Below are 54570 nucleotides of genomic sequence, written 5' to 3'. Positions count from 1 at the left end.
ACGCCGATGATCTTGCCGTGCTCTTCCAGGCCGTGGGCCAGGTAGTAGCCGGGTTCGCCATTGGTGCTGCCGATGCCATAGAAACGCCCGGGCTGGCCGCGCACGGCGTTCTGGAAATAGGCGCGGAAGGACAGGTCTTCACCCTGGTAGCTGTCGGCATCGCGCCAGTTGCTGGTGGCCAGTACGCGGCCGGTGGTGTCCATCACATAGATGGCCCGACTGCGGCTGCGCCGGTTCAGGCCTTCGAGGTAGTCGTTGACGGTCTTGCGGGTGTCCTGGTTCGGCTCGGCCAGCAGCGTGGACACGCTGGATTCGAGTTCCAGGAGGCTGGGCAGGTACGTGTATTTGCTCAGTTCGCTTTCGACGGTGCGGGCATGCAGCTCCAACTGGCGTTCGCCGGTATCGCTGAGGGTGCGGATGCCATAGTACTCGCTGATCCAGAAGCCGATATAACCCAGGCCGATCATCAGGGCGATGATCAACGGCGGCAGGAACAGTTGGCGGATCAGACGAGGCTTCACGGCAAGTGATGGCGGCGCGGCGCGATAGAGGTTGGGGTCGCATTTCATCACAGATGCCTTGGGTCAGCTACCGCTCACCCCTTCCTGTAGGAGCGAGCTTGCTCGCGAAAAAACCAAGGGCACCGCGTTCATCCAGGATGTGCGCTTCATCGTTGCCGTTTTTTGCGAGCAAGCTCGCTCCTACAGGAGGAGCAAGCTGTGGCTTTTTTAGTGCTGCAGGATTTTCTCGAGGAAGTGCTGCGCGCGTTCGGAGCGGGCGCTGATGTCGCCGAAGAACTCTTCTTTCGGGCAGTCTTCGATGATCTTGCCGGCGTCCATGAAGATCACGCGGTCGGCCACTTTGCGGGCGAAGCCCATTTCGTGGGTCACGCACATCATGGTCATGCCTTCCTGGGCCAGTTGCACCATCACGTCCAGCACTTCGTTGACCATTTCCGGGTCGAGGGCCGAGGTCGGTTCGTCGAACAGCATGACGATCGGGTCCATGGCGAGGGCGCGGGCAATCGCCACACGTTGCTGCTGGCCACCGGAAAGCTGGCCAGGGTGCTTGTGGGCGTGCGCCGACAGGCCGACGCGATCAAGCAGTTGCAGGCCCTTCTTGGTGGCTTCTTCCTTGCTGCGGCCGAGCACCTTGATCTGCGCGATGGTCAGGTTTTCGGTGATGGTCAGGTGCGGGAACAGCTCGAAGTGCTGGAACACCATGCCGACGCGCGAGCGCAGTTTCGGCAGGTTGGTCTTCGGGTCGGCGATGGACGTGCCGTCGACGATCACGTCGCCTTTCTGGAACGGTTCCAGCGCGTTGACGCACTTGATCAGGGTGGATTTACCCGAGCCGGACGGCCCGCACACCACGATCACTTCGCCTTTTTTAACCTCGGTGCTGCAATCGGTCAGCACCTGGAAGTCGCCATACCACTTGTTGACGTTTTTGATAGAGATCATACGGCAAACCTTTTTTGCAGACGCTTGACCAGCAGCGAGGCGGAAAAGCTGATGATGAAGTAGACGACACCGGCGAAGATCAGGAACTCATTGGAGCGGCCGATGATGTCGCCGTTGGAGCGGGCGGAGTTGAGGAAATCCACCAGGCCCACGGTGTAGACCAGCGAGGTGTCCTGGAACAGGATGATGCTCTGTTGCAGCAGCAACGGGGTCATCTTGCGGAACGCCTGGGGCAGGATGATCAGGCGCATGGTCTGACCGTAAGTCATGCCCATGGCCTGCGCGGCCGCCATCTGGCCCTTGGGGATCGACTGCACGCCGGCCCGCACGATTTCACAGAAGTACGCGGCCTCGAACATCATGAAGGCCACGACGCAGGAGGTGAACGCACCGATCGGCGTGTCTTCGCCGGTAATCCAGCGCAGCACGAAGGGCACCGCCAGGTAGAACCAGGTGATGACCAGCAGCAACGGGATCGAGCGGAAATAGTTCACGTAGGCGCCGGCCAGGCGTGACAGCAACTTGCTGGACGACAGGCGCATCAACGCCAGGATCGTGCCGAGGACAATACCGCCGACCACGCCCATGACCATCAACTGCAAGGTCATGACCATGCCGTTCCACAGGCCGGGGATCGCGGGGATGATGCCGCTGAAATCGAATTCCATTATTTACCCCCCACGGAGATCAGGCCGGGCACGGCGACTTTCTTCTCGACCAGGCGCATCAGCAACATCAGGCTCATGTTCAGGGTGAAGTAGATCAGCGTGGCCAGGGTGAAGGCTTCAAACAGGTTGGCCGAGAATTCGGCGGTCTGCTTGGTTTGTGCCAGCAATTCCATCAGGCCGATCAAGGACGCCACGGAGGAGTTCTTGAACACGTTGAGGAATTCCGAGGTGAGCGGCGGAATGATGATCCGGTAAGCCTGCGGCAGCAGCACGTTCCAGTAGATCTGCGGCAGCTTGAAACCCATGGCGCGGGCGGCGGCTTCCTGGCCACGCGGCAGCGCCTGGATGCCGGTGCGTACCTGCTCGCAGACACGGGCGGCGGTGAACAGGCCCAGGCACACCACAACGCTCAGGTAGGCCGAGGTGGTCGGGTTCAGGTCTTGCTTGTACCAGTCCTGCAGGTTTTGCGGCAGCAGGTCGGGTATCAGGAAGTACCAGATGAACAGCTGCACCAGCAGCGGCACGTTGCGGAACAGTTCCACGTAGCAGGTGGCGATGCCCGATACGATACGGTTTGGCACGGTACGCATGACCCCCAGCATGGAGCCCAGCAGCAAGGCGATGATCCATGCCACGACGGCGATGGCAATGGTCCAGCCCAGGCCGGCGATGTACCAGTCGAGATAAGTCTCGCTGCCAACGCCAGTGGACTTGAAGAACACGCCCCAGTCCCAGTTGTAATTCATTAGGGTCTCCCCTCGAGATCGATCGATGTACAAGCACCCGCTTGGGGAAAATCCGTTCCCGCCTGACGGTGAACGCCAGGCACACACGATCGGCTCGAAAACCGCCCGGTCGAGTGTTCCAAAATATAGCCAGCAGGTAGTAACAGACGCCTGAGGGAGGAGTGGCTCCCTCAGGAGATAAGGTTAGCCAGAAATCAGATTTTTACGTCAGGCGCAGGCTTATCGCTCGGATTGGCGATCAGTTCCTTGACCTTGTCGCTCATCGGGAAGTTCAGGTTCAGGCCTTTTGGTGGAATCGGGCTTTCGAACCACTTGCTATAAATCTTGTTGATTTCACCGGATTTGTAGAGCGCGACGATGGCGTCATCCACGGCTTTCTTGAACGCAGGATCTTCTTTGCGAACCATGCAGGCATAGGCTTCGAAGGACTGCGGAGTACCAGTGATAACCCAGTCATTCGGCTTCTTGGCCTTGGCTTCTTCACCGGCCAGCAGGGCGTCGTCCATCATGAAGGCAACGGCGCGGCCGCTTTCCAGCATCTGGAAGGACTCGCCGTGGTCTTTGGCGGAGATGACGTTCATGCCCATCTGCTTGTCGGCGTTCATCGCCTTGATGATGCGCTCGGACGTGGTGCCGGCGGTGGTCACGACGTTTTTGCCTTTGAGGTCGGCGAAGTCGCTATAGGACGGCTTGCCATCCTTGTCTTTCTTGACCAGCAGGCGGGTGCCGATTTCGAAGATGTTGGTGGTGAACGCCACTTGCTGGGCGCGTTCGGCGTTGTTGGTGGTGGAACCGCACTCGATGTCCACGGTGCCGTTCTGCACCAGCGGGATACGGGTCTGGGAAGTGACCAGGTTGTACTTGGCCTGCAGCTGGGGCTTGTTCAGGTCTTTTTTCAGGGCTTCGACGATAGCCAGCTGAATGTCGTGGGAGTAGCCCACCGGTTTACCCGAACCATCCGCGATGTAGGAAAACGGAATGGAGCTGTCGCGGTGCCCGAGGGTGATGGTGCCCGAGTCGTTGATTTTTTTCAGCGTGCCGGTGAGTTCGGCGGCGAAAACTGGAGTGCTGATCAGAGCGGCAGCGATAGCTGCGCCCAAAATATGGGGAACGATGCGCATCAATACTTCCTCGACATTTGTTTTTTTTATGAAGCCGGTTAAGCGGCTCTCTTATACAGCGAATGCCCGTGACGGCTCCTGAGGCATCTCAGGCAATCGTCCTGAAGTGTAGAGCATGAGTCGTGCCAGTCCACGACTAAAAGGTTAACAGTATGATTTATATAGGAATTAACTTTTTATGAGCGAGGATTTATAACGGCCAGGTCCGGCAAACCGAATCGTGCAGGGGAATGCTGTTCGGAAAACCGAATGGCTGAACCGATATGAAAAAGCCCCCGGGCCTTGCGGCGCAGGGGCTTTTGTACGAGCAGTCTGTCAGGCCGCCTGGATCTTGCTGCGGTTATGCTCCACCTTGGACAGATAACGCCGCACATTGGCCTGTTCTTCCGGAGTGGTGAACAGGCCAAGCTTGGTGCGGCGCCACAGCACGTCCTCGGGTTGGGTCGCCCATTCTTCGGCGCACAGGTAGTCGACTTCGCGGGTATACAGGCCGCCACCGAGGTGGTCGCCGAGGTCGGCCAGCGATTGCACGCCTTCGAGCAGGCGCCAGGTGCGGCTGCCGTAGGTGGTGGACCAGCGCCGCGCGATTTCGCTTGGCACCCAGTCGAACTGGGCACGGATGGCCGTAGCGAGGGCTTCCGGCGTGCTCATGTCTTCGCCGCCCGGCAGGCTGGCGGTGGCGGTCCAGCTTGGGCGCATCTGTGTGAAATAGGGCGCCAGGTGAGCCATCGCCGACTCGGCGAGTTTGCGGTAGGTGGTCAGTTTGCCGCCGAACACCGACAGGATTGGCGCCTCACCAGCGCCGCCGGAGAGCGACAGGGTGTAGTCGCGGGTGATGGCCGACGGGTTGTCCGACTCATCGTTGCACAGCGGGCGCACGCCGGAGTAGGTGTGGACGATGTCGTCGCGGCTCAGTTGCTTCTTGAAGTGCGCGTTGACCACCTTGAGCATGTAGTCGGTTTCACCTTCGGTGATCGCCACTTTCGCCGGATCGCCGGTGTATTCGCGGTCGGTGGTGCCGATGATAGTCAGGTGGTCCAGGTATGGAATCGTGAACACGATGCGCTGGTCTTCGTTCTGCAGGATGTGCGCGTGGGCGCCTTCGTACAGTTTCGGCACGATCAGGTGGCTGCCCTGGATCAGACGGATGCCGTAGGGCGAATCCAGCTTCAAGTCTTCCTTGATGAATTTGGCGACCCACGGCCCGGCGGCGTTCACCAGCGCCTTGGCGCGGATCGAGAACAGGCTGCCGTCGGTGCGTTCCATGTTCATTTCCCACAGGCCCTTGCTGCGGTACGCGCTGACGCAGCGGGTTTGGGTGTGGATGTGTGCGCCTTTTTCACGCGCGGCCATGGCGTTGAGCACCACCAGGCGGGCGTCATCGACCCAGCAGTCGGAATATTCGAAGCCTTTGGTGATTTCGCTTTTCAGCGGGCTGTCGGGACCGAACTTGAGGCTTTTCGAACCGGCGAGCTTTTCGCGCTTGCCCAGGTGGTCATACAGGAACAGGCCGGCGCGGATCATCCACGCCGGACGCAGGTGCGGGCGGTGCGGCAACACAAAGCGCATCTGCTTGACGATGTGCGGGGCCTTGGCCAGCAGGACTTCGCGTTCGGCCAGGGCTTCGCGCACCAGGCGGAATTCGTAGTGTTCGAGGTAACGCAGGCCGCCGTGGATCAGCTTGCTGCTGGCGGAAGACGTGTGGCTGGCCAGGTCGTCCTTTTCGCAAAGGAATACCGACAACCCGCGCCCGGCTGCGTCTGCTGCGATGCCGACGCCATTGATCCCGCCACCGATTACGGCAACGTCATAGACTTCGGCAAGCGGTGGAGCAGGCAAGGTGGAAGGGTTCATCGGCTGGCCTCGCGATCTTTTCGTATTGGAAATCGAACATTAATGTTCATTTCCGAAAATGGTAGCTGATAAACGCGCCCACAGCCACCCGACTTCGATTGAAAAAACTCATCGAAGGGCGAGAAAAGGAAAATTTGTGAACATGTGCCTGGGGAAGGCTCAAGGAAATGGGGACTGGATCAATCGCTATCGGGGGCAAGCCCCTCCCACATTTGAATGGGTTCACACATCAAAGTGTGGGAGGGGGCTTGCCCCCGATAGCATCAGTGCAGGCGCTAGACGACTTCCAGCCGAACCTTATGCTGGTTCAACAACTGCACCAGCGCCGGCACCGGCTGCTGGTCAGTCACCAGGCAGTCCACCAGGCTGATCGGGCCCAGGCGAATCATGGCATTGCGCCCGAATTTGCTCGAGTCAGCCGCCAGGATCACCTTGCGCGCATTGGCGATGATCGCCTGGGAAACCCGCACTTCCTGGTAGTCGAAGTCGAGCAGGCTACCGTCTTCATCGATACCGCTGATGCCGACCAGGGCGAAATCGACCTTGAACTGGTTGATAAAGTCGACGCTGGCCTGGCCCACCACGCCGCCGTCACGTCGCACACTCCCGCCAGTCAGCAGCACGTCGAAGTCGTCCTTGGCGCTGAGCATGGTGGCGACGTTGAGGTTGTTGGTGATGATTTTCAGGTGATTGTGGTTGAGCAACGCACGGGCGATGGATTCGGTGGTGGTGCCGATGTTGATGAACAGCGAGGCATGGTCGGGGATTTGTGCGGCGATCGCTTCGCCGATGCGCTGTTTCTCGTCGCGCATCTGGTCGGCCCGCATGGCGTATGCGGTGTTTTCGACGCTGGAATCATAGGCTGCGCCGCCGTGGTAGCGGCGCAACAGGTTGGCGTCCGCCAGCTGGTTGATATCGCGGCGGATGGTTTGCGGGGTGACAACGAACAACTGCGCCATTTCCTCGATACTGACGTAGCCGCGTTCGCGGACCAGTTCGAGGATTTGTTGCTGGCGGGGAGGCAGATTCATTGGGCGTCCTTTGGGCTGCCATACAAAAGTGGCCCATGATGACGCAGGAATCTGCTCCCTGCCAGTTACAACCCTAAGTGGTTCCGGTGAAGGGCTTATTCAGCGCCTTCGTGAGGTTCCCAATCACGGGTGCGGCTCACCGCTTTTTGCCAGCCGGCGTAGAGTTTCTCCTTGGCCGCTTCTTCGAGCTGGGGTTCGAATTCGCGCTCGATCACCGCTTTGCCGCGCAATTCTTCCAGGCTGCCCCAGAAGCCGCAGGCCAGGCCCGCCAGGTAGGCGGCGCCGAGTGCTGTGGTTTCGCGCATTTGCGGGCGTTCGACCTGGGTGCCGAGGATATCGGCCTGGAACTGCATCAGGAAGTTGTTGGCCACCGCGCCGCCGTCCACGCGCAGGGATTTAAGGCGTTCGCCGGAGTCCTGCTGCATCGCGTCCAATACGTCGCGCGTCTGGTAGGCAATCGACTCCAGAGCTGCACGAATAATGTGATCCACGCGCACGCCACGGGTCAGGCCGAACAACGCGCCACGGGCATACGGGTCCCAATACGGCGCGCCCAGGCCGGTGAACGCGGGCACCAGGTACACGCCGTTGCTGTCCTTGACCTTGCCGGCGAAGTATTCGGTGTCGTGGGCGTCGTTGATGATTTTCAGCTCGTCGCGGAGCCACTGTACGGTGGAACCACCGTTGAACACGGCGCCTTCCAGGGCGTAGGCCACTTCGCCACGCGGGCCGCAGGCGATGGTGGTGAGCATGCCGTGCTTGGATTTCACCGCTTTGTCGCCGGTGTTCATCAGCAGGAAGCAACCGGTGCCATAGGTGTTCTTGGCCTGGCCCGGTTCCACGCACATCTGGCCGAACAGCGCGGCCTGCTGGTCACCGGCGATGCCGCCGATGGCAATGCCGCTCTTGGTGCGGCCGTAGATTTCCGACGACGATTTCACTTCCGGCAGCATTTCCCGCGGCACATCGAGGATGTCCAGCATCTTCGCGTCCCACTCCAGGGTGTGGATGTTGAAGAGCATGGTGCGCGAGGCGTTGGTGTAGTCGGTGACGTGGGTCTTGCCGCCGGTGAATTTCCAGATCAGCCAGCTGTCGATGGTGCCGAACAGCAGCTCGCCGTTGCGCGCACGTTCGCGGCTGCCTTCGACGTTATCGAGAATCCACTTGAGCTTGGTGCCGGAGAAGTACGGGTCGGTGACCAGGCCGGTGGTGTCGCTGATGTATTGCTCGTGGCCATCACGCTTGAGCTGCTGGCAGATCTCGGTGCTGCGGCGGCACTGCCAAACGATGGCGTTGTAGATCGGGCGGCCGGTGACTTTGTCCCAGACCACGGTGGTTTCGCGCTGGTTGGTGATACCGATGGCGGCGACCTGGTCATGGTGCAGGCCGGCCTGGGCCAGGGCTTCGACCATTACCGCGCTCTGGGTCGCGAAGATTTCCATCGGGTCATGTTCGACCCAGCCCGCTTGCGGGTAATGCTGGGCGAACTCACGTTGGGCGGTGCAGACCACGTTGGCGTCACGATCGAAGATGATCGCCCGGGAACTGGTGGTGCCCTGATCGAGGGCAATGATGTAGTTCTTATTCTGAATGTCGGTCATGTCGATTGCCTTGGACGAGAAATAAGGAAGTGGGTAAACCGCCTGGGCCACGAAGGGGCAGGGTGGACCAGGCTGGCTATCAGGAAATGCGGGTGTTGCCGTTGACGGCGCTGTCTTCGGTTTCGGCGACAGCGGGTGCGGCGCTTGGCAGGTGACGGGCAATCAGCCCGCGATACGCTGCAGCCCCCAGGCATGCACCGACAATCGGTGCGAAAATCGGCACCAGGAAGTAGGGAATATCACGCCCGCCAGTAAAGGCCATTTCACCCCAACCGGCGAAAAAGGTCATCAGCTTGGGCCCGAAATCCCGTGCCGGGTTCATCGCAAAGCCGGTCAGCGGGCCCATCGCGCTGCCAATCACCGCGATCAGCAAGCCGATCAGCAGCGGTGCCAACGGGCCGCGTGGCAGGCCGTTGTTATCGTCGGTCAGGGCCATGATCACGCCCATCAGGATCGCGGTGATGACCATTTCCACCAGGAAGGCCTGGGCCGTGCTCAGCAGTGCATGGGGATAAGTCGAGAATACCGAGGCCAATTCCAGGCTGGCCTGGGTGCCGCGCACCAGATGGTGGGTTTGTTCGTAATCGAAAAACAGGTTGCTGTAGAGCGTGTACACCAGGGCCGCGGAGCAGAAGGCGCCGGCGACTTGGGCGAGGATATAGAAGGGCAGTTTGCGCTTGTCGAAATCGGCAAAGAGACACAGGGCGATGCTGACCGCCGGGTTCAGATGTGCCCCGGAGATGCCCGCGCTCAGGTAGATCGCCATGCTCACGCCGATCCCCCAGATGATACTGATTTCCCATAAGCCAAAGCTGGCACCCGCGACCTTGAGCGCAGCGACACAACCGGTACCGAAGAAGATCAGAAGCGCAGTCCCCAGGAATTCGGCCATGCATTGGCTCGAAAGTGAAGGCTGTTGAAGTGCAGTTGTCATGGAAAACCTCAATTTGTTGTTCTTGTCTGGCGTCTGGCCTCAACGGGCCTTGCGCGATTTTCACCGTGTCGAGGATCCCCATCCCGGGCACGGCTTACTGCTGGAATGCTGCGGATGTATTCCTACAGTATTCGGAAACGAAAAAATATAGACAAGAATGACTGCTGTCAAAGGTCGAAAGTGAACTATCAGTCATTTTCGAACTATAGGTTTGATGAATGATCACGCTCGCCACAGTAAGTATTGCCATGAGTGAGGGGCGTACTAGAGCGTTTTGTGTGGGCTTGGCCTAGAATTGGCCATCCGTTTGCCACGCCTGGAGCGTCCATGACCCCCGCATTGGATTTGTTGAAAAAAGTTCGCGCCGAACATCGCATTCACAGTTATGAACACGATCCCAAAGCTGCCTCGTATGGCCTGGAGGCCGCGGAAAAGTTGGGTCTGGACCCGGCGCAGGTGTTCAAGACCTTGCTGGCGAGCAGCGAGAAGGGCGAATTATTGGTGGCGGTGGTGCCGGTCGTCGGAAGTCTGGACTTGAAAGCCCTGGCGCACGCCGCCGGGGTGAAAAAAGTCGAGATGGCCGACCCGGCGGCGGCGCAGCGTTCCACTGGCTATCTGCTGGGGGGGATCAGCCCGCTGGGACAGAAAAAGCGTTTGCGCACCTTTATTGATATTACCGCGCAGCCGTTCCCGACGATTTTTGTCAGCGCCGGGAGACGGGGGTTGGAAGTGGAGTTGTCCGCAGCGGTTCTGGCCGAGCATACCCAGGCCACGTTCGCGCCGATCGGCCGGGCCTGAGTTCGAAGGCTGGAGCGGGTTTCTTCAGTTGGCCGGGCTGTAGCGCCGCACACCCGAATCGGTGTGCGGAATCTGCGCCGCCGTGCTGCCGGAAGCCCGGAACAGCACCAGGTGTTCGACGGCGACGCGGATCCCCACGTCTGCACCGACCTGATGGTCGGCGTGGCTGGGGAAGATCGACTCCAACTGGGCGCCCGTCGGCAGTTGCAGGCGGTACAAGGTCGAGGCGCCGAGGAACGTCTTGCCGACTATCCGCGCTTTCAATGCGCTGTCCGGTGCGTAGACGATGTCGTCCGGGCGCAGCAATACATCCACGGCGCCACCTGGCGGCCAGCTATACGCGCGGTTGCCGCGCAGGTCGCCGAGCTCGGTGCTGACCGATTCCGGCGTACACAATTGGCCACGGATGAAATAGCCCTGGCCGACAAAGCTTGCGACGTAGGGTGTGAGCGGTTCGTGATAGAGGTTGTAGGGCGTATCCCACTGCTCCAGGCGACCTTCCTTGAACACGCCGACGTGGTCACTCACGGCAAATGCTTCTTCCTGGTCATGGGTCACCAGGATCGCACTGGTGCCACGTGCCTTGAGAATGTCGCGCACCTCATGGCTGAGCTTGCGTCGCAGCTCGCCATCGAGGTTGGAGAAGGGTTCGTCGAGCAGCAACAATTGCGGCTCCGGCGCCAAGGCGCGGGCGAGGGCCACGCGTTGTTGCTGACCACCGGACAGCTCGTGGGGAAAACGCTTTCCCAGGTTCTTCAGGTTGACCAGCTCCAGCAATTCGGCGACCACGCGGTCTTTCTGCGGGTGCTTGCGAATGCCAAAGGCGATGTTGTCGGCCACGCTCAGGTGGGGAAACAGCGCGTAGTCCTGGAACACCATGCCGATGCGACGTTTCTCCGGCGCCAGGGTGAACCCAGCACTGGAGATGACTTCGCCGGCCAGGCTGATTTCGCCTTCGTGTACCGGTTCGAACCCTGCGATCGCACGCAGGGTGGTGGTCTTGCCGCACCCCGAGGAGCCGAGCAGGCAACCGATGTCGCCGGCGTTGAGGTGCAGGTTGAGGTTCTGTACCACCCGCTGATCTTGATAGCCGCATGCCAGATTGCGCAGGTTCAGCAGTAATGGCTTGCTCATGCGTGGTGGTACGCCGGTTCGACCAGAAATTCGAGCAGGGCCTTTTGTGCATGCAGACGGTTTTCTGCCTGGTCCCAGGCGACCGAACGCGGGTCGTCGAGCAGATCGAGGCTGATTTCTTCGCCACGGTGGGCAGGCAGGCAGTGCATGAACAGCACGTCCGGCGCGGCCAGGTCGAGCAGGGCGCGGGTGACCTGGAACGGTGCAAACAGCTTCAGGCGCTTGGCGGTTTCGTCTTCCTGGCCCATGGAGGTCCAGACATCGGTGCTTACCAGGTGCGCGCCGACCACCGCGTCTTTTGGATCACGCAGGATCTGCACGCGACCATCGGCTTTGGCCAGGAATTCGGCGGACGGTTCGAAGCCTTCCGGGCAGGCGATGCGCAGGTGGAAGTCGAACTGGATCGCCGCTTCTATATAACTGTTGCACATGTTGTTGCCGTCGCCGATCCAGGCCACGGTCTTGCCCTGGATCGAGCCACGGTGCTCGAGGAAGGTTTGCATGTCGGCCAGCAACTGGCACGGGTGCAGGTCATCGGACAGGCCGTTGATCACCGGTACCCGGGAGTTCGCGGAAAATTCGGTCAGGGTGCTGTGGGCAAAGGTCCGGATCATCACCGCATCGAGCATGCGCGACATGACAATCGCGCAATCGCTGATTGGCTCGCCACGGCCCAGTTGGGTGTCACGCGGCGACAGGAAAATGGCCTGGCCACCCAACTGGATCATGCCGGCCTCGAAGGACAAGCGGGTGCGGGTCGACGATTTCTCGAAAATCATCCCGAGTACGCGGTTTTTCAAAGGCTCGAACAGTACGCCGCGGTTACGCAGGTCTTTAAGCTCAATGCCTCGACGGATCACGCTGACCAGCTCTTCGGGCGTGCAATCCATCAGGGAGAGAAAGTGCCTTGCGCTCATCATTAACTACCTTTTTGCAACAGACCGCAGATACTCAAAGCCTTGTTTATTGTGAAAACGGGCGAGACCTGCGGCGAAAGCCGCACGGGGCGACGAAATAGGGGAAGGCGCGATCTTATAATTAAATGTCGCGTCTTACCAATAGGGCTACGGTGTTTAGGGGTGTTCAGACAGGCGCGAGAGCGCTTTTGAAGACGATTTCCTGACAGCAGCGGGTCATTTGTACACTGGCCCTGCGACCTTTTGCAATCCGCGAGGGCGGGGCCAGGCCAGGCTGCGTCGGTTTCAGGGGCACTTCCGCAGGTTTTGAAACATTTTCTCACGCTTGCCCATGGCCTGGCCTGATGCCCTTCGATTCACGCGACGAACGTTGCTGGTGCCCGCCGCAGTCGCGGCCCATAGTCAGGCCAAAGCCCTAATAAAGAGACTGGCCATGACCAAGACTCTCCACCACCGTGCCTGCCATCTGTGCGAAGCCATCTGTGGCCTGACCCTGGAAACCACCCAAGCCGAAGACGGCAGCCTGGCGATCACGTCGATCAAGGGCGACCCACTGGACACCTTCAGTCGCGGGCATATCTGCCCCAAGGCAGTGGCGTTGCAGGATATCCAGAATGACCCGGACCGCCTGCACCAACCCATGTTGCGGGTGGGTAGTGAATGGCAACCGATTGCGTGGGAAGACGCCTTCGCGCTGGTGGCCGAAAAACTGGCGGGCATCCAGGCTCGCTACGGACAGAATTCAGTGGCGGTGTACCAGGGCAATCCCAGCGTGCATAACTACGGGCTGATGACCCACAGCAATTACTTCCTTGGCCTGCTCAAGACACGCAACCGGTTTTCCGCGACGTCGGTCGACCAGTTGCCTCATCACCTCAGCAGCCACCTGATGTACGGCCATGGCCTGTTGTTGCCGATTCCGGATATCGACCACACCGACTTCATGCTGATCCTCGGCGGCAACCCGCTGGCGTCCAACGGCAGCATCATGACCGTGCCCGACGTGGAGAAGCGCCTCAAGGCCATCCAGGCCCGGGGCGGCAAAGTGGTGGTGGTCGACCCGCGGCGCAGCGAGACGGCGGCGATTGCCGATCAGCACCTGTTTGTACGGCCCGGTGGCGACGCCGCGTTGCTGTTCGGACTGCTCAACACGTTGTTTGCCGAAAACCTGACCCGTGCCAGTCACTTGCCAGTCGACGGCCTGGACGACGTGCGCCGCGCAATCGCCGGGTTTACCGCTGAGGCCATGAGCCGCCAGTGCGCGCTGCCTGCCGAGCAGATCCGCCAGCTGGCGCGGGATTTTGCCGCGGCGGACAGGGCCGTGTGTTACGGGCGCATGGGCGTTTCGACCCAGGCATTCGGCACGCTGTGCCATTGGCTGGTGCAATTGATCAATCTGGTCACCGGTAACCTGGATCGTCCAGGCGGCGCCTTGTGTACCACGCCAGCGGTGGACCTGGTGGCCTCCACCTCCGGCGGGCATTTCAATCGTTGGCAGAGCCGTGTGTCGGGGCGTCCGGAGTACGGTGGTGAGTTGCCGGTGTCGGCGTTGGCGGAAGAAATGCTCACCGAAGGTGAAGGACAGATCCGCGCCCTGGTCACCGTGGCCGGCAATCCGGTGCTATCGACGCCGAATGGTCGCCAGTTGGAGCAGGCCCTGGATGGGCTGGAATTCATGGTCAGCGTCGATCTCTACATCAACGAGACGACGCGTTATGCCGACCTGATCCTGCCGTCCACCTCGGCGCTGGAAAACGATCACTACGACACCACCTTCAATATGTTCGCGGTGCGCAATGTCAGCCGTTTCAATCGTGCGATCCTGCCCAAGCCTGACGGCGCGCTGCACGACTGGGAGATCTTCGTCGGCCTGGCCAAGGCGTTTGCCGCGCACACCGGGGTTGCGCTCAAGCCGACCCTGCCACCGGCGCAGATGATCGACTTCGGCCTGCGCGCCGGCGTGTATGGCGATGCTTCCAGCCACCAATTGTCGGTGGCAATGCTCGCCGAACACCCCCACGGCGTGGACCTGGGGCCCCTGACGCCCAATCTCGCCGCGCGCCTGAAAACCGCGAATGGCCGGGTACAGGCCGCGCCGGCCGTGATTCTGGCGGACCTCGCGCGCTTCGCGGCGCAACCGCTGCCACCGGCCGACGAATTGCTGTTGATCGGCCGCCGCCATGTGCGCAGCAACAATTCCTGGATGCATAACTATCACCGCCTGGTGAAGGGCAAGCCCCGGCACCAACTGCTCATGCATCCGGAGGATCTGGCCCGCCGCCAATTGAGCGACGGGCAGCGGGTGAAGGTCAGTTCGCGCATCGGCATGATCGAGGTCGAGGTCGCGGCCAGCCTGGACATGATGCCAGGCGTGGTCAGCCTGCCGCATGGTTGGGGCCACGGGCGTCCGGGCGTGCAGATGACGATCGCCAGCCGTCAGCCGGGTGCCAGCGCGAACGACCTGACCGACGAGCGGCAGTTGGATGAGTTATCGGGCAATGCCGCGCTGAACGGCGTGCCGGTCCACGTAGCTGCGGCATAAGGTCTCCGAGCACCACGCTGGGATTTTGCGTTACAATGCGCCACCGTGCCGACCTGTGAGTCGCAAAGTTCCAGCCGAGGTGTTCCATGGATATCATCGAAACGATCAAAGAGCAGATTGCCAACAACACCATTCTGCTTTACATGAAGGGCTCTCCCAATGCCCCGCAGTGCGGCTTCTCCGCGAAAGCGTCCCAAGCCATCATGAAATGTGGCGAGAAATTCGCTTATGTGGATATCCTGCAAAACCCGGAAATTCGCGCGAACCTGCCGAAGTACGCTAACTGGCCGACTTTCCCGCAACTGTGGGTAGCCGGTGAGCTGGTCGGCGGCAGCGACATCATCAGTGAAATGTTCGAGAACGGTGAGTTGCAGACGTTGGTCAAAGACGCAGCGGCAAAAGCGGCAGCCCAGACTGAAGCTTGATTGGCCTGCAACAAAAAGCCCCGCTTCTCATACGAGAGCGGGGCTTTTTTGTGCTTCATCTGTAGGAGCGAGCTTGCTCGCGAAGAACGTCAACGATAACGCGGGCCCCCTGATGGAATGCGGGGCCCTTGAGTTTTTCGCGAGCAAACTCGCGCCTACCGTGAATAAGGGTTATTCACCCATCTGCGATTGCAGGTAGTTCTCCAGGCTGACCTTGTCGATCAGGCCCAGTTGGGTTTCCAGCCAGTCGATATGTTCTTCCTGGTCTTCCAGGATATCTTCCAGCAGTTCGCGGCTGCCGAAGTCCTTGGTCACTTCGCAGTGAGCGATGGCGGCCTTGAGCTCGCTGTGGCTCTTGCGTTCGAAGCCCAGGTCGCTGCTGATCATTTCGTGGGTGTGCTCGCCGATGTTCAGCTTGCCCAGGTCCTGTACGTTCGGCAGGCCTTCCAGGAACAGGATGCGCTTGATCAGGGCATCGGCGTCCTTCATGGCTTTGATCGATTCCTTGTACTCACGCTTGCCCAGCTTTTCCAGGCCCCAATCGTCATACATGCGCGCATGCAGAAAGTACTGATTGATCGCGACCAGTTCATTGCCAAGGATTTTGTTGAGTTGCTGGATGACTGAGATGTCGCCTTTCATGATTGGGGTCCTGCCCTTTATTCGCGGTATATAAGCAGGAGTCTGCGTGGCGAGCCCCTGAGTGTCAAACCTAAGTTATTGAATAATAAATGAAAATTAATCTGAATAAGAATGTTTGTGTTCCGCGTCTTGGCCCTAACTAATTGAATTGCGGGCATAAAAAAGCCGGACACTAAGTCCGGCTCTTTAAAATACGTTGATTCAGGCGTGTGTAAATTCTGCTGAATAGGGCAGCGCGACCTGAGCTGTTTGCAGCTGCGTCAGGGTTTCCCGTACCACTTGCTTGGCGAGGCAAGCACATTTGCCACATTGGCTGGCAACGCCGGTCGTTTCACGCACTTCCTTGTAGCTGCAGCAACCTTCGTAGATTGCTTCGCGGATTTGTCCGTCGGTGACGCCAGTGCAGAGGCAGACATACATAAGGGAGAACCATCGCGGGTTTAAGGCTTAAGTGCGATGGATCTTAATGTTAACGAGAATGATTGTCAAAGTAGTTTTGCCGTGCTGGGCCGCGACTTTGCCTGTGCGCTGACGAACGGTTTTTTCAGTGTATGATGGTCGGTCTTCACGAAGCGTGACTGCGTCACAGGCTTGTCGCTTATGCGCGGCAGACTCGAGGCCGGTCCTTTTACTTCAATCGTCACCCCTGCATCAGGAGATATCCAATGAGCGTACTCGTCGGCAAACAAGCCCCGGATTTCGACGTACCTGCCGTTCTCGGCACTGGCGAAATCGTTGACAGCTTCAAGCTGTCTGAAGCCATCAAAGGCAAATACGGCCTGGTGTTCTTCTACCCGCTGGACTTCACTTTCGTCTGCCCTTCGGAGCTGATCGCTCTGGACCACCGCATGGACGATTTCAAGGCGCGTAACGTTGAAGTGGTCGCGGTTTCCATCGACTCCCATTTCACCCACAACGCCTGGCGCAACACTGCCATCAACGATGGCGGCATCGGCAAAGTCAAATACACCATGGCTGCCGACATGAAGCACGACATCGCCAAGGCCTACGACGTTGAGTCCGAAGGCGGCGTGGCGTTCCGTGGCGCGTTCCTGATCGATGACAAGGGCGTTGTGCGCTCGCAGATCATCAACGACCTGCCGCTGGGCCGTAACATGGAAGAGCTGATCCGTCTGGTCGACGCGCTGCAATTCCACGAAGAGCACGGCGAAGTCTGCCCTGCCAACTGGAAAAAAGGCGACAAAGGCATGAACGCTTCGCCAGAAGGCGTTGCAGCCTACCTGACCGAGAACGCCGGCAAGCTGTAAGCCACGTTTGCGGTAAAAAAAACCGGCCTGAGAAGGCCGGCTAATGAGATGGTCACCCCCAACACCCTGTGAGGGCTACGCTTTCACGGGGTGTTTTGTTTTCGGAGGCCATCATCATGAGCGAGTCAGCACTGATCGGTATCGATCTCGGCAAACATACTTTCCACCTGCACGGCCAGGATAAGTCGGGCCGCGAGGTGTTTCGCAAAAAATGCTCACGAGCGCAGATGATGCAGTTTTTCGGCAATGTGCCGAGCTGTGTCGTGGTGATGGAGGCCTGTGCAGGGTCGCATTTTGTCGCTCGCCAACTGATGGCGATGGGACACACGGCCAAGCTGATTTCCCCGCAGTTCGTTAAGCCCTTCGTCAAGGGCAACAAAAATGACTTCGTCGACGCTGAGGCGATCTGTGAAGCCGCTTCCCGCCCATCCATGCGCTTCGTTACGCCTAAAACCGAATCCCAGCAAACCCTGTCTGTGCTGCATCGGATGCGCGAATCATTGGTGCATGACCGCACCAAAACGGCTAATCAGATGCACGGTTTTCTGTTGGAGTTTGGAATCAGCCTGCCCAAGGGATTGGCCATCATGAAGCGTTTGGCGAGCGTTTTGGCCGAGCACGAATTACCCGTTCGTCTGACGGTCTTATTGCAGCGCCTGCACGATCACTTCGTCTATCTGGATGAGCAAATCAAAGCGCTGGATAAAGAACTGGCGGGCCAACTGGCCAACGATGATCTGGGCAGTCGTTTGCTGAGCATGCCGTGTGTCGGCCCGATCACCGCCAGCCTGCTGGCTGTGGAGATGGGCGATGGTAAACAGTACCGATGCGGTCGCGACTTTGCCGCCTCCGTTGGCTTAGTGCCCAGGCAGTACAGTACGGGCGGCAAGGCCAATCTGCTGGGGATCAGCAAGCGGGGTGACAAGCATCTGCGACAACTGTTGGTGCAGTGTTCCAGGGTCTATATGCAGAGGCTGGATCACCAGAAAGGCGCTCTGGCTGACTGGGTTAAAACCTTGCTCAGTCGACGACATTCAAATGTCGTGGCCTGTGCCCTGGCTAACAAACTGGCGCGTATCGCTTGGGCGATAGCCGCTCGCCATACGCAATATGAAGCAGGGCCAGACGCTTTGAACGCCTGACCCTGCAGTTGTTGCAGTACCACGATTCACCCTTCAGGTTTTGCGATAGCTGAACAACAGATGATGTGAACGGCACACCGGCCTGGCGAAGATCCTGACATAAAAATCGGCTTCAGAAGCCGACCGGTTTTTAAGGATCGTCAGGCGCGACTCTCATCGTGGCGCTGGGGCATGCCCCAAACAGACGCCGGATAGATTTAAGCAAGCCAACCACACCACCCGTTAATCAGTATTGCAAAAATGGGGGTGACCATAGATTTTTATGCGCGGGATTCCACTTCAGTCGTTGAAGTCTTCCCAGCCGCCCATCTGTTTCCAACGGTTGACGATGCCGCAGAACAGCTCGGCGGTCTTTTCGGTGTCATAGCGCGCCGAGTGGGCTTCGCGACCGTCAAAGTCGATACCGGCGGCCTGGCAGGCTTTGGCCAATACGGTCTGGCCATAAGCCAGGCCGGCGAGCGTAGCGGTGTCGAAGCTGGAGAACGGGTGGAACGGGTTGCGCTTCATGTCCAGCCGCGCCACGGCGGCATTCAGGAAGCCCAGGTCGAAGCTGCTGTTGTGCCCCACCAGGATCGCGCGTTTGCAGCCATTGGCCTTCAACGCCTTGCGCACGCCACGGAAGATATCGGTCAGTGCTGCTTCTTCACTCACCGCCATGCGCAGTGGGTGATCGAGCTTGATCCCGGTGAACTCCAGGGCCGCGGCTTCGATATTGGCGCCTTCGAACGGCTCGACGCGGAAGAAGTGGGTGTGTTCCGCGAACACAAAACCCTGTTCATCCATGCCGATGGTGGTCGCGGCGATTTCCAGCAGCGCGTCGGTGGCGCAGTTGAAGCCACCGGTTTCTACGTCGATGACGACCGGCAGATAGCCGCGAAACCGCTCGGCCATCGGGTGACGGGAACCTCCACCGCTATGCTCGTGTTCGTCATCGTAATGGTCTTCACTCACTTGCTTTCCTCCAGCAGGCGCCAGCGCAGTGTTTCACCGGCGCGCAGCGGGATAACAGTCAGCTCGCCAAACGGCAGGCTGACGGGGGCAGTCCAGTCTTCACGGACCAGGGTGATGCGGTCGGTATTCGCCGGCAGCCCGTAGAAACGCGGGCCGTTGAGGCTGGCGAAGCCTTCGAGTTTGTCCAGGGCGTTGCGTTGGTCGAACGCTTCGGCGTACAGCTCGATCGCCGCATAGGCGGTGTAGCAACCGGCACAACCGCAGGCCGCTTCCTTGGCATGCTGGGCGTGGGGCGCCGAGTCGGTGCCGAGGAAGAACTTCGGGTTGCCGCTGGTCGCAGCGTCCAGCAGGGCCACCTGATGGGTGTTGCGCTTGAGAATCGGCAGGCAATAGAAGTGCGGCCGAATCCCGCCCACCAGCATGTGGTTGCGGTTGTAGAGCAGGTGATGGGCGGTGATGGTCGCGCCAACGTTGGCCGAGGCCTCGGTGACGAACTGCACCGCATCGGCCGTGGTGATGTGTTCGAACACCACCTTGAGGGTCGGAAACAGCTCGACCACCCGGCGCATATGCTCGTCGATGAAGATCTTCTCGCGATCGAACACGTCGACATCGCCGCGGGTGACTTCACCGTGGATCAACAGCGGCATGCCGACTTCGGCCATCGCTTCGATCGCCGGCAGGATCTTGTCGATGCTGGTCACGCCGGAGTCGGAGTTGGTGGTCGCGCCCGCCGGATACAGCTTGGCGGCGTGTACGAAACCGCTGGCCTTGGCCTCGCGGATTTCGTCGGGCTGGGTGCGGTCGGTCAGGTAGAGCACCATCAGCGGTTCGAAGCGGCTGCCGGCCGGCCGTACAGCGAGGATGCGCTGGCGATAGGCGTCGGCCTGCGCGGCATTACGCACCGGAGGTACCAGGTTAGGCATGATGATGGCGCGGCCAAACGTGCGCGCAACATCGGCCACGGTGTGGGGCAACGCAGCACCATCGCGAAGATGAATATGCCAGTCGTCGGGACGCAGCAGGGTCAGGCGGTCGGACATTGGGGATTCCAGGCGGGTCAATCTGGTGGGAATGCTACCGGAAAAGACTCTTGCAGGCACTCGCTATCAAGTTTTGCCGGATGCATCCGATAGCCTTTGGTATGCCTTAACGATGTATGACGCTTTGAAGTGTTGTAGAAACCAGTGGAGCCTCCCGTGCGCCAGCATTATCTAGCCCTGCTCAGTGTGTTCGCCAGCCTGCCTGCGATGGCCCTCACGTTCCAGACACGTCTGGAGAATATTGAGTGGAAGGTGGAGGGCGACAAATTCGAGTGCCGCTTGACCCAGCCGATCACCGATTTCGGCTCGGGTGAGTTCGTGCGCCGGGCCGGCGAGCAGGCGACATTCCGTCTGAAAGCCTTTAACGGCTTGCTCGGCGCAGGATCGGCGACCCTGCTGGCGGCGGCTGCGCCATGGCAACCGGGCCGTGGCGATATCAACCTCGGCGCCGTGCGTGCCGGCAGTGGCGAGGTCTTGTTCAACAGTTCCCAGGCCCAGGCCGGGCGCCTGTTCAATGGCCTGCTCGAGGGGCGCAGCCCGACCGTGCGGCATTACGGGCGTGAAGGCGGCTATTCGGAAATTCGTCTGTTGCCGGTGAAATTCAACAAAGCCTACAACGACTATCAACTGTGTACCGCCAAGCTGCTGCCGATGAATTACGATCAGGTCAAGCAGACCGAAGTCGGCTTCCCCGGTGGCGGTATCGAGCTCGACGCAGCGGCCAAGCGCAAGCTGGCGGTGATCGTCGAATTCATGAAGGCCGATCCGACGGTCAACCATATCGAATTGAACGGTCACTCCGACAACAGCGGCAATCGCCTGACCAATCGCGATGTCTCGCGCCGTCGCGCATTGGCGGTGATGGACTACTTCAAGGCCAACGGCGTGCCGGAATCGCAGATCACCATGCGTTTCCACGGCGAAAGCTACCCCTTGGCGCCCAATACCAATGCCGCCAACCGCGCGCGCAATCGGCGCGTCAATATCCAGCTCGAACGCGTGGCTGCCCCCGAGAAACCGGCGGTGCAAGCCAAGGGCCCGAGCAACCCCGCCGCTACGTCATAAGGTGCGACCATTGGTCGCCCGCTCGACATAATCTGTCGCTTTATCTTCATTTGCTGTCGCGCCCCTGTAATTTCGCGGTTTTGATCGGTAGAATCGTTGCCTTTCCGTAAAACCCCGTGGAGTGATGGCATGGCCGACGTAAACAAGGTCGTTCTCGCGTATTCCGGCGGCCTGGACACTTCGGTGATCCTCAAGTGGCTGCAGGATACTTATAACTGTGAAGTGGTGACCTTCACCGCTGACCTGGGTCAGGGCGAAGAGGTCGAACCTGCACGCGCCAAGGCGCAAGCCATGGGCGTCAAAGAGATCTACATTGACGACCTGCGCGAAGAGTTCGTCCGCGATTTCGTTTTCCCGATGTTTCGCGCCAACACCGTCTACGAAGGCGAGTACCTGCTGGGTACCTCCATCGCACGTCCGCTGATCGCCAAGCGCCTGATCGAAATCGCCAATGAAACCGGCGCTGACGCCATTTCCCATGGCGCCACCGGCAAAGGCAACGACCAGGTGCGTTTCGAACTGGGCGCCTATGCCCTCAAGCCGGGCGTGAAAGTGATTGCCCCTTGGCGTGAATGGGACTTGCTGTCCCGTGAAAAGCTGATGGATTACGCTGAAAAGCATGGCATCCCGATCGAGCGTCACGGCAAGAAGAAGTCCCCGTACTCGATGGACGCCAACCTGCTGCACATCTCCTATGAAGGCGGCGTGCTGGAAGACACCTGGACTGAGCACGAAGAAGACATGTGGCGTTGGACCGTCTCCCCGGAGAACGCTCCTGACAAGCCGCAGTACCTGGAACTGACCTACCGCAACGGCGACATCGTCGCGCTGGACGGCGTCGAGATGACCCCGGCCACCGTACTGGCGACCCTGAACCGTATCGGCGGCGAACACGGTATCGGCCGTCTCGACATCGTCGAGAACCGTTACGTGGGCATGAAGTCCCGTGGCTGCTACGAAACCCCAGGCGGCACCATCATGCTGCGCGCCCACCGCGCGATCGAGTCGATCACCCTGGACCGCGAAGTGGCTCACCTCAAAGACGAGCTGATGCCCAAGTACGCCAGCCTGATCTACACCGGCTACTGGTGGAGCCCTGAGCGTCTGATGCTGCAACAGATGATCGACGCTTCCCAGGCTCACGTGAACGGCGTTGTGCGCCTGAAGCTGTACAAGGGCAACGTGATCGTCACCGGTCGCAAGTCCGATGAGTCGCTGTTCGACGCCAACATCGCCACCTTCGAAGAAGATGGCGGTGCCTACAACCAGGCGGACGCAGCAGGCTTCATCAAGTTGAATGCACTGCGCATGCGTATTGCGGCCAACAAGGGTCGCAAGTTGTTCTGAGTGTTCCCGTCGAAATGAAAAGTGGCCCCTTGTTCAGGGGCCATTTTTTTTGCCTGTAAAAAAGGCGCGGCGATCCTGATGTTTAAAGTTGTTTAGGTTTGTTTAAAGTCTATCGAGGTTCGTCGTTTCAGAAAGTTTGATGCCTGGCCCGCCGAGGAATGAATTATTTACACCTGAGTAGGAACTATGTCTTACAGAAAATTCACTCACCAAAGTGCGGCGTAGATGTAAGTCGCGGAAAGTTCTGTAGGAAATTTATGGTGTAAATAAATATGTTGAATGGAACTGAAATCATCAGGCTTTTTTTACCTGTCGGCCCATGCGGTCGCGACATGCAAGGGGCATTTCCTGAAACGGGTGTGCGCTGCGTTTACGGGTGCCCCCCTATTCACCGGATATTTCTCTCAAAATATGTGCGAGCCCGGAAAGGTCTGAAAGGCTCCATAAAACTCGAAACATCTGAGTTGGTGTTTTTTTGTAGGTTAATTCCTATCTCGTTGTGGGTTGGGTCTCTGCTTGCTGTTGCTTGGGGTGGAACGCTATGCCAACTAGGAAACGACTAGGCTATTGTGCTTGCTCTGAATAATTCGAACAGCGAAATTGGACTTTCTCATGAATAAAGTGCTGATCGTGGATGATCATCCCGTCATTCGTCTTGCTGTGCGCATGCTAATGGAGCGTCATGGTTATGAGGTCGTTGCCGAGACCGATAACGGTGTCGATGCGTTGCAACTTGCACGGGAACATATGCCGGACATTGTCATACTGGATATTGGAATTCCCAAACTCGATGGCCTGGAAGTTATCTGCCGGCTGTCGTCCACCAAACAGGCCACACCGTTCAAGGTGCTGGTCCTGACTTCCCAGGCGCCGGGCCATTTCTCCATGCGCTGCATGCAGGCGGGGGCGGCCGGGTACGTGTGCAAGCAGCAGGACCTGACGGAATTGCTGAGTGCCATCAAGGCGGTGCTGTCCGGCTACAGCTACTTTCCCAACCAGGCGCTGAATTCGGTGCGTTCCACCATGGGCAATGCCAGCGAGGCCGACATGGTCGAGCGCCTTTCGGGACGCGAGATGATGGTGTTGCAGCAACTGGCGCGCGGCAAAACCAACAAGGAGATCGCCGACGGCATGTTCCTCAGCAACAAAACCGTCAGCACCTATAAGACACGCTTGCTGCTCAAGCTCAATGCCCGCTCACTGGTCGATCTGATCGAGTTGGCTCAACGCAATGGCCTGGTCTAGAGGAGGGCGCCACCCCATGGCTGGATAGCCAGGCGAATCGGCAGAAAAAAGCCTCCGTGAGGGAGGCTTCCGGCCGTTCTCGGCTGATCAGAGGTCGAAATCGTAATCGGCCAGCTGTTTTTGCAAGCGTCGCTCTTCCAGAAGGTTGTCGATGGTGCGGCGTTTGCTTAGATTGGTCTTGGCCACCTCTACAGGTGCTTCCTGCCCATCGTCATCCGACTCGACAAGGTCATCGTCCACTTCCAGTTGTTCTTTGCCAGTGCTCATAACGTTAACTCCGGGCTAAGACTGCCGTTGGCGCTCCTTATAACGATATTCCATGAGCGGGTAAAAAAGATTTTTTCAATCGATAGATCGAAAAAACCTATGATCCCTCAATCGTCCGACGTCTTGTCCTTGTATTCGCACAGGTCTTCGATGCGACAGCTGCCGCAGCGCGGCTTGCGGGCCTGGCAAACGTAGCGCCCGTGAAGGATCAGCCAGTGGTGCGAATCGAGCAGATACGGCTTGGGGACAAACTTCATCAGTTGTTTTTCCACTTCCACCACATTCTTGCCGCGGGCAATGCCGGTGCGGTTGCTCACCCGGAAAATGTGAGTGTCCACGGCCATGGTCAGTTGCCGGAACGCCGTATTGAGCACAACGTTTGCCGTTTTGCGGCCCACGCCTGGCAAAGCCTCCAGCGCTTCGCGGGTTTGCGGCACTTCGCCGCCATGCCGCTCCACCAGTAGGCGGCAGGTCTCGATGACATTTTTCGCCTTGCTGTTGTACAAGCCGATGGTCTTGATGTATTCGGACAAACCTTCCACGCCCAAGGCATGGATCGCTGCCGGCGTGTTCGCCACGGGATACAGTTTGGCCGTGGCCTTGTTGACGCCGACGTCTGTGGATTGGGCCGAGAGAATCACCGCAATCAGCAACTCAAACGGCGTGGAGTAGGCCAGTTCGGTTTTGGGTTCCGGATTGTCTTCGTGGAGCCTGCGGAAAATTTCCAGGCGTTTTGCGGCGTTCATGGGGCAGGCGATTCCTTGCTGGCGGTCAGCGTGATTGTGAAAAATGGGCCCAGGCTTGCAACCCTGCGAGCAATAACCCAAGCAGGATAAACCCGGCCGGCATCAATGTGGTGGCGGCACTGGCGCGTAACAACCCCATGACGAGCATGAGCGCGGCGAACAGGCCGACTAACCGTAGCTGCGCCTTGCGCTGGCCCGCCTCAAAGAAACCATGGTGTTCCAGGACGACGCATTGCACGCTGATCAGCGCGAGGTAGATGCCCAACTGCTGATACAGCGGCAGCGCAAATGCCTGCAACAGTAGCTGCACACAACTGACCAGTGTCGCGGCGACCATCAAGCTGGCACCCAGCCGCAGGGACGCGCTCAGGCGCGAGCGCACCGCGCGCATGACCAGGCCGTAGAGCGTTACGGTCAGCGCCGACAACGCCAGGAAGCTCAGGGCTTTGGGCAGGGTGTCAGTCACCCCGAGCAACGGTGCCAGCATCGCTGCATTGGCCAGGCCAACGGCTCTAGTCATGGGCGTCGGGCTCCAGCAGGGATGAGCGGTGCTCGTCGAAATAGCGCAAAGCGTCATGGGTGGCGCTGATCACCGCTCGAGAGGTGAGGGTGGCACCGGCTATTTGATCGACGGTCGAGTCTTGCATGTCCGTGCGTGAACGCCCCTTGAATGAGGCCAGCCAAGGGTTGCCGGGCTGGCTGATAAGCCCGCCCAGGCTTGGGGTTTCCGATTGCGCCAGGGTCTTGATGCCCAGCAGCTTGCCGTTGAGGTCAATGGCGATCAGCAGTTCGATCGGGCCGGCATAGCCGCTGGTGCTCAACCGCAGCAGCACCGCGCTGGGTTGGCCCGACAGGCTCACCCGATAGCCACCCAGCAGTTGGCTCTCCTCCAGCGGCTGCGCAGCGATCGGCAGCGGTTGCTCCAGCGGCTGATTGTCATAACGGTCGGCGGGTAGCAGGTCGAGCAACGCCTGGCGCTGCAGGGCCAGGGCCTGGCGCGCGGCGTGATCGGCGGTCAGGTGCTGAAGGGTCAGGATCAGCGTGCCGCCGCCGATAGCGATCAGCAACGCCAGCAGTACGCCTCTGCGCGACTTCATAGGCTGACCGCCGGCTGTTTCGCGGCCACCAGGCGTTCCAGCGCCGGCACGGCCAGGTTCATCAGCAGCACCGCAAAGGCTACACCGTCCGGGTAACCGCCCCACGTGCGAATCAGATACGTCAACAGGCCCACGCCCGCCCCGAACAGCAGCCGGGCCCTGGGGCTTTTCGGGCCGGAGACCGGCTCGGTGACGATAAAAAATGCGCCGAGAAGCGTGGCGCCCGTCAGCAGATGAAACAGCGGCGAGCCGTGAGAGTCAGAGCCCGAGCCATTCCAGCACAGCAGGCTGATCACAAACAGGCTACCCAACATGCCCAAGGGCGCGTGCCAACTGAATACCCGCTGGCGCAACAACCACAGCCCGCCGGCCAGAAACGCCAGGTTCACCCACTCGCTGCCCTTGCCGCCGACATGCCCAAATGCCGGGTTGCGCGCGAACAGTTCATCGATGGTCAGGCTTTTGTTCAGTCGCAGGGCGTCCAGTGCCGTGGCCTGGGCCCAGGCATCGGGCGCGTCGCGGTGCAGGCCGAATACCTGTTGTGCGCCGGCCAGCAGGTCCATGCCGTGGGTGGTCGGCCAGTGCGTCATGAGTTGCGGAAAGGCCACCAGCATCGACGCATACCCGACCATCGCCGGGTTGAAGGGGTTGCGCTGGCCGCCGTACAGGTGCTTGCCCAGCAGCAGTCCACTGGCCACGGCCGCCACGCACAGCCACCAGGGGCAATAGGGCGGCAGTGCCAGGGCGAGCAGGGTCGCGCTGACCAGGCTGCTCAGATCGCCGCCACGCGCTCCCCGCAGGCGTTGCACGCCCGCATCGACCAACAGTGCGCAGCCCGTCGCCAGCAACAGATTGATCAACACGCCCCAACCGAACAGCCAGAACATTGCCAGCCCACCCGGCAGTGTCGCCAGCAGCACCCGTTGCAGGGCCTGTTGAGGCTCAAGCGTGGCCATGGGCATCCACCTGGCGCTGTGCTGCGTCGAGATTGGCGTGTGCCTCGGCCAGTTGCTGTGGGTCGGCGTTCCGATCCTGGGCTTTCTTCAATTCGGCGCGCCGCATTGCCAGTTGGATTTTGGCGCGCTTGAGATCGGCGGCGTTGGCGGGGGCCGGCGTTGCAGGCGCGGGGTTCACCTCCAGAGCGGCCAATGCCTGCTCCGCGGCTTCGAACTGTTGTTGCAGCACGATCAGTTGCGACTGCTGTTCAAAGGTGGGCGGATGCCCGAATGCCTTCAAGGATTTATGCAACTGTGCACGGCTCATCGCCACGTTGATCTTGGCTTTCTTGATCGCGGCGTCCTGGGCTGCCTGCGCTGCATCGATCGGCACGGCGGCCAACGGCGCGGCTCGCTTGGCGCGGGCCAGGCGTTCGGCCTGCTTGTGTTCTTCTTCCCGTTGCAGGCGCGCGTTGCGTTGCTCAAAGCGTCGCCGTGCGCGGTCTCGCTTCAAGCCGCGCGCGCGGCGCTCGTGGTCGTTGGTCGCCAGGCCGCCGACAATCGGCAGTACCGCCACTAGCGGGCGCATCTCGATGCAATCGACCGGGCAGGGCGCGACGCACAGGTCGCAACCGGTGCATTCGTCGATGATCACGGTGTGCATCCATTTGGCCGCGCCGACAATTGCATCCACCGGGCAGGCCTGGATGCATTTGGTACAGCCGATGCATTCGGCCTCACGGATGTAGGCAATCTGTGGTGGCGCTTCGCCGCGGCTGGTGTCCAGTGCCAGTACCGGCACGTTCAGCAACTGCGCGAGCGCGCCGATCGTTTCCTGCCCGCCCGGCGGGCACTTATTGATGGCTTCGCCTTGGGCGATCCCTTCGGCGTAGGGCTTGCAGCCCGGGTGCCCGCACTTGCCGCATTGGGTTTGCGGGAGCAGCGCGTCGATACGTTGAATCAGGCTCATGCTTTGATCATTGCGTTGAAACCCAGAAAAGCCACCGCCATCAGCCCGGCGCTGATCAGTTCGACCGGCAGGCCACGGAAGGGCAGCGGGATGTCGTTGTCGGCGATGCGCTGGCGCAAGTCGCTGAACAGGCTCAGCACCAGCCAGAAGCCGAGCCCGGCGCCCACGCTCAGTGCCGCCATGTGCGCCAGCCCCTCATCGTCTTCAATGCCCAGCAACACCACGCCCAGTACCCCGGCGTTGCCCAGCAGCAGCGGCCATAACCCTTCCGTCGGCAGCGTCGGGCGCAGGCGCATGAGCGCGCCGAGCACGGGGCGGATCAGCAGCGCGGTCAGCGGTAACAACACCCACAGCCGCAGGGCAGTCAACCCCAACGGTTGCAGCACGTAGTGATCCAGCAAATAGGCCAGCACGCCGCTCACTGCCATCAACACGGTGGTGGCAATCCCCAATGCATGCACCCGCGAGCGTGAATGCGCGGCCAATAGCGGGTCGACGGCCAACGGCATCTGCAACACGAGGTTGTTGATCAGGGCGGCGCTGACAAGGGTGAGGAGCATATCGGTCATGGGCATGCCGGTTAAGCGAACAGGGCCTGATTATCCGGCAAGCGAGAAGGGGGTACTAGCTGAAAAGCCCTGTCGCCGCGACGACAGGGCTGTTTTGCAGGGCTTACTTGATGCGTTGACCCGGCTTGGCGCCGCTGTCAGGGCTCAGCAGGTAGATTTCTTCGCCGCCGGGGCCGGCCGCCATCACCATGCCTTCGGAAATACCGAACTTCATTTTCCGCGGCTTGAGGTTGGCGATCATCATGGTCAGGCGACCATTGAGCTTGGACGGGTCCGGATAAGCGCTCTTGATCCCGGAGAACACGTTGCGTTGCTCGTCGCCGATGTCGAGGGTCAGGCGCAGCAGCTTGTCGGCACCTTCCACGGCTTCGGCCTTGAGAATCAGCGCAACCCGCAGGTCGACGGCGGCAAAGGCGTCGAACTCGATCTCAGGGGACAGCGGGTCTTTGACCAGTTCACCGTTGCCGGCCGGGTTCGATTCGCCGGTGTCGGTCGGGCTGGCGATCAGGTCTTCTTTCGACGCGTCGCTCATGGCCTGGACTTTTACCGGGTCGATACGGGTCATCAGCGCCTTGAACTCGTTCAATTGATGGTTGCTGAGCAAGCTGGCGTGGTCGTTCCAGATCAGCGGCGCGACGTTGAGGAACGCCTCAGCATCCGCGGCCAGCAACGGCAGCACCGGCTTGAGGAAGATCACCAACTGGCGGAACAGGTTGACGCCGGTGGCGCAGATGGCCTGGACTTCCGCCTGCTTGCCTTCCTGCTTGTTCAGCGACCACGGTGCCTTGTCGGCGATCCACGCGTTGGCGCGGTCGGCCAGGCCCATGATCTCGCGCATGGCGCGGGCAAAGTCGCGGGCTTCATAGGCGTCGGCGATGCTTGGCGCGGCGGCCAGGAACGCGTCGGTCAGTTCCGGCGCGGCATTCTCGGCCACCAGCACACCGGCGTTGCCCTTGTGGATGAAACCGGCGCAACGGCTGGCGATGTTGACGACTTTGCCGACGAGGTCCGAGTTGACCTTCTGTACGAAGTCTTCCAGGTTCAGGTCGAGGTCGTCGACGCCACGGCCCAGCTTGGACGCATAGTAGTAGCGCAGGTATTCCGGCGACAGGTGATCCAGGTAGGTGCGCGCCTTGATGAAGGTGCCACGGGACTTGGACATCTTCTGGCCGTTGACGGTCAGGTAGCCGTGTACGTTGATGCCGGTCGGCTTGCGGTAGCCCGCACCTTCGAGCATCGCCGGCCAGAACAGGGCGTGGAAGTTGACGATGTCCTTGCCGATGAAATGGTACAGCTCGGCGGTGGAGTCCTTGCCCCAGAACGCATCGAAGTCCAGCTCCGGCGTGCGCTTGCACAGGTTCTTGAAGCTGGCCATGTAGCCGATCGGGGCGTCCAGCCACACGTAGAAATACTTGCCCGGCTCGCCTGGGATCTCAAAGCCGAAGTACGGCGCATCGCGGGAAATGTCCCACTGTTGCAGCCCGGCATCCAGCCATTCGGCGATCTTGTTGGCGACGGCGTCCTGCAGGGTGCCGCTGCGCGTCCAGGTTTGCAGCATCTGCTGGAAATCCGGGAGCTTGAAGAAGAAGTGCTGGGAATCCTTGAGCACCGGGGTGGCGCCGGAGATCGCTGACTTGGGGTTCTTCAGGTCGGTGGGGGCGTAGGTGGCACCGCATTTTTCGCAGTTGTCGCCGTACTGGTCCTCGGTGCCGCATTTCGGGCAGGTGCCCTTGATGAAGCGGTCGGCCAGGAACATTTTCTTTTCCGGGTCGAAATACTGCGTGATCGAGCGCGTGGCAATGTGCCCGGCGTCCTTCAACCGCAGGTAGATCTGGCTCGACAGCTCGCGGTTTTCGTCGGCGTGGGTCGAATGGAAGTTGTCGAAGTCGACCAGGAACTCGGCAAAGTCGGCGCTGTGTTCAGCCTGCACATTGGCGATCAGTTGTTCCGGGGTAATGCCTTCTTTTTCGGCGCGCAACATGATGGCCGAACCGTGGGCGTCGTCCGCGCAGACATAGATGCATTGATTGCCGCGATGCTTCTGGAAGCGCACCCACATGTCGGTCTGGATGTACTCAAGCATATGGCCAAGATGGATGGAACCATTGGCATAGGGCAGGGCGCTGGTGACGAGGATCTTGCGTGGCTCGGACATGGGGCTCGGCTACTCGATGAAACGGAGGTCGGCCACTATAAAGCGCCGGCAAATATATTTCACCCCGTGGCGCTGTTTCAGCATCTTCCCAACCTGCGAAAGCATGCCGTTAAGCCGCTGGAACGGTTAGGATAGCCGCCTGTTTCAGTCAGTCTTTTTCGGGAGTAGCCCATGAGCGCCGTTAATCGCGCAGCGGTGGAAGCCGTTCTTCGCCAGTACACCGACCCCTATTTGAACCAGGATCCGGTCAGTGCCGGTTGTGTCCGCGCCATCGAGATCCAGGGCGACCAGGTGTCGGTCCGGATGGAGCTGGGCTATGCCGCCGGTCTGTTCAAGAGCGGCTGGGCGCAGATGCTGCAAATGGCCATCGAAGGCCTCGACGGCGTGCGTTCCGCCAAGGTCGACATTCAGTGCGTGATCGCGCCGCACAAGGCCCAGGCGCAGATCCCCGGCCTGGCCAATGTGAAGAATGTGGTGGCCGTGGCCTCCGGCAAGGGCGGCGTGGGCAAATCCACCACGGCGGCCAACCTGGCGCTGGCGCTGGCGCGCGAAGGCGCCCGCGTGGGGATTCTCGACGCGGATATCTACGGCCCGAGCCAGGGCGTGATGTTCGGCATTGCCGAGGGCACCCGCCCGAAAATCAAGGACCAGAAGTGGTTCGTGCCCATCGAGTCGCTGGGTGTGGAAGTGATGTCCATGGCGTTCCTGACCGACGACAACACGCCGATGGTGTGGCGCGGGCCGATGGTTTCCGGCGCTTTGCTGCAACTGGTGACCCAGACCGCCTGGGGCGATTTGGACTACCTGGTGATCGACATGCCGCCAGGCACCGGTGACATCCAGCTGACCCTGGCGCAAAAAGTCCCGGTGGCCGGTGCGGTGATCGTGACCACGCCGCAGGACCTGGCGTTGCTGGACGCGAAGAAAGGCGTGGAAATGTTCCGCAAGGTCAACATCCCGGTGCTGGGCGTCGTGGAAAACATGGCGGTTCACATCTGCTCCAACTGTGGCCATGCCGAGCATCTGTTTGGTGAGGGGGGCGGCGAGAAGTTGGCGACCCAGTACGGCGTCGAACTGCTGGCCTCGCTGCCGCTGGCGATGGTGATTCGCGAACAGGCCGATGGTGGCAAACCGACAGTGGCGGCCGAGCCTGATGGCCAGATCGCCATGGTTTATCAGGAACTGGCGCGTCACGTGGGCGCGCGGATTGTCCTGCAAGAAGCGGCTTCACCGGCCATGCCGACGATTACAGTCAGCGACGACTGAGTCATTCGTAGGAAACAAGCCCCGCTATTGTCGGGGCTTTTTCTTGTCCGCCGAACGGCCAGGTATCGCTTGCCAGGCTCTTACGCAGTTGCTCGTGTAAGCATTTGCTTACTCTCGCGTAAGTGTTTGGTTTTTTTTGCGCTTCCGGACGTCTCAAATTGTCTGGCCATATTTCTAATCAATTGAAATATAACAATTATTTATTGGCTCGCGAGAGCGAAAGCTCGGCAGGCGACGGGTTGGGTTGCGTTGTACTTCCCTGGGAACTGGTTACTATCAGTCCTGTGTCCACGGATTGACACAGCCATCAAGGAACGATGGTTTGAAGGAACGTCGCAGGATGCGATTCATCAGGATGATGAAAAAGGAATACAGGGACTAGGGAAAAAATGTGGGCGGGTCATACCGCCCCTTTTTTCGCCTGCAGAAAAGTGAAATGCCTGCCCCTGAACGCAAAAAAGGCCCGCAAGGGGCCTTTTTTGTTGGGCTGCGGCGCTGTCAGCGCTCGAGATCCTTGATCTTGCCTTTTACGCCATCCCACTCTTCCGCATCCGGCAGCGACTCTTTCTTCTCCGTGATGTTCGGCCAGATTTCCGCCAGTTCGACGTTCAACTGGATAAATTCCTGCATATCTTCCGGGACCTCGTCCTCGGAGAAAATAGCGACGGCCGGGCATTCAGGTTCACACAGGGCGCAGTCAATGCACTCATCCGGGTGGATCACCAGGAAATTCGGGCCTTCGTAGAAGCAGTCCACCGGACAGACTTCTACGCAGTCGGTGTATTTGCACTTGATGCAGTTGTCGGTGACGACGAAGGTCATTTCTAATTTTCTCCTCAGGCGGCGGCAGCGAAACCCCTTATGGTGGGGCCCGCGAGGTTTGAGAGCGATAATCTGCGAGCCAGGCTAAAAGCCCGCAGCATCCCAAACCGCGCGAGATAATATCAGCTTGCAAGCGTCTGCGTTAGATCTGTGTCTTCAGTGTATAGAGCATTTCCAGCGCTTTTCGCGGTGTCAAGTCGTCCAGGTCAAGTTTTGCCAATTCATCCAGCACCGGATGGGGCAGGCTGGCAAACATATCGCTCTGGTGTGGCGCGTTGGATTTGCTGTTGCTCTTCTTCGGGCTGGCGACCACGGTGTCGTGGGGCAGGGCGGTGGCTTCCAGGCGGCTGAGGTGCTCGCGGGCGCGGCTGATCACGTCGTTCGGCACACCGGCCAACTGCGCCACGGCCAGGCCGTAACTCTGGCTGGCCGGCCCTGGCAGCACATGGTGCAGGAACACGATACGTTCGTTGTGCTCGGTGGCATTGAGATGCACGTTGGCCACCAGCGGCTCGCTTTCCGGCAGCACGGTCAGTTCGAAGTAGTGGGTGGCGAACAGCGTATAGGCGCGCAGGTGCGCCAGGCGCTCGGCCGCCGCCCAGGCCAGGGACAGGCCGTCGAACGTGCTGGTGCCGCGACCGACTTCGTCCATCAGCACCAGGCTGCGCTCGGTGGCGTTGTGCAGGATGTTTGCGGTTTCGCTCATCTCCACCATAAAGGTCGAGCGGCCGCCGGCGAGGTCATCGCTGGAACCGATCCGCGTGAAGATGCGGTCCACCAGGGACAGCTCGCAACTGGCCGCTGGCACAAAGCTGCCGATATGCGCGAGCAACACGATCAATGCGGTCTGACGCATGTAGGTGGATTTACCGCCCATATTCGGACCGGTGATCACCAGCATGCGGGTTTCGTCATCCAGCGACAGATCGTTAGCGACAAACGGCGTGGTCAATACCTGCTCCACCACCGGGTGGCGCCCCTGCACGATACGCATGCAGGGTTCGCTGACAAACCGCGGGCAGTTCAAGTCAAGGTTCAGCGCACGCTCGGCCAGGTTGCTCAGCACATCCAGCTCGGCCAGGGCGGCGGCGGTGTCTTGCAGTGGCGCGAGGCGGCTGATCAAGTCTTCGAGCAGTGCTTCATACAGCATCTTTTCCCGCGCCAAGGCACGGCTCTTGGCCGACAGCGCTTTATCTTCGAACGCTTTCAGCTCGGGGGTGATGAAGCGTTCGGCACCTTTAAGGGTTTGACGACGTTGATAGTCGATGGGCGCCTGCTCGGCCTGCTTGCTCGGCAACTCGATGAAGTAGCCATGCACACGGTTGTAGCCGACCTTCAGGTTGGCCAGGCCGGTGCGGGCTTTTTCGCGGGCTTCCAGGTCGATCAGGAACTGCCCGGCGTTTTCGCTCAGGGACTGCAGTTCATCCAGTTCGCTGTCGTAACCGGTCTTGAGTACGCCGCCGTCGCGGATGATCGCCGGCGGGTTGTCGATAATGGCTTTTTCCAGCAGGGCCGCGAGGTCCGGATAGGTGCCGGTGGTGACGGCCAGCTGTTGCAGGTGCGGCGTGTCCAGTTCGGTCATCGCCGCTTGCAACTGCGGCAGGGCGCCGAGGGCATCGCGCAGGCGCGCCAGGTCGCGCGGGCGTGCGTTGCGCAGGCCGATCCGCGCGAGGATGCGCTCGATATCGCCGATTTCTTTCAACTGCGGCTGCAGCTTTTCGAAGCGATAGCCGTCGAGCAGGCAGGTAATCGACGTCTGCCGCGCTTGCAGCACCGTCAGGTCGCGCAACGGACGGTTCAGCCAGCGCGTCAGCAAGCGGCTGCCCATGGCGGTCTGGCAACGGTCGACCACCGATTGCAGGGTGTTGTCGCGCCCGCCCGCCAGGTTGGTGTCCAGCTCCAGGTTGCGACGGCTGGCGCCGTCGAGCACCACGGTATCGTCCAGGCGCTCATGGCGCAGGCTGCGCAAGTGCGGCAGGGCGGTGCGCTGGGTTTCCTTGGCGTAGCTGAGCAGGCAACCGGCGGCGCCGATGGCCAGGGTCAGGGTTTCGCAACCGAAGCCCTTGAGGTCCTGCACGGCGAACTGCTGGCACAGACTTTTCAGCGCCGAATCACGCTCGAAATCCCACGGCGCGCGACGCTTGGTCCCACGACGACGTTCCGCCGGCAGGTCCTTTGGCCAATCATCCGGGATCATCAGCTCCACCGGATTGATACGCTCCAGTTCCGCCAGCAGGTTCTCCCAGCCTTTGGTCTCCATCACGCTGAAGTTGCCGCTGGTGATATCCAGCACCGCCAGACCGAACAAGCGCTCGTCGCCGAGCACCGCAGCGATCAGGTTATCGCGACGCTCATCGAGCAGCGCCTCATCACTCACCGTCCCCGGCGTAATAATACGCACCACCTGACGCTCAACCGGCCCTTTGCTGGTGGCCGGGTCGCCGATCTGCTCGCAGATCACCACCGACTCGCCCAGCTTCACCAGCTTGACGAGGTAGCCTTCCAACGAATGGTAAGGAATCCCACACATCGGAATCGACTGCCCCGCCGACTGCCCACGGGCGGTCAGGGTGATGTCCAGCAACTTGGCGGCTTTCTTCGCGTCTTCGTAGAAGATCTCGTAGAAATCGCCCATGCGATAGAACATCAACTGATCAGGGTGCTGGTTTTTCAGGCGCCAGTACTGCTGCATCATTGGGGTGTGGGAGGACAGATCGGAAGTGGTTTTACTCATCAGATAATTAGCGAATTCGTTAAAAGGAGTGGCAAAGGGGGCACTTGGCCCGGCTGATTTTGCGATGGCGGCAAGGTTAACACGCGAGGTCGACCCTTCGCAGGCCTGCTCAAAAGACACGGTAAGTGCATAAAAAATGCATGGTCAATGCAAATTAGCATTTGCCAAGCTTCAAATCTGTCGTCACTATCCGCTTTATGCAAAAACGCAACGTTTCTATCGTCTTAAGAGAACTGCTGGACCGCGACCGGATCTCCCCCACGGAGCTTCACCGGCGTACCGGCGTGCCTCAATCCACGCTGTCCCGGATCCTCAGCGGCAAGATCGTTGACCCCTCGGACAAGCATATTTCGCGCATTGCCGAGTACTTCCGCGTCAGCACCGACCAACTGCGCGGGCGCGCGGCGGTGGGCGTTTCGCGGGATGAAGGGCGCGACCCGATGCATTCGGAACTCAAGGACATAAGCCTGTGGGATGACGACACCCCCGTGAATGACGACGAGGTGTCGATCCCCTTTCTGCGTGAGGTTGAATTGGCTGCTGGATCAGGAAGATTCGTCATCGAGGAAAGCGAGAAGGCCAGCCTGCGGTTCGGCAAGCGCAGCCTGCGGCATAACGGTGTGCAGTTCGACCAGGCCAAGTGTGTGACGGTGCGCGGCAACAGCATGTTACCGGTGCTGCGTGATGGCGCGACGGTGGGGGTGAATGCGGGCAAGAGTGCGATTGGCGACATCGTCGATGGCGACTTGTACGCCATCAATCACAATGGTCAGTTGCGGGTCAAACAGCTCTATCGCCTGCCTTCCGGGATTCGCCTGCGCAGTTTCAACCGCGATGAACACCCGGACGAGGACTACAGCTTCCAGGACATCCAGGATGAACAGATCAGCATCCTCGGTCATGTCTTCTGGTGGGGCATGTACGCCCGTTAACCTTTTTGTGTAAGACGAAGCCCGCCAATCAGCGGGCTTTTTTTCGTCTGTAGAAAGGCATCAAACCCTTTGCCAGTAAGGCTTCCAATGCACCAATGCATTTGTTCGACAAAAATAAATGCATTTGTGCATTGACTGTATATGCATACATGCATATTCTTTGTCTCAAGCCGGCCAACAAGGCTCGGTGGAGGCGGCAAGGATGCTGCCAGGAACGACAAGGAAGGCACGCAACATCGGCACGGACGCCATCGAAGCGATGGCAGGGATGCCAGGTAACACCGGCAAGGATGCCGACGCTCTTTAGTTTCACCGTTTTACAAGAACAGGCAGCGATGAACCGGCCTTGACGGTTCAGAGGGTTGGCAACTGACCCGGGTGTGCAGCGTAAAGCACCAGAAGCAGTTATCCGGCAGACAGGGATCGTGGTCGGAAAAACATTGAGGAAAGATCCGTACCGCGCCAGTAGCGCCGAAAGATCGAGTACCCAGCCTCACCCAGACTGTTCCTTTTGAAGGCGTCTTTTGTCGCCATGCGGCATTGCCGCTCAACAACAGCCACTCCTCACAAGAGGATCGTATGGGTGAGGCTGGGCACAGGACCGCATTACTGAAAAGCCCGGGCAACCGGGCTTTTTGGAATGCCTACCTATAAATGGATTTACCCAAACGCCGGCATTTTGCCGGCATTGCTCAGCCAGGAGGCGTGACATGACAAACGAGCAGCAAGCGTTAGCGGAAATGCCTATCTGGCTGGTGATCGTACTGGCGCTGATCGGCGGAGTTTCTGGCGAAATGTGGCGCGCCGACAAGGAGGGCGCCCGTGGTTGGTCGCTGATCCGGCGCCTCGCGTTGCGGTCTGGGGCGTGCATGGTCTGCGGGGTCTCGGCGTTGATGCTGTTGTACGCCGCCGGCATGTCGATCTGGACCGCCGGCGCCCTCGGCTGCCTGACAGCCATGGCCGGTGCAGACGTCGCCATTGGCCTTTATGAACGTTGGGCGGCCAAGCGCATTGGCGTCGACGAGGCCCCGCCCTCCCGCCCGGATCAGCAGTAACCGCTGCAAGGACGCGACTGATGACATCTATCGAAAAACCTTCCCAACTGCCCATCGCAATTGGCGAAGCGCTCAAGGGCGCCTTCCCACAATTGCGTGTGGGCAACCACCAGGACTTCCAGGGCACCGGGGATAAAACCGGCGTGCTGATTACCGTGGAACGCAACGGCCCCGGCGTTCGATCCCTTGAAGGACGTAAGGCCCATGCATTGTCGGTGTCACTCATGGCCAGGGTTGCCAGTGGTTCGGCGCCTTACGACGCCTGCGACCTGGCCAGTCAATTGATGGATTTGGCCCTCGATAATCGCTGGGGTCTGCCGTCGGACCAGTGTGACCTGCCAAGCGCCATCGTCGCGGCGCCGACCCTACAGGGCAGTGCCGAAACCGACTACGACAGTTGGACAGTGTCCTTCACCCAAAACATCTACCTCGGCCCGCCGATACTCGAAGATCCCACCGGAAAACCGCTGTTTGCCTGCACGTGGGAAGTCTCGAATATCGACGATCCTGACCAATACCGACCTTTGCAGGAGTAGTCCATGTTCGATGCTTTGTTACGCATGCAACTGGGACCGATCGTCGAGCGCCTGGCGGAAATGGAGGCCCAGCTCGAAGACCTGTACCGACGCGCTGAAAGCTTTTGTCGGATCGGCATATGCCAGCAGGTCGACGCCGCCAGCAATACCTGCATCGTCAGCCACGGCGATTTGCTTACCCCGGCGATTGGTTTTTTCAACCCCAGCGCGGGGGCGCAGACCGAAACGCGCATCCCGTCAGTGGGCGAGCAATGTTTGTTGCTCAACTATGGCGGTGGGGAAGGCGCTGCGCAGTCGGTAGCGCTTTTCGGCCTCAACAGTAGCCTGTTTCCGCCGGTCTCCAGCGTTGCATCGTTGACCCGGCGCCGCCACCAGGACGGAACGCAAAGTGACTATGACGACGCCAGCCACACATTCAACTGGACCAACGGGCCCACCGTGTTCAGCGGTTCCCGCGAACAGGTCGAGGCGAAGGTCGGCGCTGCCACGCTGCAGATGAGCGCCAAGCACATCACCTTGCAACTCGGCGCCGTCGGTGTGCTGCTGGATGCCGGCGGCGTGCATTTGAGCGGCCCGCTGGTGGATCACCAAGGCCGCGTGATCAGCACCGCATAAGGATTTGCCATGATCGGAATCGATAGGAATACCGGGGCAGCGGTCGATGACTGGCTGCAATTCGTACAGCGTGCCACCCGAGCGCTGACCACCCCCGTGGGCACTCGCCAGAAGCGCCCGTTGTACGGCTCGCTGATCCCCCAACTGCTCGGGCAGAACCTCGGCGACGACCTCTTGATCCTCGCCCAAAGCCACGCCGCCAAAGCGTTCTACAACGTCGAGAACGGCATCGCCGACTTTCAACCCCAGGTCATCGTCGCCAGTCGCCAGGGCGCCGGTCTGTTGCTGCGGTTTGCCGGCACGTGGAAAAACCGCCAACAATCCTTCGAGGTCATGACATGAGCATGCTGATCCCTGGCCAGAACCAACTGGCGGAGCCGGCTATCATTGCCGTCGACGCGTTCGAGCCGTTGCTGGCGCAATTCAAGGCGTTCGTCATCGACTACGTCGCCGCCCGCGCGCCACAAAGTGCCGCCAAACTCAAGGTCAGCCTCGATAACGAAAGCGAACTGCTGAGTCTGGCCCTGGAAGCGTTTTGCGTGCGTCTGCAAACCCACGAACGCCAGTACAACGCACGCATCAAGCAGATGCTGGCGTGGTGGGCCACCGGCAGTAACCTCGACGCACGCCTGGCCGATATGGGCCTGGAGCGCCAGGTGCTGGACCCCGGCGACCCGGCGGCCTTCCCGCCGGTGCCGCCGACACTGGAAAGCGACGACGACGCACGCTTGCGCTATTACTTGGCGCCCCACGCGCCGGCGGCGGGTTCTCGCATGCAGTATCGCCGCGAGGTGTTCACCCTCGGCGAACGACCTGCGGTTAACGTAGAAAGCGCGACACCGGGTGTGGTCACGGTCACCTATACCTTCGACCCGGATGGTTATGCGGCTCAGGTCAAGGATGGCAGCGGCCGACGCACCGCCCCCGGTGAGGTGATGGTGACGGTGCTCTCCAGGGACGGCGATGGAAGCGCTTCCGCCGATTTGCTTGACGGCGTGCGCAGACATTTCGCACGCCCCGATGTACGGCCGGAAACTGATCTCGTCACTGTCCAAAGTGCGCAGATCCAACGCTACAAGATTCGCGTGGTGGCCAAGATCAACGCCGGCCCGGACTCGGGCCTGACCCAAGTGGCCGCGCAACGCTTGCTGCAAACCTACGCCGAATCCTGTCACCGCCTGGAAGGGCGCGTCGACCCGAGCTGGATCGACTACGCCATCCACAGTGCCGGAGCGGCGCAGCTGCAAATCCTCGAACCGCTGGCACCGATTGTCTGCTCGGCGTTCCAGGCGCCGTATTGCACGGGTGTCGAGGTGGAGGTACGCACGCTATGAGTGAGTCCAAACCGAGTCTGTTGCCCGCCAATAGCTCACCGCTGGAGAAAGCGTTGGACCTGGGGTTTGGCAGGTTGCTCGAGCGGATCATGCCGCCGTTTCCGGCCTTGATGAACCCGCTGCAAACACCCTCCGAATTCCTTCCTTACCTGGCCGCCGACCGAGGCGTCAGCGAATGGGACGCGGATGCCAGCGAAACGGAAAAGCGCCTCACCGTGGGCTTGTCCTGGCAGATCCAGCGCCAGGCCGGCACGCCCAAGGCTTTGAGCTATGCGGTGGAGTCGCTGGGTTTCAGCCCCAACATCAGCGCCTGGTATCAACAGCGGCCGCAGGGCGTGCCTTACACCTTCGATGTGCAGGCGATCATCGGGCGCAGTTGGTCCAGCGGTGACCATAACCGATTGATCCGCCGTATCAACGCCGCGAAGAGCGAGCGCGACCAGGCGACGATTACCGTGGTTCACCAGACACAAGCACGCCTTGGCCTGACCGCGATTGTCCACGCCCCGTTTAACGACAGCGAGTTAAGCCTGCAAGGCGCGTTACCCGAACTTGCCTTGGGCGCTCGACTTAACAGTGCTGGCGTTGCCCGGCACTACACCATTAACGACTACGACCTCAGGGCGCAGCCATGACAGATGACATTACGCGCCTGGTGCGCTTCACCTCCAAGGGTTTGGATGAAGTGCTGCAGGCAAAGAACCAGGGCTTGAAAGGCGAAATCACCCACATCGGCGCCGGCACCGGCCGCTACAACCCAGACGGCACGGAAGTGGCCTTGCGTGACGAGCGCCAGCGGGTGGCGATTGTGGATTACGAGGACTTGGGCGAGCGCCAACTCAGGATGGCCGCGCTGTTCGATGGCGATGGCGAGTATGAGATTGGTGAGTTCGGTTTTTACCTCGCCAGTGGGACGTTGTTGGCGGTGTATTCGGTAGCTGGGAAGTTGCTGACGTATAAAGCGGCGGCGGCTCGGGTGCTGCAGAAGTTTACGTTGGATGTTTCGCCGTTGCCGGCGGAGAGCGTGACGATTGTGGTGGGGAGTGAAAACCTGAATGTGTTGCTGGCTGAGGAATTGGCGGCACTATCGGCAGCGAGTATCGATAATATGGCGCGAGGTGTTGGTTTGTTGTTTCGCGTAATTGAAAGTGAGCAAAAAGTATAAGGTGTCATTGGTCTTGGCGGTTATTTTGATTAAGTGTTGAGACTTTTTTTGGTCTAGATACGAAATTTAAGGAGTTATAATTTTGAGCATGGAACAACAGCTTGCTGCCGTCGTCAGTGCGGCTAATAATCTGGCCGGTGTGGTTACTGGGAAAGTTGACGAGATAGATAAGGCAGTCGCCAATGCTCGCTTGGCATACGACTCGCAGCTTTTAGATCTCAAGAGTAAACTACCACGGTTGGCCGTTACGAAAAATTTTAACTTGTACCCTAATGCTGATGCTACCTTGATTGATGGCTGGGGGATTCATGGAGAGGTTGTCTGCACTAAGCTGCGCTCAATCACAACTGAATCTCAAGCTACCGGGCGTCCGCAAGCGGATGTGGATTTTATGTTGAAAGTTCAAGCAGATATTCGCGAGCAGTTTCCGGGGTTTGATATTAGGGCGAATGAATATTGGCGGACCGTTGTGAATGTCTGGCAAATGAAATGGGCAACTTCTGGGGTTGGTCCGTGGCTAGCATTTCCTTATACTGTTGATACCGCACTTTCCAATGGGACGCGTGCGATCCCTTTGAACTCTTATATAACCATGGGGGCTTTCGTTCGGGTGTTGGAAGGCAGTGTTACCGGCGCTTGGAGTGTCGGTGCTGAAAAAGGTAAGTGGCGTTGGTGTTCTACGGTCGTTGCTCCAACAGAACTATTTGGTGCTTATTATCATCTTCATCCTATGCGAACTTCATCCTCGGGTGTCGTCGAGGTGATGTTGGCGGGAGCATGCACAGGTGTGGTAACCAACCCAGGTGATTGGGGAACTATGTTGGCGTTGAGTTGAGGATATTTTATGAAGCCCATTTTTGTACCTTCAGAGCTGCATCCACTTATTAAATGGCAGATCATTCGTAGTGCTCGTGATCAGGATTTGTCCGCCAGTGACTACGCGGCTATGTCCGATTATCCAATGCAGGATAAAAATAAATCGGCCTTCTTGGCGTACCGGCAGGGCCTGAGAGATATTCCTGATCAGGGGGCCGATCCTGACGCCGTTATATGGCCGCCTAAGCCTGAGTTCCTCAAATAAGCCCACCGCGAAAGCGGTTTTTTTTCGTCTCCCCAAAGCCCCTCCCGCAGGGGCTTTGGTGTTTTCCACCCGGAGAATTCAACACATGCCCACTCGCCAAACCTACACCGTCCTCATCCCATTCCCCACCGGCGCCGGCCATTGGTCCACCGCTGGCCAGGAACTGGAGCTGCTGGACGTCGAAGCATCCGCCCTGCGCACCGCTGGCCGCTTGGAACTGACCAGCGTCCTCAATACCACCCCCAAGAAGGCTGAATAATCATGGCTGAGGTTTTGAACTTCGAGCACAACGGCATCACTGTGAACGCAACTGAGTCCCCCGAGGCCATGGGTGGCCTGGGGGATAACGTGATCGGCTTGGTCGGCACCGCGCCGAATGCCCATGCGTCGATCCCGAAAAACGCCCCGTTCCGCATCAACAGCTTCACCACCCAGGCGCTGCTGGACCCTACCGGCAGTGAGGCGGGCACGCTGTTTCAGGCGGTGTACCAGATCGTCAAAGTAGTCAAGGTACCGGTCTACGTGGTGATCGTGGAGGAGGGCGCAACCCCGGCTGACACGATCAACCATGTGATCGGCGGTAACGAACCGGTCACCGGGCGCAAACTTGGCCTGGCGGCCCTGAGCAGTGTGCCGGAAGACCTGACCATCATCGGCGCCCCAGGCTTCACCGGCACCAAGGCCGTGGCGAGCGAGTTCGCCGCCTTCGGCAAGCGCATCAAGGCCCGTGTGGTGCTGGATGGCAAGGACGCCTCTGTTGCCGATCAGGTGACCTACAGCGGCGAACTGGGCGGTGCCGATCTCGGTTTCGACCGCTGCCTGCTGGTACACAACATGCCGTCGGTGTACTCCAAGGCCGCGAAGAAGAATGTGTTTCTTTCGCCGTCGTCCCTGGCCATTGCTGCACTGGCCAAGGTCAAGCAGTGGGAAAGCCCGGGTAATCAGGTGACCTTCGCCGAGGACGTTTCCCGCGTGGTCGAGTACAACATTCTCGACACGTCCACCGAAGGCGACCTGCTCAACCGCTACGGCGTGAGCTACTACGCCCGCACCATCCTCGGCGGTTTTTCGCTGCTGGGTAACCGCTCCATCACCGGCAAGTTCATCAGCTACGTCGGCCTGGAAGACGCCATCAGCCGCAAGCTGGTCAAGGCCGGCCAGAAGGCCATGGCCAAGAACCTCACCAAGTCCTTCATGGACCAGGAGGTCAAGCGCATCAACGATTGGCTGCAAACCCTGGTCGCCGACGAAACCATCCCCGGCGGCAGTGTGTACCTGCACCCGGAGTTGAACAGTGTCGAGAAGTACAAGAACGGCACCTGGTTCATCGTTATCGACTACGGCCGTTATGCGCCCAATGAACACATGATTTATCAACTCAACGCCCGCGATGAAATCATCGAGCAGTTCCTGGAGGACGTTCTCTAATGTTTACCAACCGAGTCAGACAGGCCATTGCGGCCACCCTCCAAGGCCTGCCGCTGTCCGCGACCGTGGAAGAGTTCACCCCGCCGAAGATCGAGTTCGACATGGAGTCCATGTCCGGCGGGCGCTTCATTGCCGAGGAAATGGCCAAGAGCGGCAAAGTGCTCAACGCCAAGCTGATCCTGCAAGGCGCCGGCCCGGAAATCATGCTGGCCTTGGGCGTGCGGATGGGGGACGACATTCTGCTGAACGTGCGTGAAGCCGGCCAGGACCAGGACGGCAAGACCTACTTCACCTACCACACCGTGGGCGGCAAGCTCAAATCCCTGGAGGAGGCAAAGCTGAAGATGGGCGAGAAGGCCACCACCACGCTGGAGCTGTCCTGCCGCACCTATAACCGCCTGGAAAACGGCATTTCGGTGATCGACATCGACGTGCGTACCCAGAAGTTCGTCCTCAACGGCGTCGATATTCTGGGCGACGCCCGCCGCGCGGTGTTGATGCCGTAACCCCTCGGGGGCGGGTTCGCTCGCCCCCATACTTGACCAAGGAATTGCCCCATGGCCTGGATGCCACCGCTGCACCTCCTGCTGGCCCCGATCACCGCCGACACCGGCGCGACGATCGAGCAGGTGCAACTCAAACCGCTGTACTACGCCGCGCAAAAAGACGCGCTGGCCCGGGCCGGTGATGACGAGGACGACCAGTTCTTCGAACTGGCGAAACTCGCCACCGGCCTGTCGGAAAAAGAGCTCGACCAACTCAAGCGCCCGGACTACGTGAGCATCGCCCAATACGTACATGAGATGTCGACGCGCCCGGCGTCATTCTTCCTGCAAGCGCCCGAAGCTGCGACCCACGACCAGCCCGTCCACCTGCTGTTGCCCCTCGACGCGGCTGGCCGTACCTGGACCGAGCTGCCCCTGGAAATGCCCGCCCTGCGCGCGACCAAAGTGATGAAAAAACTCGCCACCAACAAAGAGCGCGCCGAGTTCATCACCGCCCACTGCACTGGCCTGATGATCCCCGACCTGGCCGGCCTGACCGTGCCTGACTGGACGGAATTGCAGGAGCGCATCGATGATTTTTTAAACAAACCGGCGGACTTCTTTCGGAGCGCGACATCGAAGTAATCCTCGACGTGGTGCCGCTGATTTACTCGGTCAATGAAGCGGAAATCCTCGACTGGGACGCCGGAAAAGCACTGCGCCGCTACGACATCGCGATCACTCGCCTTGGCGTCAAACAGGAGTAGAGCGGGATGCAAGAGACTCAATACGAGATCAGGCTCGCCGAAGAAGACAAGCGCTGGATGACCTTTGCGGCCCTGTCCAACGAGGCGACACTCAACAGTGTGCTGACCCCCCTTCCTGATAGTTTTGTCGGGCCTTCCAGCCTGGATGCCGAACCGCAGCCATCGTCGGAACTCGGCCTGGCGCTGGTCACGGTGAGCCTGGATATCAACGCCTTGACCCTTGAGCAAGTGCGGTTGCGCGAGACGTTGGAAACGCTCAACAGCACATTATTCATTACCAGTGATTCACTGGCGCTCAGGACGGTCGATAGCGCCTCGCAGGCGCAGAACAGTCAACCCAAGGAGCCGCCGCCGGCCGCCGACTCCTGGGTCGACAAAAGCCTGCAGTTCGGGGCCGATGCGGCGAAGACCATTGCCAAGGATGTGGGCTTGAGTTTGTGGGATACGGCCAAGAGCAGGGTCTCGGGCAAGGCCATCGATGCACTGGCGCAAAAGTTTCCCAAAGCCGGCAAGTGGCTTAAAGACGACAAAGACAAAGACAAGGACAAGGACAAGGACAAGGACTGCTGCTGCTGCAGCGGCGAGTCTCTTCGTGGCGCCGTTACCCCGAGCATCATCTTGCCGCCTGGCTATGAGCGTTCTGGCGGGAAAAAGACTTCCGCGAAAAAAACCGCCAAGTCGACGCGGTGGCGGGAGTTGCCCGTCCCCCGTGGCCTCGGCCCGTTGAAGTATGCCGACACCGCCATCCATGTGATCCAGGGCATACGCGATGGCGACGCAAAAGCAGTCACCACCGGCCTGTCTACGGCCGGTGGTGCCTGGGCCGGCGCCTCTGCCGGCGCGGCCATCGGCACTCTGGTTTTGCCTGGCATCGGCACGGCTGTAGGCGGCGCAATCGGCGGCTTGCTCGGCAGCGAAGCGGGCGCTTGGCTTGGGGACAAACTGTTCAGCCCCGCTGACCGCCTGCCCGCACCCAATGCCGTCAGCAAGGAACTCAACAGCGCATGCACGGACAATGTGCAAGTCACCCTGGCCCCCAGCATCCAGATCACCGGCGTCAACCCCGCCGATGCCCAGCAGGTGGTCAATCAGGTGATCCAGGCTCTGCAATTCCAATGCCTGCCGATGCTCTCCGACACCCTCGGGGTTCGGCGCAATGCGGCACTGGCCGATCCAGGAGGTGATTGATGCGACAACAGATGGTGCTGGGCGATTTCATTTTTGGGCTCGCCCGTGGGTTTGCCTATTCCTCGCTGACCCGTAACAGCGACGGCGGCTGGGCTGACCTGACGATTATCGCGAGCAAACCGCAGTCGCGGCAGAACGGCCAGAAGCTGGAAAAACTCACCTTCAGCGGCACGGCGATGTACGGCGTGGGCATGCAACGCCTGGACGAGTTGCGCGCCCTGCAAAATCAACGCGTGCCGCTGCCTCTGGTGGATGGCATTGGCCGCAACTGGGGCCTGTGGCGGATCAATTCGGTGATGGAAACCCAAAGCAACGTGATCGATGACGGTACCGCCATGCTCATGACCTGGAGCCTTGAATTGGAGGAATTCATCAATGCGTAGAGTGCGAAGTATTGCCGGTGATTCGGTCAACCTGCTGCTCTACCGCGAGCTGGGGCGTTGCGATGACGCCGCGGAAGAAACCCTCTGGCGCTTGAACCCCACGCTTGCTGAATACGGCCCGGTGCTGCCGGCTGGCGTGTGGGTGATCGTGCCCGAAATGGCTTCGCGGCCGGCGGCGTTGCGCCTCGTTTCGGCGTGGGATTAAGAAGGAGGCTACATGGCTCAGGGATTTACGCCCATTGTGGAGTTCTATGGCGCCAACGCGGCGCTGCTCAATCAACGTCTGATGCACTGGAGCCATACCGACGCGGCGGGCCTTGAGTCCGACCGCCTTGAACTGACGCTCAACATCGAGGGCCTGGAGGGCCTGCCCAGTCTGAGTGGCAAGATCGGTTTGCGTGTCGGTTATCAAGAGTCCGGCTTGGTGGAAAAAGGCGAATTTGTCATTACCCAGCGCACGCCGGTGCTGTTTCCCATGCGCTTGATGATCGTCGCCACCGCGGCGCCCTTCAGCGCGGGCGATGCCAGTGGTTACCGCCAGCGTCGATCCGCCAGTTATGGACCGATCACCCTGGGCGCGCTGTTTCGCCAACTGGTCAGCCGCCACGGCTATTCGCCGCGGGTGGCACCGGCGTTGGAGGGCATTGCGATTGCCCACATCGACCAATCCAATGAAAGCGACATGGCGTTCATCACCCGCCTTGCCAAACGTTATGGCGCCGTCACCAAACCGATCAACGAACTGTACGTGCTCGCCGAGGCCGGGCAGGTCAAGTCACTCTCCGGCCAGCAACTGCCGGACGTGACACTGTCGGTCACCGAGGACAATCGCCCCGGCGATCAAGCATTCATCACCGCCAAGCTCGACGAAACCTCGCGCGCCAAATACCAGGGCAGCCGCGTCACCTGGTGGGATGCCGCCGCGGGCAAGCAGCGGGTGGTTCAGGTCGGGGTTGCGCCCTTCAAGACCTTGCGTCAGCGCTGCCAGAACGAAGCCGAGGCGCGGGCGGTGGCTGAGGGTGAATTGCGCCGCGTGGGCCGTGAAGACCTCAAGCTGCAGATCGATTGTCCGGGGAACCCGCTGTTATCGGCCGAAGGGCTGTTGCTGCTGGATGACACCTGGCCTTCCTACATGCAGGGGCGCTGGTCGATCACCAAGGTGACGCATGTCGGTGACCCGGTGACGGGCTATCGCAGTTCGGTCACGGCCGGCGGGTTGTCGGCGTAGTACCTTTTACGGAGTAGGCACCATGCTGATAACACTGCCCCAGCTTCTTTACATCATGCCGGGCGCCCGCCTCAGCGCGAGCACTTTTCTATCCCCGTTAAATGCGGCATTCGCTTGCTACGCGATCGACAATCCGAAACGCCTCGCCGCCTGCCTCGCCCAAATTGGCCATGAATCCGGCGAATTGCGCTACGTCCGCGAACTGGGCAGCGATCAATACCTGAGCAAATACGACACCGGTACCCTGGCCGTTCGCCTGGGTAACACCGCCGAAGCGGATGGCGACGGCCAGAAGTACCGGGGCAGGGGGCTGATTCAGGTCACCGGGCGTCGCAACTATTTAATCTGCAGCCAAGCGCTGTTTGGCGATGAGCGCCTGCTGCTGCAACCGGAACTGTTGGAACAGCCGCAATGGGCCGCCGAATCCGCCGCCTGGTTCTGGCAAAGCAACGGCCTGAACGAACTGGCGGACAACGACCAGTTCACCACCATCACCCGACGCATCAACGGCGGTCTCAACGGCCTGGAGGAGCGTTTGCGCTTGTGGACGCGTGCGAAGGCGGTGCTATGCGTTTCCTAGCGGCCTGGCGTCTGATCGGCGCGTGCCTGTTGAGCGCGCTCGTGTGGCAGGTGCAAGCCTGGCGTTATGGCGCGCAGCTTGAGGCGCAATCGGCGGCCCAGGCGCAGGCGCTCAGCCAGCAAAGCCAGGTAGCTTTGCGCCAGCAACAGGCGCAGCAGGACAAACGGCTGGCCCTGGAGCAACAACTCAGCGCCATTGACCAACAACATGCTCGGGAGTTGAGCGATGCACAACGTAATCAGGCCGCTCTGCGCGATCGCCTGGCCACTGCTGATGTGCGGTTGTCAGTCCTTCTCGACGCCAGCGACGGCGCCAGTGGTTGCGCAATGCCTGCCGCCACCGCCGCCGGCGGCGTGGTTCATGCAGCCACGCGAGCCCGACTTGACCCGGCGCATGCTCAGCGAATTATCGCCATCACCGACGACGCGGATAACGCCGTGATCGCCTTGCGCGCCTGTCAGGCGTATGTGCGGGCCATTGTGCGTTAGTGTCCTGATGCACGCTGCAACTTGCATGGCCGATGGGCTCATGTAGGGTAGGCCAATGCCCGCTCATTCCAGGAGACCTCCGTGAAAGAAATCACCCAACTGGCCGCTGAACTGGGTCGACGTCTACAGGTGCTCAATGCCCACGTCACCACCGCCGAGTCCTGTACCGGCGGCGGCATCGCCGAAGCCATCACGCGCATACCGGGGAGTTCGGCGTGGTTCGAGGCGGGATATGTCACCTATTCCAACCGGCAGAAAACTCGGCAGCTGGATGTGCCGGAGGCACTGTTCGGCAAAGTGGGGGCGGTCAGCCGTGAGGTGGTGGAGGCCATGGTCAGGGGCGCCCAGGAAAAAAGCCTGGCGCGCTTTGCCGTGGCGGTCAGCGGCGTGGCCGGGCCCGATGGCGGCTCGCCGGAAAAACCGGTGGGCACGGTATGGCTGGCGTTCGGCGTGGGTGACGAGGTCACGGCCGAGCGCCAGCACTTCCCCGGCAACCGCGATGAGGTCCGCCGACAAACGGTAAAGGCCGCGCTAGAGGGCTTGTTGCGACGAGCTGCAGCAGAAATAGAAAATCAGGGGTAGGCGATCTCCGATCTTTGTGGAACAATACTGTCTACTTATACAGGTGTTGGCCGTCAGGCCTTATTGATTACGTGAGGACTTTAATGGACGAGAACAAGAAGAAAGCCTTGGCTGCGGCCCTGGGTCAGATCGAACGTCAATTCGGCAAGGGTGCCGTAATGCGTATGGGCGATCACGACCGTCAGGCGATCCCGGCTATTTCCACTGGCTCTCTGGGTCTGGACATCGCGCTCGGCATTGGCGGCCTGCCAAAAGGCCGTATCGTTGAAATCTACGGTCCTGAATCTTCCGGTAAAACCACCCTGACGCTGTCGGTGATTGCCCAGGCGCAAAAGATGGGCGCGACCTGCGCGTTCGTCGACGCCGAGCACGCCCTGGACCCTGAATACGCCGGCAAGCTGGGCGTGAATGTTGACGACCTGCTGGTTTCCCAGCCGGACACCGGTGAGCAAGCCCTGGAAATCACCGACATGCTGGTGCGCTCCAACGCCATCGACGTGATCGTGGTCGACTCCGTGGCGGCCCTGGTGCCAAAAGCTGAAATCGAAGGCGAAATGGGCGACATGCACGTCGGCCTGCAGGCCCGTCTGATGTCCCAGGCGCTGCGTAAAATCACCGGTAACATCAAGAACGCCAACTGCCTGGTGATCTTCATCAACCAGATCCGGATGAAGATCGGCGTCATGTTCGGCAGCCCGGAAACCACCACCGGTGGTAACGCGCTGAAGTTCTACGCGTCGGTCCGTCTGGACATCCGCCGTACCGGCGCGGTGAAGGAAGGTGACGAGGTTGTCGGTAGCGAAACCCGCGTCAAAGTCGTTAAGAACAAAGTGGCCCCGCCATTCCGTCAGGCTGAGTTCCAGATTCTCTACGGCAAGGGTATCTACCTGAACGGCGAGATGATCGACCTGGGCGTGCTGCACGGTTTCGTCGAGAAATCCGGTGCCTGGTATGCCTACAACGGCAGCAAGATCGGTCAGGGCAAGGCCAACTCGGCCAAGTTCCTGGCGGACAACCCGGATGTCGCCGCCGCGCTTGAGAAGCAGATCCGCGACAAGCTGCTGACCCCCGCGCCGGACGTGAAAGCAGCAGCCAACCGTGCGCCGGTTGACGAAATGGAAGAAGTCGACACTGACGTCTGAAGCAAACGATGACCGTTGTGCTGGATACACTCGTCGCCGTTCGGCGCACTGCGATGGACCTGCTCGCGCGTCGCGAGCATGGTCGAGTCGAACTGACGCGTAAACTGCGTCAGCGCGGTGCGTCCGCTGAGATGATCGACACTGCCCTCGACCGGTTGACGGAAGAAGGGCTGCTGTCGGAAGCCCGTTACCTCGAAAGTTTTGTGTCCTACCGAGCGCGCTCCGGCTACGGCCCGGCGCGAATTCGTGAAGAGCTGAGCCAGCGCGGCCTGCAACGCGCCGACATCGACCTTGCCCTGCGCGAGTGCGGTATCAGCTGGCAGTCACAGCTGGAAGATACCTGGCGTCGCAAGTTTTCTGGGCATCTTCCGATTGATGCCAGGGAACGCGCGAAACAAGGGCGCTTCCTGAGTTATCGCGGGTTTTCGATGGAAATGATCAATCGGTTGTTCAGCGGTCGGGACATGGACGACTGAACAACGCAAAAAATAAAAGGCCCGCTATGAAAATAGCGGGCCTTTTTTTTTGCTCAAAAATCACGCCGGCTCCGGCGCCACCCGTTGTTGTGTCTTGCCCTGAGCCTGCGCCCAGTTCTCCGGCAAGTTGATGTAGTCCACCAACTCCCGCAACCGACCCTGATCACGCCCGTTGAAGTTGAACACCAGTCGCGTCAGATGACTGAACTGCGGCTCATCGTGCTCTTCTCCGGTGTAGGCGAGCTGCTGGAAGTCTCCACTCAGTCGCAGGCTGGCGAACTCTTTTTGCACCTGAGCCAGCGCCCGCTCACTGAGCGGATGATTCATGCGTATCACAAACTCACGCTTCAGCCAGCGGGTAGAGTGGAAGTTGGCATAAAACTGGTTGATCTCGTCCACCGCAGCTTCAGCGCTGTACACCAGGCGCATCAGCTTCAGGTCGGTAGGCAGCACATAGCGATTGGCTTCCAACTGGCTGCGGATAAAGTCCAGGGCGCCTTGCCAGAAACCGCCACCTGGCGCATCGAGTAACACCACCGGCACCAGTGGGCTCTTGCCGGTCTGGATCAGCGTCAGTACTTCAAGCGCTTCATCCAGGGTGCCGAAACCGCCGGGGCACAACACCAGCGCATCGGCCTCCTTGACGAAGAACAGCTTGCGCGTAAAGAAGAAGTGGAACGACAGCAGGTTCTCGGTGCCGTCGATGGTCGGGTTGGCATGCTGTTCGAACGGCAGGGTAATGTTGAAGCCCAGGCTGTGCTCCAGGCCGGCACCTTCGTGGGCGGCGGCCATGATCCCGCCGCCGCCGCCGGTGATCACCATCAGATCGGAGCGCGCCAGTGCCGCGCCCACTTCCCGGGCCAGGGCATAGAGCGGGCTTTCCACCGGCGTGCGCGCCGAGCCGAACACCGTGACTTTGCGCCGCCCCTTGAACTGTTCCAGCACGCGGAAGGCGTGGTCCAGTTCGCGGATGGCTTGCAAGGTGATTTTGGCGTTCCAGCGGCTGCGGTCGTCCTGTGCCATGCGTAGCGCGGTGAGGATCATGTCGCGATAAAGGGGGATATTCGGGCTGTTGGGTGCGATCAACTGGAGTTGAGCTTCGACCTGCTGCGTGAGGTCGACCCCGTTTGCTTCAAAATGCTGGAGCAGGCGGTCATTCGGTTCGTAAGGCATTCAACTTCTCCTTCTTCACAGAGCCTGGGCGGGCGGCGAAATATTCGTCCGTGGCCACGACACTGCATGTGTCGCTGCATGCCCATGGCATTGCACAGTGTTCGCCAAGCGGCAAAGCGCGACTCTGTATGTTCCTTGTGATTTAAAAACCTTTGCACTGCACATGGCAGGAGGACAACTCTGTTTTGCCCTGAAAATGTTACAGAACAGCATGGGAACTGGGCTGAGCGGGTTGTGGGAATGAGACGATCATGGGCCGAAAAACCCTTGGCTGGCAACCGCTTATTGGTCTCGCGTCACAGCGTGCAGCGTTCGGCGGCAAACACAAACGAGGGAATTGCGCGCCACTGGACAGCAGCGCGCGGGGGGGCATGCGCGAGTTACTTTTTCTTCTTCGCCGCAGTCGGTGCCGGGCAGTCTGCTTCGACGAATTTCACCGAAGCCACCGGGCGGTTGGTCTTGTTTTCGGTGATCTCGTAGCGCATCACCGCGCCCTTGGCCATCAGCTCGCGGTAGCCGTGGTTCAGGCACACGCTTTGTCCGAGCTGGAAATACACCGCCTTGGGGTTGGCACGCATCTGTTCGGCACGATCGGGCAGCACGCTGAGGTGATCGATCAACTGCATGCCTTCAACGGTGTAGGCGACTTCCAGGGTTTTTTCATCGATTTCCCGGGGCAGGTCTTTGTTGCTTTCAGCCGCGACGCTTTGCAGCTTCTTGTTCATTTGGGCCTCCAGCAGCGAGGCCGCCTGGGCGCCAACAGGCAAGACCAGCGCGAGGGCGACGGATGGGGCGACAAGACGCAGCATGGAACGCAGCATGGAACGCAGCATGAAACTCTCCTGATTCGGTTACTGGTGCATAGACCAGCCACTGGGCTGTGCGTTCAGTGGCGCGCAATTATAGGTGAGCCCTGGCCGGTACAGCCAGGCGTATTGCTGGGAAGTGCGTGTGGCTCTGGTAAACTGCGGCCACTTAAGCCTTCCTCGAGTTCCCCCAGTGTCGATTTTCCTTTCCGTGCGGCGCATCCGATGAGCCACGCCGTCTCTCGTCTGCGTACCCAGCGCCTGGCGCGCGCCATCAGGCCTTTCGTCAATCGGGGGTCGCGTGCCGAGCGCTGCCCCGGCTGTCGGGTGATCCCCGCGTATTGCTTGTGTGCCTGGCGGCCCAAGGTCCAGGCCCGGTCTGCAATGTGCCTGTTGATGCACGACGTCGAACCGATGAAGCCCAGCAACACCGGCTGGCTGATCGCCGATGTGATTGACGACACCAGCGCGTTCGCCTGGTCACGCACCGAGGTCGACCCCGGGCTGCTCACTTTGCTGGCTGACCCGCAGTGGCAACCCTACATCGTGTTCCCCGGCGAATTCGTCGCGCCGGAACGGGTTGTCAGTGAGGTCAAGGTGGGGGAGGGCAAGCGCCCGCTGTTTATCCTGCTGGACGGCACGTGGAGCGAAGCGCGCAAGATGTTCCGCAAAAGTCCCTATTTGGAGCATTTGCCGGTCCTCAGCCTGGCCCCCGAGCAGTTGTCGCGCTACAAACTGCGTCGTTCCAAGCGGGATGATCATTTCTGCACCGCCGAAGTCGCCGCGCTGTGCCTGGAGCTGGCCGACGACGGCGCGGCCAGCGAAGTGCTGGACGCTTACCTCGACGTGTTCAGCACCCATTATCTGGCCGCCAAGTTCCAGTTACCGCTGGACTCGACGGATATCGTCCATACTCGTCTAGCGCCCTACATCCCGGCGGTATAACCAGACGACGTTTGCATGATGGCACCGTAAATCCGACAACCGCTAAACTGCCCATTGGCGTAGTGCTTGACCACCCAGGCTGCGCTGGGCATGCTGGGCGCCGATCAGGGCGCAACCGTGAATTTCCAACGTCGTTTCAGGTGCTTTTGACGTTGAGCATGCCCTGTGGTGATGGCTGCCTGGCCGTTACCTTGTGTATTGGCGAACCCTGAACCCATCAGGGCTGCCATAAAAAACAGGATCATTTAATCAATGGCCACATACGAAATCCTGATAGCTGATGACCACCCGCTGTTTCGCAATGCACTGCATCGGGCAGTAACGCTGGGCTTGGGCCCCGATGTCCGTCTGGTTGAAGTGGCCAGCATTGCCGAGCTGGAAACCTGCCTCACCGAAAAATCCGACTGGGACCTGGTGCTGCTCGACCTGAACATGCCTGGCGCCTACGGGTTTTCGGGGCTGGTGCTGTTGCGCGGGCAATACCCGCAGATTCCCGTGGTGATGGTCTCGGCTCAGGAAGAAGCCGATGTGGTGGTGCGCTCCAAGGAGTTTGGCGCCAGCGGTTTCATTCCCAAGTCGAGCTCCATGGAAGAGATCCAGAAAGCCGTGCGCGCGGTGCTGGAGGGCGATGTGTCCTGGCCGCCGCAAGCGTTTGAAGAGATCAACGTGTCCGACGAAGCCAA

At 60.0% G+C, this 54570-nt stretch carries 60 protein-coding genes and 1 pseudogene (2 of these 61 only partly in view); 34 read left to right on the top strand and 27 right to left on the bottom strand.

Annotation, left to right across the window (positions count from 1 at the left end):
- From aauS to ACVWZP_RS14550, 9 genes are all read right to left on the bottom strand, one after another.
- Window positions 1–569, bottom strand: partial view of a two-component sensor histidine kinase AauS gene (aauS, locus tag ACVWZP_RS14590; protein WP_017844607.1) — the beginning only. The gene continues 1333 nt to the left of window position 1, outside the view; 569 of the gene's 1902 nt are visible here — the first part of the coding sequence; the start codon lies at window positions 567–569; the stop codon falls past the left edge of the window.
- A gap of 159 nt (window positions 570–728) precedes the next feature.
- A complete protein-coding gene (locus tag ACVWZP_RS14585; protein WP_017844608.1) occupies window positions 729–1463 on the bottom strand; it encodes an amino acid ABC transporter ATP-binding protein in 735 nt (244 codons plus the stop codon).
- The gene (locus ACVWZP_RS14580) at window positions 1460–2131 is read right to left on the bottom strand and encodes an amino acid ABC transporter permease (RefSeq protein ID WP_046384547.1); all 672 of its coding nucleotides are present in this window, start codon (window positions 2129–2131) and stop codon (window positions 1460–1462) included. Before ACVWZP_RS14580 ends, ACVWZP_RS14585 begins: the two co-directional genes overlap by 4 nt.
- A complete protein-coding gene (locus ACVWZP_RS14575) occupies window positions 2131–2877 on the bottom strand; it encodes an amino acid ABC transporter permease (RefSeq protein ID WP_017844610.1) in 747 nt (248 codons plus the stop codon). The genes ACVWZP_RS14580 and ACVWZP_RS14575 overlap by 1 nt, the downstream gene beginning before the upstream one ends.
- Before the next feature lie 194 nt (window positions 2878–3071).
- Window positions 3072–3998, bottom strand: coding sequence for a glutamate/aspartate ABC transporter substrate-binding protein (locus ACVWZP_RS14570; RefSeq protein ID WP_017844611.1), 927 nt, complete (start codon window positions 3996–3998; stop codon window positions 3072–3074).
- 315 nt (window positions 3999–4313) lie between these two features.
- A complete protein-coding gene (gene glpD / locus ACVWZP_RS14565; RefSeq protein WP_017844612.1) occupies window positions 4314–5852 on the bottom strand; it encodes a glycerol-3-phosphate dehydrogenase in 1539 nt (512 codons plus the stop codon).
- A gap of 275 nt (window positions 5853–6127) precedes the next feature.
- Window positions 6128–6883 (bottom strand): DeoR/GlpR family transcriptional regulator, encoded by a 756-nt coding sequence (locus tag ACVWZP_RS14560; RefSeq protein WP_017844613.1) that lies wholly within the window; start codon window positions 6881–6883, stop codon window positions 6128–6130.
- A gap of 95 nt (window positions 6884–6978) precedes the next feature.
- Window positions 6979–8484, bottom strand: coding sequence for a glycerol kinase GlpK (gene glpK, locus ACVWZP_RS14555; RefSeq protein WP_017844614.1), 1506 nt, complete (start codon window positions 8482–8484; stop codon window positions 6979–6981).
- 79 nt (window positions 8485–8563) lie between these two features.
- The gene (locus ACVWZP_RS14550; protein WP_026139753.1) at window positions 8564–9418 is read right to left on the bottom strand and encodes an MIP/aquaporin family protein; all 855 of its coding nucleotides are present in this window, start codon (window positions 9416–9418) and stop codon (window positions 8564–8566) included.
- Window positions 9419–9745: 327 nt separating this feature from the next.
- On the opposite strand from ACVWZP_RS14550, the gene ybaK reads away from it, so the two are divergent.
- Window positions 9746–10216 carry a Cys-tRNA(Pro) deacylase gene (ybaK, locus tag ACVWZP_RS14545; protein WP_017844616.1) on the top strand — a complete coding sequence of 157 codons (471 nt, stop codon included), beginning with the start codon at window positions 9746–9748 and terminating at the stop codon, window positions 10214–10216.
- Between the two features lie 24 nt (window positions 10217–10240).
- Here ybaK and ACVWZP_RS14540 read toward each other — a convergent pair whose 3' ends face one another.
- Window positions 10241–11350 (bottom strand): ABC transporter ATP-binding protein, encoded by a 1110-nt coding sequence (locus ACVWZP_RS14540; protein ID WP_079442950.1) that lies wholly within the window; start codon window positions 11348–11350, stop codon window positions 10241–10243.
- Complete coding sequence (gene argF, locus ACVWZP_RS14535; protein ID WP_026139754.1) at window positions 11347–12267, bottom strand: ornithine carbamoyltransferase; 921 nt, start codon at window positions 12265–12267, stop codon at window positions 11347–11349. The genes ACVWZP_RS14540 and argF overlap by 4 nt, the downstream gene beginning before the upstream one ends.
- 433 nt (window positions 12268–12700) lie before the next feature.
- Here argF and ACVWZP_RS14530 point away from each other — a divergent pair, with 433 nt between their 5' ends.
- Window positions 12701–14809 carry a molybdopterin oxidoreductase family protein gene (locus tag ACVWZP_RS14530; RefSeq protein WP_102617512.1) on the top strand — a complete coding sequence of 703 codons (2109 nt, stop codon included), beginning with the start codon at window positions 12701–12703 and terminating at the stop codon, window positions 14807–14809.
- Window positions 14810–14895: 86 nt separating this feature from the next.
- Window positions 14896–15234 (top strand): Grx4 family monothiol glutaredoxin, encoded by a 339-nt coding sequence (gene grxD / locus ACVWZP_RS14525; RefSeq protein ID WP_046384543.1) that lies wholly within the window; start codon window positions 14896–14898, stop codon window positions 15232–15234.
- 171 nt (window positions 15235–15405) lie between these two features.
- Here the strand turns inward: grxD and bfr are convergent, their stop codons facing one another.
- Together bfr and ACVWZP_RS14515 are read right to left on the bottom strand one after the other, a co-directional pair.
- On the bottom strand, window positions 15406–15876 hold the full coding sequence (gene bfr / locus ACVWZP_RS14520) for a bacterioferritin (RefSeq protein ID WP_017844621.1): 471 nt from the start codon (window positions 15874–15876) through the stop codon (window positions 15406–15408).
- A gap of 201 nt (window positions 15877–16077) precedes the next feature.
- The gene (locus ACVWZP_RS14515; protein ID WP_026139755.1) at window positions 16078–16296 is read right to left on the bottom strand and encodes a bacterioferritin-associated ferredoxin; all 219 of its coding nucleotides are present in this window, start codon (window positions 16294–16296) and stop codon (window positions 16078–16080) included.
- A 245-nt stretch (window positions 16297–16541) separates the two neighbouring features.
- Here ACVWZP_RS14515 and ACVWZP_RS14510 point away from each other — a divergent pair, with 245 nt between their 5' ends.
- Both ACVWZP_RS14510 and ACVWZP_RS14505 read left to right on the top strand, forming a co-directional pair.
- Window positions 16542–17144 (top strand): peroxiredoxin, encoded by a 603-nt coding sequence (locus tag ACVWZP_RS14510; protein WP_017844622.1) that lies wholly within the window; start codon window positions 16542–16544, stop codon window positions 17142–17144.
- A 116-nt stretch (window positions 17145–17260) separates the two neighbouring features.
- Window positions 17261–18286: an IS110 family RNA-guided transposase gene (locus ACVWZP_RS14505; RefSeq protein ID WP_079443074.1), complete on the top strand. Its 1026-nt coding sequence runs from the start codon at window positions 17261–17263 to the stop codon at window positions 18284–18286.
- Window positions 18287–18565: 279 nt separating this feature from the next.
- On the opposite strand, the gene rnt is transcribed toward ACVWZP_RS14505, so the two are convergent.
- Together rnt and pyrC are read right to left on the bottom strand one after the other, a co-directional pair.
- A complete protein-coding gene (rnt, locus tag ACVWZP_RS14500) occupies window positions 18566–19237 on the bottom strand; it encodes a ribonuclease T (RefSeq protein ID WP_017844623.1) in 672 nt (223 codons plus the stop codon).
- The gene (gene pyrC, locus ACVWZP_RS14495; RefSeq protein ID WP_017844624.1) at window positions 19234–20280 is read right to left on the bottom strand and encodes a dihydroorotase; all 1047 of its coding nucleotides are present in this window, start codon (window positions 20278–20280) and stop codon (window positions 19234–19236) included. Before pyrC ends, rnt begins: the two co-directional genes overlap by 4 nt.
- A 156-nt stretch (window positions 20281–20436) precedes the next feature.
- Between pyrC and ACVWZP_RS14490 the strand changes: the two genes are divergently transcribed.
- The 3 genes from ACVWZP_RS14490 to ACVWZP_RS14480 all read left to right on the top strand — a co-directional run bounded on the left by ACVWZP_RS14490 (window position 20437) and on the right by ACVWZP_RS14480 (window position 23937).
- Complete coding sequence (locus ACVWZP_RS14490) at window positions 20437–21345, top strand: flagellar protein MotY (RefSeq protein WP_046384542.1); 909 nt, start codon at window positions 20437–20439, stop codon at window positions 21343–21345.
- Window positions 21346–21474: 129 nt separating this feature from the next.
- On the top strand, window positions 21475–22692 hold the full coding sequence (locus ACVWZP_RS14485) for an argininosuccinate synthase (RefSeq protein WP_017844626.1): 1218 nt from the start codon (window positions 21475–21477) through the stop codon (window positions 22690–22692).
- Between the two features lie 612 nt (window positions 22693–23304).
- On the top strand, window positions 23305–23937 hold the full coding sequence (locus ACVWZP_RS14480; RefSeq protein WP_017844627.1) for a response regulator transcription factor: 633 nt from the start codon (window positions 23305–23307) through the stop codon (window positions 23935–23937).
- A gap of 87 nt (window positions 23938–24024) precedes the next feature.
- Here the strand turns inward: ACVWZP_RS14480 and ACVWZP_RS14475 are convergent, their stop codons facing one another.
- The 8 genes and pseudogenes from ACVWZP_RS14475 to metG form a co-directional block, all read right to left on the bottom strand.
- The gene (locus tag ACVWZP_RS14475; RefSeq protein ID WP_017844628.1) at window positions 24025–24204 is read right to left on the bottom strand and encodes a PA3496 family putative envelope integrity protein; all 180 of its coding nucleotides are present in this window, start codon (window positions 24202–24204) and stop codon (window positions 24025–24027) included.
- Window positions 24205–24311: 107 nt separating this feature from the next.
- A complete protein-coding gene (gene nth, locus ACVWZP_RS14470; RefSeq protein ID WP_046384541.1) occupies window positions 24312–24950 on the bottom strand; it encodes an endonuclease III in 639 nt (212 codons plus the stop codon).
- 25 nt (window positions 24951–24975) lie between these two features.
- Window positions 24976–25470: an Rnf-Nqr domain containing protein gene (locus tag ACVWZP_RS14465; RefSeq protein ID WP_046384540.1), complete on the bottom strand. Its 495-nt coding sequence runs from the start codon at window positions 25468–25470 to the stop codon at window positions 24976–24978.
- The gene (locus ACVWZP_RS14460) at window positions 25463–26047 is read right to left on the bottom strand and encodes an RnfABCDGE type electron transport complex subunit G (RefSeq protein WP_457369873.1); all 585 of its coding nucleotides are present in this window, start codon (window positions 26045–26047) and stop codon (window positions 25463–25465) included. Before ACVWZP_RS14460 ends, ACVWZP_RS14465 begins: the two co-directional genes overlap by 8 nt.
- Window positions 26044–27003 (bottom strand): RnfABCDGE type electron transport complex subunit D, encoded by a 960-nt coding sequence (locus tag ACVWZP_RS14455; protein WP_046485775.1) that lies wholly within the window; start codon window positions 27001–27003, stop codon window positions 26044–26046. The genes ACVWZP_RS14460 and ACVWZP_RS14455 overlap by 4 nt, the downstream gene beginning before the upstream one ends.
- Window positions 27004–27559: 556 nt before the next feature.
- Window positions 27560–27931 (bottom strand): annotated as a pseudogene (gene rsxB, locus ACVWZP_RS14450) (electron transport complex subunit RsxB); the annotation flags it as partial.
- Between the two features lie 17 nt (window positions 27932–27948).
- On the bottom strand, window positions 27949–28521 hold the full coding sequence (locus tag ACVWZP_RS14445; RefSeq protein WP_046384536.1) for an Rnf-Nqr domain containing protein: 573 nt from the start codon (window positions 28519–28521) through the stop codon (window positions 27949–27951).
- A 103-nt stretch (window positions 28522–28624) separates the two neighbouring features.
- Window positions 28625–30676 carry a methionine--tRNA ligase gene (gene metG, locus ACVWZP_RS14440; protein WP_301555844.1) on the bottom strand — a complete coding sequence of 684 codons (2052 nt, stop codon included), beginning with the start codon at window positions 30674–30676 and terminating at the stop codon, window positions 28625–28627.
- A 171-nt stretch (window positions 30677–30847) separates the two neighbouring features.
- Here metG and apbC point away from each other — a divergent pair, with 171 nt between their 5' ends.
- A complete protein-coding gene (apbC, locus tag ACVWZP_RS14435) occupies window positions 30848–31942 on the top strand; it encodes an iron-sulfur cluster carrier protein ApbC (protein ID WP_046384535.1) in 1095 nt (364 codons plus the stop codon).
- Between the two features lie 498 nt (window positions 31943–32440).
- On the opposite strand, the gene fdxA is transcribed toward apbC, so the two are convergent.
- Both fdxA and mutS read right to left on the bottom strand, forming a co-directional pair.
- Window positions 32441–32764 carry a ferredoxin FdxA gene (gene fdxA / locus ACVWZP_RS14430; protein ID WP_003222178.1) on the bottom strand — a complete coding sequence of 108 codons (324 nt, stop codon included), beginning with the start codon at window positions 32762–32764 and terminating at the stop codon, window positions 32441–32443.
- 142 nt (window positions 32765–32906) lie between these two features.
- Window positions 32907–35498 (bottom strand): DNA mismatch repair protein MutS, encoded by a 2592-nt coding sequence (gene mutS, locus ACVWZP_RS14425; RefSeq protein WP_057005817.1) that lies wholly within the window; start codon window positions 35496–35498, stop codon window positions 32907–32909.
- A gap of 197 nt (window positions 35499–35695) precedes the next feature.
- Between mutS and ACVWZP_RS14420 the strand changes: the two genes are divergently transcribed.
- The 23 genes from ACVWZP_RS14420 (at window position 35696) to recX (ending at window position 50963) form a co-directional block, all read left to right on the top strand.
- Window positions 35696–36430, top strand: coding sequence for a LexA family transcriptional regulator (locus ACVWZP_RS14420; RefSeq protein WP_026139757.1), 735 nt, complete (start codon window positions 35696–35698; stop codon window positions 36428–36430).
- Between the two features lie 710 nt (window positions 36431–37140).
- Window positions 37141–37485 carry a phage holin family protein gene (locus ACVWZP_RS14415; protein ID WP_017844641.1) on the top strand — a complete coding sequence of 115 codons (345 nt, stop codon included), beginning with the start codon at window positions 37141–37143 and terminating at the stop codon, window positions 37483–37485.
- A 20-nt stretch (window positions 37486–37505) separates the two neighbouring features.
- A complete protein-coding gene (locus ACVWZP_RS14410; RefSeq protein ID WP_046384534.1) occupies window positions 37506–38021 on the top strand; it encodes a hypothetical protein in 516 nt (171 codons plus the stop codon).
- 3 nt (window positions 38022–38024) lie between these two features.
- Complete coding sequence (locus ACVWZP_RS14405; RefSeq protein ID WP_102617348.1) at window positions 38025–38636, top strand: phage baseplate assembly protein V; 612 nt, start codon at window positions 38025–38027, stop codon at window positions 38634–38636.
- Window positions 38637–38645: 9 nt separating this feature from the next.
- Window positions 38646–38978, top strand: a complete 333-nt coding sequence (locus ACVWZP_RS14400) for a phage baseplate protein (RefSeq protein WP_017844644.1) — start codon at window positions 38646–38648, stop codon at window positions 38976–38978.
- Window positions 38975–39970 carry a baseplate J/gp47 family protein gene (locus ACVWZP_RS14395; protein ID WP_046384532.1) on the top strand — a complete coding sequence of 332 codons (996 nt, stop codon included), beginning with the start codon at window positions 38975–38977 and terminating at the stop codon, window positions 39968–39970. The genes ACVWZP_RS14400 and ACVWZP_RS14395 overlap by 4 nt, the downstream gene beginning before the upstream one ends.
- Window positions 39967–40605, top strand: a complete 639-nt coding sequence (locus ACVWZP_RS14390; protein ID WP_457369872.1) for a phage tail protein I — start codon at window positions 39967–39969, stop codon at window positions 40603–40605. The genes ACVWZP_RS14395 and ACVWZP_RS14390 overlap by 4 nt, the downstream gene beginning before the upstream one ends.
- A complete protein-coding gene (locus tag ACVWZP_RS14385) occupies window positions 40602–41135 on the top strand; it encodes a phage tail protein (RefSeq protein ID WP_079442959.1) in 534 nt (177 codons plus the stop codon). The genes ACVWZP_RS14390 and ACVWZP_RS14385 overlap by 4 nt, the downstream gene beginning before the upstream one ends.
- A gap of 88 nt (window positions 41136–41223) precedes the next feature.
- The gene (locus ACVWZP_RS14380; RefSeq protein ID WP_227778875.1) at window positions 41224–41970 is read left to right on the top strand and encodes a hypothetical protein; all 747 of its coding nucleotides are present in this window, start codon (window positions 41224–41226) and stop codon (window positions 41968–41970) included.
- Window positions 41971–41979: 9 nt separating this feature from the next.
- Window positions 41980–42216 (top strand): tail fiber assembly protein, encoded by a 237-nt coding sequence (locus ACVWZP_RS14375; protein ID WP_448125810.1) that lies wholly within the window; start codon window positions 41980–41982, stop codon window positions 42214–42216.
- Window positions 42217–42301: 85 nt separating this feature from the next.
- Complete coding sequence (locus ACVWZP_RS14370) at window positions 42302–42475, top strand: hypothetical protein (protein WP_017844649.1); 174 nt, start codon at window positions 42302–42304, stop codon at window positions 42473–42475.
- Between the two features lie 2 nt (window positions 42476–42477).
- Complete coding sequence (locus tag ACVWZP_RS14365; RefSeq protein WP_457369871.1) at window positions 42478–43644, top strand: phage tail protein; 1167 nt, start codon at window positions 42478–42480, stop codon at window positions 43642–43644.
- Window positions 43644–44150 carry a phage major tail tube protein gene (locus ACVWZP_RS14360; protein WP_017844651.1) on the top strand — a complete coding sequence of 169 codons (507 nt, stop codon included), beginning with the start codon at window positions 43644–43646 and terminating at the stop codon, window positions 44148–44150. Before ACVWZP_RS14365 ends, ACVWZP_RS14360 begins: the two co-directional genes overlap by 1 nt.
- A gap of 51 nt (window positions 44151–44201) precedes the next feature.
- The gene (locus ACVWZP_RS14355; protein WP_046384528.1) at window positions 44202–44774 is read left to right on the top strand and encodes a phage tail assembly protein; all 573 of its coding nucleotides are present in this window, start codon (window positions 44202–44204) and stop codon (window positions 44772–44774) included.
- A gap of 128 nt (window positions 44775–44902) precedes the next feature.
- Window positions 44903–46084: a hypothetical protein gene (locus tag ACVWZP_RS14350; protein WP_457369870.1), complete on the top strand. Its 1182-nt coding sequence runs from the start codon at window positions 44903–44905 to the stop codon at window positions 46082–46084.
- The gene (locus tag ACVWZP_RS14345) at window positions 46084–46467 is read left to right on the top strand and encodes a phage tail protein (RefSeq protein WP_108525852.1); all 384 of its coding nucleotides are present in this window, start codon (window positions 46084–46086) and stop codon (window positions 46465–46467) included. The genes ACVWZP_RS14350 and ACVWZP_RS14345 overlap by 1 nt, the downstream gene beginning before the upstream one ends.
- Window positions 46460–46672: a tail protein X gene (locus ACVWZP_RS14340; RefSeq protein WP_017844656.1), complete on the top strand. Its 213-nt coding sequence runs from the start codon at window positions 46460–46462 to the stop codon at window positions 46670–46672. Before ACVWZP_RS14345 ends, ACVWZP_RS14340 begins: the two co-directional genes overlap by 8 nt.
- A 12-nt stretch (window positions 46673–46684) precedes the next feature.
- Window positions 46685–47695 (top strand): contractile injection system protein, VgrG/Pvc8 family, encoded by a 1011-nt coding sequence (locus tag ACVWZP_RS14335; RefSeq protein ID WP_169864418.1) that lies wholly within the window; start codon window positions 46685–46687, stop codon window positions 47693–47695.
- A 22-nt stretch (window positions 47696–47717) separates the two neighbouring features.
- Window positions 47718–48275 carry a glycoside hydrolase family 19 protein gene (locus tag ACVWZP_RS14330; RefSeq protein WP_457369869.1) on the top strand — a complete coding sequence of 186 codons (558 nt, stop codon included), beginning with the start codon at window positions 47718–47720 and terminating at the stop codon, window positions 48273–48275.
- Window positions 48263–48763, top strand: coding sequence for a lysis system i-spanin subunit Rz (locus ACVWZP_RS14325; protein ID WP_457369868.1), 501 nt, complete (start codon window positions 48263–48265; stop codon window positions 48761–48763). Before ACVWZP_RS14330 ends, ACVWZP_RS14325 begins: the two co-directional genes overlap by 13 nt.
- Before the next feature lie 81 nt (window positions 48764–48844).
- Window positions 48845–49345, top strand: a complete 501-nt coding sequence (locus ACVWZP_RS14320) for a CinA family protein (protein ID WP_017844660.1) — start codon at window positions 48845–48847, stop codon at window positions 49343–49345.
- Window positions 49346–49428: 83 nt separating this feature from the next.
- Entirely contained in the window at window positions 49429–50487 is a 1059-nt protein-coding gene (gene recA, locus ACVWZP_RS14315; protein ID WP_017844661.1) for a recombinase RecA, read from the top strand.
- Window positions 50488–50495: 8 nt separating this feature from the next.
- Complete coding sequence (recX, locus tag ACVWZP_RS14310) at window positions 50496–50963, top strand: recombination regulator RecX (RefSeq protein ID WP_017844662.1); 468 nt, start codon at window positions 50496–50498, stop codon at window positions 50961–50963.
- 60 nt (window positions 50964–51023) lie between these two features.
- Here the strand turns inward: recX and ACVWZP_RS14305 are convergent, their stop codons facing one another.
- The gene (locus ACVWZP_RS14305) at window positions 51024–52136 is read right to left on the bottom strand and encodes an LOG family protein (protein ID WP_046384508.1); all 1113 of its coding nucleotides are present in this window, start codon (window positions 52134–52136) and stop codon (window positions 51024–51026) included.
- A 380-nt stretch (window positions 52137–52516) separates the two neighbouring features.
- The gene (locus ACVWZP_RS14300; RefSeq protein WP_046384507.1) at window positions 52517–52957 is read right to left on the bottom strand and encodes a PA3611 family quorum-sensing-regulated virulence factor; all 441 of its coding nucleotides are present in this window, start codon (window positions 52955–52957) and stop codon (window positions 52517–52519) included.
- A 210-nt stretch (window positions 52958–53167) separates the two neighbouring features.
- Here ACVWZP_RS14300 and ACVWZP_RS14295 point away from each other — a divergent pair, with 210 nt between their 5' ends.
- Window positions 53168–53887, top strand: a complete 720-nt coding sequence (locus ACVWZP_RS14295) for a tRNA-uridine aminocarboxypropyltransferase (RefSeq protein WP_026139758.1) — start codon at window positions 53168–53170, stop codon at window positions 53885–53887.
- A 252-nt stretch (window positions 53888–54139) separates the two neighbouring features.
- Window positions 54140–54570 carry the 5' portion of a response regulator transcription factor ErdR gene (erdR, locus tag ACVWZP_RS14290; RefSeq protein WP_046384506.1) on the top strand. Its footprint extends 220 nt past the window's final position, so 431 of the gene's 651 nt are visible here — the first part of the coding sequence; its start codon is at window positions 54140–54142; its stop codon lies beyond the right edge, outside the window.

This window comes from Pseudomonas sp. TE36184 (genome assembly GCF_054060055.1).
The sequence above is the reverse complement of the archived record's forward strand: the minus strand, read 5'-3'. Positions and strand labels throughout refer to the sequence as shown.

Excerpts from the sequence above, each read along its gene's own strand:
- ACVWZP_RS14585 (WP_017844608.1), bottom strand. The coding sequence starts at position 1,463 with ATGATCTCTATCAAAAACGTCAACAAGTGGTATGGCGACTTCCAGGTG.
- ACVWZP_RS14580 (WP_046384547.1), bottom strand. The coding sequence starts at position 2,131 with ATGGAATTCGATTTCAGCGGCATCATCCCCGCGATCCCCGGCCTGTGG.
- ACVWZP_RS14575 (WP_017844610.1), bottom strand. The coding sequence starts at position 2,877 with ATGAATTACAACTGGGACTGGGGCGTGTTCTTCAAGTCCACTGGCGTT.
- ACVWZP_RS14570 (WP_017844611.1), bottom strand. The coding sequence starts at position 3,998 with ATGCGCATCGTTCCCCATATTTTGGGCGCAGCTATCGCTGCCGCTCTG.
- glpD (WP_017844612.1), bottom strand. The coding sequence starts at position 5,852 with ATGAACCCTTCCACCTTGCCTGCTCCACCGCTTGCCGAAGTCTATGAC.
- ACVWZP_RS14560 (WP_017844613.1), bottom strand. The coding sequence starts at position 6,883 with ATGAATCTGCCTCCCCGCCAGCAACAAATCCTCGAACTGGTCCGCGAA.
- glpK (WP_017844614.1), bottom strand. The coding sequence starts at position 8,484 with ATGACCGACATTCAGAATAAGAACTACATCATTGCCCTCGATCAGGGC.
- ACVWZP_RS14550 (WP_026139753.1), bottom strand. The coding sequence starts at position 9,418 with ATGACAACTGCACTTCAACAGCCTTCACTTTCGAGCCAATGCATGGCC.
- ybaK (WP_017844616.1), top strand. The coding sequence starts at position 9,746 with ATGACCCCCGCATTGGATTTGTTGAAAAAAGTTCGCGCCGAACATCGC.
- ACVWZP_RS14540 (WP_079442950.1), bottom strand. The coding sequence starts at position 11,350 with ATGAGCAAGCCATTACTGCTGAACCTGCGCAATCTGGCATGCGGCTAT.
- argF (WP_026139754.1), bottom strand. The coding sequence starts at position 12,267 with ATGAGCGCAAGGCACTTTCTCTCCCTGATGGATTGCACGCCCGAAGAG.
- ACVWZP_RS14530 (WP_102617512.1), top strand. The coding sequence starts at position 12,701 with ATGACCAAGACTCTCCACCACCGTGCCTGCCATCTGTGCGAAGCCATC.
- grxD (WP_046384543.1), top strand. The coding sequence starts at position 14,896 with ATGGATATCATCGAAACGATCAAAGAGCAGATTGCCAACAACACCATT.
- bfr (WP_017844621.1), bottom strand. The coding sequence starts at position 15,876 with ATGAAAGGCGACATCTCAGTCATCCAGCAACTCAACAAAATCCTTGGC.
- ACVWZP_RS14515 (WP_026139755.1), bottom strand. The coding sequence starts at position 16,296 with ATGTATGTCTGCCTCTGCACTGGCGTCACCGACGGACAAATCCGCGAA.
- ACVWZP_RS14510 (WP_017844622.1), top strand. The coding sequence starts at position 16,542 with ATGAGCGTACTCGTCGGCAAACAAGCCCCGGATTTCGACGTACCTGCC.
- ACVWZP_RS14505 (WP_079443074.1), top strand. The coding sequence starts at position 17,261 with ATGAGCGAGTCAGCACTGATCGGTATCGATCTCGGCAAACATACTTTC.
- pyrC (WP_017844624.1), bottom strand. The coding sequence starts at position 20,280 with ATGTCCGACCGCCTGACCCTGCTGCGTCCCGACGACTGGCATATTCAT.
- ACVWZP_RS14485 (WP_017844626.1), top strand. The coding sequence starts at position 21,475 with ATGGCCGACGTAAACAAGGTCGTTCTCGCGTATTCCGGCGGCCTGGAC.
- ACVWZP_RS14480 (WP_017844627.1), top strand. The coding sequence starts at position 23,305 with ATGAATAAAGTGCTGATCGTGGATGATCATCCCGTCATTCGTCTTGCT.
- ACVWZP_RS14475 (WP_017844628.1), bottom strand. The coding sequence starts at position 24,204 with ATGAGCACTGGCAAAGAACAACTGGAAGTGGACGATGACCTTGTCGAG.
- nth (WP_046384541.1), bottom strand. The coding sequence starts at position 24,950 with ATGAACGCCGCAAAACGCCTGGAAATTTTCCGCAGGCTCCACGAAGAC.
- ACVWZP_RS14465 (WP_046384540.1), bottom strand. The coding sequence starts at position 25,470 with ATGACTAGAGCCGTTGGCCTGGCCAATGCAGCGATGCTGGCACCGTTG.
- ACVWZP_RS14460 (WP_457369873.1), bottom strand. The coding sequence starts at position 26,047 with ATGAAGTCGCGCAGAGGCGTACTGCTGGCGTTGCTGATCGCTATCGGC.
- ACVWZP_RS14455 (WP_046485775.1), bottom strand. The coding sequence starts at position 27,003 with ATGGCCACGCTTGAGCCTCAACAGGCCCTGCAACGGGTGCTGCTGGCG.
- ACVWZP_RS14445 (WP_046384536.1), bottom strand. The coding sequence starts at position 28,521 with ATGACCGATATGCTCCTCACCCTTGTCAGCGCCGCCCTGATCAACAAC.
- metG (WP_301555844.1), bottom strand. The coding sequence starts at position 30,676 with ATGTCCGAGCCACGCAAGATCCTCGTCACCAGCGCCCTGCCCTATGCC.
- apbC (WP_046384535.1), top strand. The coding sequence starts at position 30,848 with ATGAGCGCCGTTAATCGCGCAGCGGTGGAAGCCGTTCTTCGCCAGTAC.
- fdxA (WP_003222178.1), bottom strand. The coding sequence starts at position 32,764 with ATGACCTTCGTCGTCACCGACAACTGCATCAAGTGCAAATACACCGAC.
- mutS (WP_057005817.1), bottom strand. The coding sequence starts at position 35,498 with ATGAGTAAAACCACTTCCGATCTGTCCTCCCACACCCCAATGATGCAG.
- ACVWZP_RS14420 (WP_026139757.1), top strand. The coding sequence starts at position 35,696 with ATGCAAAAACGCAACGTTTCTATCGTCTTAAGAGAACTGCTGGACCGC.
- ACVWZP_RS14415 (WP_017844641.1), top strand. The coding sequence starts at position 37,141 with ATGACAAACGAGCAGCAAGCGTTAGCGGAAATGCCTATCTGGCTGGTG.
- ACVWZP_RS14410 (WP_046384534.1), top strand. The coding sequence starts at position 37,506 with ATGACATCTATCGAAAAACCTTCCCAACTGCCCATCGCAATTGGCGAA.
- ACVWZP_RS14405 (WP_102617348.1), top strand. The coding sequence starts at position 38,025 with ATGTTCGATGCTTTGTTACGCATGCAACTGGGACCGATCGTCGAGCGC.
- ACVWZP_RS14400 (WP_017844644.1), top strand. The coding sequence starts at position 38,646 with ATGATCGGAATCGATAGGAATACCGGGGCAGCGGTCGATGACTGGCTG.
- ACVWZP_RS14395 (WP_046384532.1), top strand. The coding sequence starts at position 38,975 with ATGAGCATGCTGATCCCTGGCCAGAACCAACTGGCGGAGCCGGCTATC.
- ACVWZP_RS14390 (WP_457369872.1), top strand. The coding sequence starts at position 39,967 with ATGAGTGAGTCCAAACCGAGTCTGTTGCCCGCCAATAGCTCACCGCTG.
- ACVWZP_RS14385 (WP_079442959.1), top strand. The coding sequence starts at position 40,602 with ATGACAGATGACATTACGCGCCTGGTGCGCTTCACCTCCAAGGGTTTG.
- ACVWZP_RS14380 (WP_227778875.1), top strand. The coding sequence starts at position 41,224 with ATGGAACAACAGCTTGCTGCCGTCGTCAGTGCGGCTAATAATCTGGCC.
- ACVWZP_RS14375 (WP_448125810.1), top strand. The coding sequence starts at position 41,980 with ATGAAGCCCATTTTTGTACCTTCAGAGCTGCATCCACTTATTAAATGG.
- ACVWZP_RS14370 (WP_017844649.1), top strand. The coding sequence starts at position 42,302 with ATGCCCACTCGCCAAACCTACACCGTCCTCATCCCATTCCCCACCGGC.
- ACVWZP_RS14365 (WP_457369871.1), top strand. The coding sequence starts at position 42,478 with ATGGCTGAGGTTTTGAACTTCGAGCACAACGGCATCACTGTGAACGCA.
- ACVWZP_RS14360 (WP_017844651.1), top strand. The coding sequence starts at position 43,644 with ATGTTTACCAACCGAGTCAGACAGGCCATTGCGGCCACCCTCCAAGGC.
- ACVWZP_RS14355 (WP_046384528.1), top strand. The coding sequence starts at position 44,202 with ATGGCCTGGATGCCACCGCTGCACCTCCTGCTGGCCCCGATCACCGCC.
- ACVWZP_RS14350 (WP_457369870.1), top strand. The coding sequence starts at position 44,903 with ATGCAAGAGACTCAATACGAGATCAGGCTCGCCGAAGAAGACAAGCGC.
- ACVWZP_RS14345 (WP_108525852.1), top strand. The coding sequence starts at position 46,084 with ATGCGACAACAGATGGTGCTGGGCGATTTCATTTTTGGGCTCGCCCGT.
- ACVWZP_RS14340 (WP_017844656.1), top strand. The coding sequence starts at position 46,460 with ATGCGTAGAGTGCGAAGTATTGCCGGTGATTCGGTCAACCTGCTGCTC.
- ACVWZP_RS14335 (WP_169864418.1), top strand. The coding sequence starts at position 46,685 with ATGGCTCAGGGATTTACGCCCATTGTGGAGTTCTATGGCGCCAACGCG.
- ACVWZP_RS14330 (WP_457369869.1), top strand. The coding sequence starts at position 47,718 with ATGCTGATAACACTGCCCCAGCTTCTTTACATCATGCCGGGCGCCCGC.
- ACVWZP_RS14325 (WP_457369868.1), top strand. The coding sequence starts at position 48,263 with ATGCGTTTCCTAGCGGCCTGGCGTCTGATCGGCGCGTGCCTGTTGAGC.
- recA (WP_017844661.1), top strand. The coding sequence starts at position 49,429 with ATGGACGAGAACAAGAAGAAAGCCTTGGCTGCGGCCCTGGGTCAGATC.
- recX (WP_017844662.1), top strand. The coding sequence starts at position 50,496 with ATGACCGTTGTGCTGGATACACTCGTCGCCGTTCGGCGCACTGCGATG.
- ACVWZP_RS14305 (WP_046384508.1), bottom strand. The coding sequence starts at position 52,136 with ATGCCTTACGAACCGAATGACCGCCTGCTCCAGCATTTTGAAGCAAAC.
- ACVWZP_RS14300 (WP_046384507.1), bottom strand. The coding sequence starts at position 52,957 with ATGCTGCGTTCCATGCTGCGTCTTGTCGCCCCATCCGTCGCCCTCGCG.
- ACVWZP_RS14295 (WP_026139758.1), top strand. The coding sequence starts at position 53,168 with ATGAGCCACGCCGTCTCTCGTCTGCGTACCCAGCGCCTGGCGCGCGCC.